Source organism: Kitasatospora sp. DSM 101779 (assembly GCF_025655475.1).
In the GTDB taxonomy this organism is placed as follows: Bacteria; Actinomycetota; Actinomycetes; order Streptomycetales; family Streptomycetaceae; genus Kitasatospora.
This window is the reverse complement of sequence record NZ_JAHTIK010000001.1, coordinates 8,019,265-8,075,900: the sequence shown is the minus strand read 5'-3', so window position 1 is coordinate 8,075,900 and position 56,636 is coordinate 8,019,265. Positions and strand designations below refer to the sequence as shown.

At 72.0% G+C, this 56,636-nt stretch carries 49 protein-coding genes, 3 pseudogenes and 1 riboswitch; of the genes and pseudogenes, 25 read left to right on the top strand and 27 right to left on the bottom strand.

The genetic code is table 11. The features are described 5' to 3' along the window. Positions 1-153: 153 nt before the first annotated feature. The 3 genes from KSNIM_RS37035 (at position 154) to KSNIM_RS37025 (ending at position 5,323) form a co-directional block, all read left to right on the top strand. Entirely contained in the window at positions 154-2,268 is a 2,115-nt protein-coding gene (locus tag KSNIM_RS37035) for a WD40 repeat domain-containing protein (protein ID WP_263107572.1), read from the top strand. Between the two features lie 438 nt (positions 2,269-2,706). Further along, the gene (locus KSNIM_RS37030; RefSeq protein ID WP_263107571.1) at positions 2,707-3,759 is read left to right on the top strand and encodes a ferritin-like domain-containing protein; all 1,053 of its coding nucleotides are present in this window, start codon (positions 2,707-2,709) and stop codon (positions 3,757-3,759) included. A 748-nt stretch (positions 3,760-4,507) separates the two neighbouring features. Then, entirely contained in the window at positions 4,508-5,323 is an 816-nt protein-coding gene (locus KSNIM_RS37025; RefSeq protein WP_263108247.1) for a class I SAM-dependent methyltransferase, read from the top strand. Between the two features lie 353 nt (positions 5,324-5,676). Here the strand turns inward: KSNIM_RS37025 and KSNIM_RS37020 are convergent, their stop codons facing one another. Beyond that, positions 5,677-6,990 carry a lipopolysaccharide biosynthesis protein gene (locus KSNIM_RS37020; protein WP_263107570.1) on the bottom strand — a complete coding sequence of 438 codons (1,314 nt, stop codon included), beginning with the start codon at positions 6,988-6,990 and terminating at the stop codon, positions 5,677-5,679. A gap of 580 nt (positions 6,991-7,570) precedes the next feature. After that, positions 7,571-7,729: riboswitch (cobalamin riboswitch) on the top strand. A gap of 36 nt (positions 7,730-7,765) precedes the next feature. Here KSNIM_RS37020 and KSNIM_RS37015 point away from each other — a divergent pair. Both KSNIM_RS37015 and KSNIM_RS37010 read left to right on the top strand, forming a co-directional pair. After that, the gene (locus KSNIM_RS37015; protein WP_263107569.1) at positions 7,766-7,981 is read left to right on the top strand and encodes a CbtB-domain containing protein; all 216 of its coding nucleotides are present in this window, start codon (positions 7,766-7,768) and stop codon (positions 7,979-7,981) included. A gap of 14 nt (positions 7,982-7,995) precedes the next feature. Then, positions 7,996-8,751, top strand: a complete 756-nt coding sequence (locus tag KSNIM_RS37010; RefSeq protein ID WP_263107568.1) for a CbtA family protein — start codon at positions 7,996-7,998, stop codon at positions 8,749-8,751. A 159-nt stretch (positions 8,752-8,910) separates the two neighbouring features. Here the strand turns inward: KSNIM_RS37010 and KSNIM_RS37005 are convergent, their stop codons facing one another. Continuing rightward, the gene (locus KSNIM_RS37005) at positions 8,911-9,468 is read right to left on the bottom strand and encodes a TetR/AcrR family transcriptional regulator (RefSeq protein WP_263107567.1); all 558 of its coding nucleotides are present in this window, start codon (positions 9,466-9,468) and stop codon (positions 8,911-8,913) included. 328 nt (positions 9,469-9,796) lie between these two features. Between KSNIM_RS37005 and KSNIM_RS37000 the strand changes: the two genes are divergently transcribed. Both KSNIM_RS37000 and KSNIM_RS36995 read left to right on the top strand, forming a co-directional pair. After that, positions 9,797-11,533, top strand: coding sequence for an amidase (locus KSNIM_RS37000; protein WP_263107566.1), 1,737 nt, complete (start codon positions 9,797-9,799; stop codon positions 11,531-11,533). 133 nt (positions 11,534-11,666) lie between these two features. Then, positions 11,667-11,885 (top strand): hypothetical protein, encoded by a 219-nt coding sequence (locus KSNIM_RS36995; protein WP_263107565.1) that lies wholly within the window; start codon positions 11,667-11,669, stop codon positions 11,883-11,885. A 119-nt stretch (positions 11,886-12,004) separates the two neighbouring features. Here the strand turns inward: KSNIM_RS36995 and KSNIM_RS36990 are convergent. After that, positions 12,005-12,316 (bottom strand): annotated as a pseudogene (locus KSNIM_RS36990) (PepSY domain-containing protein); the annotation flags it as partial. A 930-nt stretch (positions 12,317-13,246) separates the two neighbouring features. Here KSNIM_RS36990 and KSNIM_RS36985 point away from each other — a divergent pair. Both KSNIM_RS36985 and KSNIM_RS36980 read left to right on the top strand, forming a co-directional pair. Then, on the top strand, positions 13,247-13,411 hold the full coding sequence (locus KSNIM_RS36985; RefSeq protein ID WP_263107564.1) for a hypothetical protein: 165 nt from the start codon (positions 13,247-13,249) through the stop codon (positions 13,409-13,411). A gap of 49 nt (positions 13,412-13,460) precedes the next feature. Continuing rightward, complete coding sequence (locus KSNIM_RS36980) at positions 13,461-13,652, top strand: hypothetical protein (protein ID WP_263107563.1); 192 nt, start codon at positions 13,461-13,463, stop codon at positions 13,650-13,652. Positions 13,653-14,295: 643 nt separating this feature from the next. Here the strand turns inward: KSNIM_RS36980 and KSNIM_RS36975 are convergent. Next, the gene (locus tag KSNIM_RS36975) at positions 14,296-15,033 is read right to left on the bottom strand and encodes a glycoside hydrolase family 16 protein (protein WP_263107562.1); all 738 of its coding nucleotides are present in this window, start codon (positions 15,031-15,033) and stop codon (positions 14,296-14,298) included. 280 nt (positions 15,034-15,313) lie between these two features. Continuing rightward, positions 15,314-16,294, bottom strand: coding sequence for an acetylserotonin O-methyltransferase (locus KSNIM_RS36970; RefSeq protein ID WP_263107561.1), 981 nt, complete (start codon positions 16,292-16,294; stop codon positions 15,314-15,316). A gap of 779 nt (positions 16,295-17,073) precedes the next feature. On the opposite strand from KSNIM_RS36970, the gene KSNIM_RS36965 reads away from it, so the two are divergent. Then, the gene (locus KSNIM_RS36965; RefSeq protein ID WP_263107560.1) at positions 17,074-18,171 is read left to right on the top strand and encodes a right-handed parallel beta-helix repeat-containing protein; all 1,098 of its coding nucleotides are present in this window, start codon (positions 17,074-17,076) and stop codon (positions 18,169-18,171) included. A 52-nt stretch (positions 18,172-18,223) separates the two neighbouring features. On the opposite strand, the gene KSNIM_RS39555 is transcribed toward KSNIM_RS36965, so the two are convergent. After that, on the bottom strand, positions 18,224-18,598 hold the full coding sequence (locus KSNIM_RS39555) for a sugar phosphate nucleotidyltransferase (RefSeq protein WP_263107559.1): 375 nt from the start codon (positions 18,596-18,598) through the stop codon (positions 18,224-18,226). Between the two features lie 601 nt (positions 18,599-19,199). Beyond that, positions 19,200-20,354: a Mu transposase domain-containing protein gene (locus KSNIM_RS36955; RefSeq protein WP_263107558.1), complete on the bottom strand. Its 1,155-nt coding sequence runs from the start codon at positions 20,352-20,354 to the stop codon at positions 19,200-19,202. A 786-nt stretch (positions 20,355-21,140) separates the two neighbouring features. On the opposite strand from KSNIM_RS36955, the pseudogene KSNIM_RS36950 reads away from it, so the two are divergent. Beyond that, positions 21,141-21,272, top strand: a pseudogene (locus KSNIM_RS36950) (IS5/IS1182 family transposase); the annotation flags it as partial. A gap of 134 nt (positions 21,273-21,406) precedes the next feature. On the opposite strand, the gene KSNIM_RS36945 reads toward KSNIM_RS36950, so the two are convergent. Then, complete coding sequence (locus KSNIM_RS36945) at positions 21,407-22,075, bottom strand: beta-glucanase (RefSeq protein ID WP_263107557.1); 669 nt, start codon at positions 22,073-22,075, stop codon at positions 21,407-21,409. 1,376 nt (positions 22,076-23,451) lie between these two features. Here KSNIM_RS36945 and KSNIM_RS36940 point away from each other — a divergent pair. The 5 genes from KSNIM_RS36940 (at position 23,452) to KSNIM_RS36925 (ending at position 29,923) form a co-directional block, all read left to right on the top strand. Next, positions 23,452-23,877, top strand: coding sequence for a hypothetical protein (locus KSNIM_RS36940; protein WP_263107556.1), 426 nt, complete (start codon positions 23,452-23,454; stop codon positions 23,875-23,877). A 2,697-nt stretch (positions 23,878-26,574) separates the two neighbouring features. After that, positions 26,575-28,071: an FAD-binding oxidoreductase gene (locus KSNIM_RS36935; RefSeq protein ID WP_263107555.1), complete on the top strand. Its 1,497-nt coding sequence runs from the start codon at positions 26,575-26,577 to the stop codon at positions 28,069-28,071. A 174-nt stretch (positions 28,072-28,245) separates the two neighbouring features. Next, a complete protein-coding gene (locus tag KSNIM_RS39245) occupies positions 28,246-28,566 on the top strand; it encodes a hypothetical protein (RefSeq protein WP_317634097.1) in 321 nt (106 codons plus the stop codon). Then, a complete protein-coding gene (locus tag KSNIM_RS39240) occupies positions 28,563-28,739 on the top strand; it encodes a hypothetical protein (RefSeq protein WP_317634096.1) in 177 nt (58 codons plus the stop codon). Before KSNIM_RS39245 ends, KSNIM_RS39240 begins: the two co-directional genes overlap by 4 nt. Before the next feature lie 449 nt (positions 28,740-29,188). Beyond that, positions 29,189-29,923: a dienelactone hydrolase family protein gene (locus KSNIM_RS36925; protein WP_263107554.1), complete on the top strand. Its 735-nt coding sequence runs from the start codon at positions 29,189-29,191 to the stop codon at positions 29,921-29,923. Between the two features lie 222 nt (positions 29,924-30,145). On the opposite strand, the gene KSNIM_RS36920 is transcribed toward KSNIM_RS36925, so the two are convergent. The 7 genes from KSNIM_RS36920 to KSNIM_RS36890 form a co-directional block, all read right to left on the bottom strand. After that, a complete protein-coding gene (locus KSNIM_RS36920) occupies positions 30,146-30,754 on the bottom strand; it encodes a hypothetical protein (protein ID WP_263107553.1) in 609 nt (202 codons plus the stop codon). Beyond that, complete coding sequence (locus tag KSNIM_RS36915; RefSeq protein WP_263107552.1) at positions 30,741-30,977, bottom strand: hypothetical protein; 237 nt, start codon at positions 30,975-30,977, stop codon at positions 30,741-30,743. Before KSNIM_RS36915 ends, KSNIM_RS36920 begins: the two co-directional genes overlap by 14 nt. A gap of 322 nt (positions 30,978-31,299) precedes the next feature. Continuing rightward, on the bottom strand, positions 31,300-32,427 hold the full coding sequence (locus KSNIM_RS36910; RefSeq protein WP_263107551.1) for a serine hydrolase domain-containing protein: 1,128 nt from the start codon (positions 32,425-32,427) through the stop codon (positions 31,300-31,302). Between the two features lie 135 nt (positions 32,428-32,562). Continuing rightward, positions 32,563-33,690 carry an alpha/beta hydrolase gene (locus tag KSNIM_RS36905; RefSeq protein ID WP_263107550.1) on the bottom strand — a complete coding sequence of 376 codons (1,128 nt, stop codon included), beginning with the start codon at positions 33,688-33,690 and terminating at the stop codon, positions 32,563-32,565. A 165-nt stretch (positions 33,691-33,855) separates the two neighbouring features. Continuing rightward, positions 33,856-34,659, bottom strand: a complete 804-nt coding sequence (locus KSNIM_RS36900; RefSeq protein ID WP_263107549.1) for a hypothetical protein — start codon at positions 34,657-34,659, stop codon at positions 33,856-33,858. Between the two features lie 102 nt (positions 34,660-34,761). After that, positions 34,762-35,439, bottom strand: coding sequence for a hypothetical protein (locus tag KSNIM_RS36895; RefSeq protein ID WP_263107548.1), 678 nt, complete (start codon positions 35,437-35,439; stop codon positions 34,762-34,764). 289 nt (positions 35,440-35,728) lie between these two features. Then, entirely contained in the window at positions 35,729-37,300 is a 1,572-nt protein-coding gene (locus KSNIM_RS36890) for a protease pro-enzyme activation domain-containing protein (RefSeq protein WP_263107547.1), read from the bottom strand. A 453-nt stretch (positions 37,301-37,753) separates the two neighbouring features. Between KSNIM_RS36890 and KSNIM_RS36885 the strand changes: the two genes are divergently transcribed. Next, the gene (locus KSNIM_RS36885; protein WP_263107546.1) at positions 37,754-38,404 is read left to right on the top strand and encodes a dihydrofolate reductase family protein; all 651 of its coding nucleotides are present in this window, start codon (positions 37,754-37,756) and stop codon (positions 38,402-38,404) included. A 93-nt stretch (positions 38,405-38,497) separates the two neighbouring features. Here the strand turns inward: KSNIM_RS36885 and KSNIM_RS36880 are convergent. Beyond that, positions 38,498-38,593, bottom strand: a pseudogene (locus KSNIM_RS36880) (aldo/keto reductase); the annotation flags it as partial. A gap of 340 nt (positions 38,594-38,933) precedes the next feature. Further along, on the bottom strand, positions 38,934-39,293 hold the full coding sequence (locus KSNIM_RS36875; protein ID WP_263107545.1) for a hypothetical protein: 360 nt from the start codon (positions 39,291-39,293) through the stop codon (positions 38,934-38,936). 212 nt (positions 39,294-39,505) lie between these two features. Here KSNIM_RS36875 and KSNIM_RS36870 point away from each other — a divergent pair, with 212 nt between their 5' ends. After that, complete coding sequence (locus KSNIM_RS36870; RefSeq protein WP_263107544.1) at positions 39,506-39,880, top strand: hypothetical protein; 375 nt, start codon at positions 39,506-39,508, stop codon at positions 39,878-39,880. Between the two features lie 289 nt (positions 39,881-40,169). Here the strand turns inward: KSNIM_RS36870 and KSNIM_RS36865 are convergent, their stop codons facing one another. Beyond that, positions 40,170-40,502 carry a YrdB family protein gene (locus KSNIM_RS36865; protein WP_263107543.1) on the bottom strand — a complete coding sequence of 111 codons (333 nt, stop codon included), beginning with the start codon at positions 40,500-40,502 and terminating at the stop codon, positions 40,170-40,172. Then, a complete protein-coding gene (locus KSNIM_RS36860; RefSeq protein WP_263107542.1) occupies positions 40,499-40,849 on the bottom strand; it encodes a hypothetical protein in 351 nt (116 codons plus the stop codon). The genes KSNIM_RS36865 and KSNIM_RS36860 overlap by 4 nt, the downstream gene beginning before the upstream one ends. Before the next feature lie 59 nt (positions 40,850-40,908). On the opposite strand from KSNIM_RS36860, the gene KSNIM_RS36855 reads away from it, so the two are divergent. Next, on the top strand, positions 40,909-41,355 hold the full coding sequence (locus tag KSNIM_RS36855; protein ID WP_263107541.1) for a MarR family winged helix-turn-helix transcriptional regulator: 447 nt from the start codon (positions 40,909-40,911) through the stop codon (positions 41,353-41,355). A 757-nt stretch (positions 41,356-42,112) separates the two neighbouring features. Here the strand turns inward: KSNIM_RS36855 and KSNIM_RS36850 are convergent. Beyond that, the gene (locus KSNIM_RS36850) at positions 42,113-42,862 is read right to left on the bottom strand and encodes an ATP-grasp domain-containing protein (protein WP_263108246.1); all 750 of its coding nucleotides are present in this window, start codon (positions 42,860-42,862) and stop codon (positions 42,113-42,115) included. A 289-nt stretch (positions 42,863-43,151) separates the two neighbouring features. Between KSNIM_RS36850 and KSNIM_RS36845 the strand changes: the two genes are divergently transcribed. Next, on the top strand, positions 43,152-43,433 hold the full coding sequence (locus tag KSNIM_RS36845; protein ID WP_263107540.1) for a pyrimidine/purine nucleoside phosphorylase: 282 nt from the start codon (positions 43,152-43,154) through the stop codon (positions 43,431-43,433). A gap of 285 nt (positions 43,434-43,718) precedes the next feature. On the opposite strand, the gene KSNIM_RS36840 is transcribed toward KSNIM_RS36845, so the two are convergent. The 3 genes from KSNIM_RS36840 to KSNIM_RS36830 form a co-directional block, all read right to left on the bottom strand. Further along, positions 43,719-43,862 (bottom strand): hypothetical protein, encoded by a 144-nt coding sequence (locus KSNIM_RS36840; protein ID WP_263107539.1) that lies wholly within the window; start codon positions 43,860-43,862, stop codon positions 43,719-43,721. A gap of 150 nt (positions 43,863-44,012) precedes the next feature. Further along, a complete protein-coding gene (locus tag KSNIM_RS36835) occupies positions 44,013-45,794 on the bottom strand; it encodes a serine/threonine-protein kinase (protein WP_263107538.1) in 1,782 nt (593 codons plus the stop codon). A gap of 206 nt (positions 45,795-46,000) precedes the next feature. Beyond that, positions 46,001-46,924: an ABC transporter substrate-binding protein gene (locus KSNIM_RS36830; protein WP_263107537.1), complete on the bottom strand. Its 924-nt coding sequence runs from the start codon at positions 46,922-46,924 to the stop codon at positions 46,001-46,003. Between the two features lie 383 nt (positions 46,925-47,307). Between KSNIM_RS36830 and KSNIM_RS36825 the strand changes: the two genes are divergently transcribed. Together KSNIM_RS36825 and KSNIM_RS36820 are read left to right on the top strand one after the other, a co-directional pair. Next, a complete protein-coding gene (locus KSNIM_RS36825; RefSeq protein ID WP_263107536.1) occupies positions 47,308-47,913 on the top strand; it encodes a TetR family transcriptional regulator in 606 nt (201 codons plus the stop codon). A 79-nt stretch (positions 47,914-47,992) separates the two neighbouring features. Beyond that, complete coding sequence (locus tag KSNIM_RS36820; RefSeq protein WP_263107535.1) at positions 47,993-49,483, top strand: FAD-dependent monooxygenase; 1,491 nt, start codon at positions 47,993-47,995, stop codon at positions 49,481-49,483. 147 nt (positions 49,484-49,630) lie between these two features. Here the strand turns inward: KSNIM_RS36820 and KSNIM_RS36815 are convergent, their stop codons facing one another. Together KSNIM_RS36815 and KSNIM_RS36810 are read right to left on the bottom strand one after the other, a co-directional pair. Continuing rightward, positions 49,631-49,930 carry a hypothetical protein gene (locus tag KSNIM_RS36815; protein ID WP_263107534.1) on the bottom strand — a complete coding sequence of 100 codons (300 nt, stop codon included), beginning with the start codon at positions 49,928-49,930 and terminating at the stop codon, positions 49,631-49,633. A gap of 300 nt (positions 49,931-50,230) precedes the next feature. Next, positions 50,231-50,689, bottom strand: coding sequence for a MarR family winged helix-turn-helix transcriptional regulator (locus KSNIM_RS36810; RefSeq protein WP_263107533.1), 459 nt, complete (start codon positions 50,687-50,689; stop codon positions 50,231-50,233). Positions 50,690-50,749: 60 nt separating this feature from the next. On the opposite strand from KSNIM_RS36810, the gene KSNIM_RS36805 reads away from it, so the two are divergent. Next, on the top strand, positions 50,750-51,151 hold the full coding sequence (locus tag KSNIM_RS36805; protein ID WP_263107532.1) for a VOC family protein: 402 nt from the start codon (positions 50,750-50,752) through the stop codon (positions 51,149-51,151). Between the two features lie 291 nt (positions 51,152-51,442). Further along, complete coding sequence (locus KSNIM_RS36800; protein WP_263107531.1) at positions 51,443-52,573, top strand: nucleotide disphospho-sugar-binding domain-containing protein; 1,131 nt, start codon at positions 51,443-51,445, stop codon at positions 52,571-52,573. A gap of 367 nt (positions 52,574-52,940) precedes the next feature. Here the strand turns inward: KSNIM_RS36800 and KSNIM_RS36795 are convergent, their stop codons facing one another. Beyond that, positions 52,941-54,185, bottom strand: a complete 1,245-nt coding sequence (locus tag KSNIM_RS36795; protein ID WP_263107530.1) for an MFS transporter — start codon at positions 54,183-54,185, stop codon at positions 52,941-52,943. Between the two features lie 134 nt (positions 54,186-54,319). Between KSNIM_RS36795 and KSNIM_RS36790 the strand changes: the two genes are divergently transcribed. After that, positions 54,320-55,255, top strand: a complete 936-nt coding sequence (locus tag KSNIM_RS36790) for a LysR family transcriptional regulator (protein WP_263107529.1) — start codon at positions 54,320-54,322, stop codon at positions 55,253-55,255. 217 nt (positions 55,256-55,472) lie between these two features. Here KSNIM_RS36790 and KSNIM_RS36785 read toward each other — a convergent pair whose 3' ends face one another. After that, positions 55,473-56,537: a hypothetical protein gene (locus KSNIM_RS36785; RefSeq protein ID WP_263107528.1), complete on the bottom strand. Its 1,065-nt coding sequence runs from the start codon at positions 56,535-56,537 to the stop codon at positions 55,473-55,475. Positions 56,538-56,636 lie beyond the last annotated feature (99 nt).

Below are 56,636 nucleotides of genomic sequence, written 5' to 3'. Positions count from 1 at the left end.
AGCCGTTCCCATGGCCCACACGGGCACGCAGCACTCGAGCCGCCCCCTCCGGGGATCCGGCGACCGTGGGTGGGCGCGGTTAGGGTGCCGGTCATGTCTGGTGATTCTCGAAACAATGGCCCGGTCCGTGAAGTTACGGCGGAGCGCGGGCGGTTGACCGATCCGGCATGGCTGGTCAACGGCGATCCGGAGCAGGTCATGGCGGCGCTGGACGGCGCTGTAGGACAGGAGGAGCTGGCGGCTGCTGCCGTCTACCGGGCGTCGGGGCACTCGCACCGCGACGCCGGTGCGCAGGTGCGGCGGCAACTGCTGGCGCTGGACGCCGCACGGTACGGCAACCGGGAGCTGGCGAGGGGCCTCACCGAGCTGCCGGCCCGTCAGGAGGAACCGGGTACCTGGACCGTGCAGTGGGCCACCGGTACCGGCCTGGACTCCCGGCTGCGGTATGCGTTGCCGGCACCGGCCAAGGTGACCGTGGTGGCGACCGTGGTCGTGGAGGACCGTGGACTGGCTGTCGCCGGCTGTGAGGACGGCACACTGCACTGGTGGGATCCGGCCACGGGCCAAAAACTCGGCCACACCGCAACCGGTCACACCCGCGGCGTGCGTGATCTGGTGACGGCGGTACTGGACGGGCGTCCCGTCGCCGTCACCTGCGGCTCCGACGGGGCGGTCCTGGTGTGGGACCTCGCCGACGGCGCACCGGTCAGCGAGTATCACGCCGGCGGCGACGGCCGGGTCATCTCGCTCGCCACCGCACCGCTCGACGGCCGGCCCGCTGTGGTCGCCGGCTGCACCGACGGCGTACTGAGGGTGTGGCACCTGGCCGCCCCCACCCCCGGCGGTGAGCCCCTGACCATCCGTACCGGCAACGTTCAGGCTCTTGCGACGGCGGTGGTGGACGGCCGGCCCATCGCCGTCACCGGCCACGCCGAAGGAGCCGTCCGCAGGTGGGACCTGATCACGGGACGGGAGTACCACCTCCTGGGAGACGACGCCGAGGATTCCCGCCCCGTCACCGATCCGGTACCCGACCGCCCTACGGCCACCGACGGCGCCGACACCGATGACGACCACGGCCACGACGGCGACAGCGGCGACGACGGCGGGATGCGACGCTGCGTCACCATGGAGATCAACGCCATGACGCACCTGCTGGCAACGGACCCGACGTTCGAGTGCCCCGTGGCGATCAGCGCCAACGCCTACGCGACGTACGTCTGGAACCTCGCCACGGGCGAGCAGGTCAGCGAGCCCGGTCCGGGGTTCGCGGAGGCGGCGGCCCTGACGATGCTCCACGGCCGCCCCACCGCCGTCCTCGGATTCGGCCTCCGCGGGCCCGTCGCGGTGTGGGACCTGTCCGCCCACAGGCACGTGCGCCCGCCGCTGACCGGCCACCAGGAGACCGTGCGGACAGTGGCGACGGCCGTGGTGCAGGGGCGTCACCTCGCCGTCACCGGTGGCGACGACCGATCGGTCCGCATCTGGAACCTCGACGGTGAGAAGGAGGCGGACAGCCGGCCGGCCGGCCATGCCGGGCCCGTGCAGCAGGTCACCACGGCAGTCGTCGACGGCCGGCCCGTCATCGTCACCGGCGGCACGGACACCAACGTGCGGCTCTGGGACCTCGACGGCGGGGAACAGCTCGGTGAACCCCTGACCGGCCACACCGCCGCGGTGAACCTGCTGACGGCGGGCACGGTGCAGGGCCGGCCCACCCTCGTCACGCGCGACCGGCACGAGACGGTACGGATCTGGGACCTGATCAGCCGGGAAGAGCTGCACGGACACGCCACGAGCGAGTACACGAGCCCGTCCATCCGGTTCTTCGCGGCAGTGGACGGCCACTTCGTCGCCGTGACGTCGGAAGGCCGGGTGTGGGACCTTGCCGCGCATGCATGGATCGGAGTGCGGCCCGAACAGGGCGGCGCCCTTGCCCTGGAGACGGTCGAGGGCCGCCACCTCATCCTCACCGGTCACGGGACCGAAACGGTCCAGCTGTGGGACGTGGCCACGGGCGAACAGACAGCGCCGCCCATGACGGCACACACCGGCCGGGTGTCGGCCGGCGCAGTGGGAATGCTGAACGGCCACCTCGCCGTCGCCGCCGGAACCGGCAACGGAACCGTGCACATGTGGCACGGCACCACAGGACGACAGATCGGCACCTACGCGTTCCCCGCCCCGATCAACACACTCGCCGCCGCGCCGAACGGGCAGCTGGTCGTCGGTTTCGGCCCGGACATCGCGGTCCTGACCCACCACTGACCGGCCCGCGAACAACCACGGCCACAGCCACCCACAGGCGCCCACGCCAGGCCCCGCTCCACACCGTCCGGGGCCTGGCCGCGGCGATCGACGAGCGGACCGGCCGGGCAGCCGCGCCGCGTACGGCAACCGCGACAGGACACCGTGAGCGGTGTGATCCGGCACGTCGTCCGGGCGCGGCCGGCAACGCCCTCGATCTCGCCGCGGCTGTCGCCCTGGACCACCCACGGCCGTATCACCGCCGGAGGCACGGCCGACACCGGCGACGACCTCCTGGCGCTCGCACCGCCTGTGGTGCGTCCGAAGCAAGAGCCGACCTCGTGCTGCGCTGCCGCCGCGATCGGGTGAACCGTCAGCGAGACCCGCGCGCCCATCACCTGACTGACTCGCCGAATGGGCAAGGCTTTCATTTAGTCCGCATACGGAAGAGGGTACGGCATGACCCAGGTCCTGGAATACGAGAGCAATGCCATCGTGGAGCTGCTGGGAGTTCCCCCGGCGGGCCGCGACGCGGAGTGGCTGAGGAACTCCCTGCAGCAGGCGATCATGGTGGAGATCGCGACCATCGGTCCGTATGCGAGCGCCCTGTGGTCGATCAAGGAACAGACCGTGCCGGTCGCCAAGGCCATCCGGGAGGTCATCTTCGACGAGATGACCCACATGGGACTCGTGTGCAACATGCTCACCAGCATCGGCGGGACGCCGGTCCTGGCCGATCCGAAGGTGGTTCCGAAGTACGAGCACGCCCTGCCGGGCGGTGTGAGGCCCGATCTCGTCGTCTTCCTCGAGGGCCTGACCAAGGACTCGGCCGAGATGTTCTCCGAGATCGAACGCCCGGAGCATCCGATCGCCCAGACGGACACCTCCGCGACCATCGGGGCCTTCTACACCGCGATCGAGGAGGCCTTCGAGACCCAGCAGCACCTGATCAGCGGCGAGCGGCAGATCGAGTTCTCCCTGGAGAGCCACGGGCAGGGCAACAAGATCGTTCCGCTCGACACCATCGAGAAGGTCCGGGCCGCCATCGAGATCATCAAGGAGCAGGGCGAGGGGACCTCCGCCTCACCCGAGAACCCGTTCCCCGGCCAGCCCGGGGAGCTGGCGCACTTCTACGTGTTCCGGGAGATGTTCCACGGCAAGAAGTTCATCAAGGTGTCGGAGAACCCGGACGCCTGGGACTTCAAGGGCGATGAGGTTCCCTTGCCCCCGGCCCACCCCATGGCGAGGGTCCCCGACGGCGGGTGGGCCAACGGCGGGCCGAATGCGCCCGCGCCCGAGGTGAAGTCGGTGCTCGGCGCATTCAACTCGCATTTCAGCACGATGCTGCGAGCACTGGAGGAAGCCTGGCGGACGGGCGACCCGGGCTCGCTGTCCACGGCCATCAGCCGCATGGGCAAGATGCGAACCGAGGCGCGGAAGCTCGTACAGATGGAACTGCCCGACGGCAGTGGCAAGACCTACGGGCCGGAGTTCCTGTACGTCGAGGAGTGAGCAGTCCCGTTCGCGGAAGCATCCCGGTGAGCAGGCGGGTCCGCAGATCCTGTCGGCCCGAGACGGCAGGGGCTACGGGTCGTCGAATGCCGCGCGTGTGAACCGACGGAGAATGCCCGGCAGGTGTCGCCATCGACGGAGCCTGCATAGCCACACGGCTGCGCGTGACCCCAACCAGGCCATCACCGACACGAGTTGGGCCACCACATGGTCTGCCCGAGCCTGCGGGCCCGCGGCTGGCTGGACCTCTCCCGGTGGGGCGAGAACCTGACGACGGCTCTGCACGACGTCCAGCAGGGCCGAGCCGTACTCGTCCCGCTGCGCGGGGCGCCCCCGGCACGGGCCTGGCAGCCGAGCCAGACGGCCCGGGAAGCGCTCGGCGGCAGCTTCGAAAGTCCGCCGACCGTGGTCGCCCGGGGCCCGAACCGTCTCGACGCCTTCGCCGTCGGACGCGACAAGGGGTGCGGCACAAGGCCTGGACTCAGGGATGGAAGCCCAGCCAGACCAGGTGGGAGGCGCTGAGCGGCGGCTTCACCGATCGGTTCTACGCGTGGCTCGGGGTGAGTGCTCCTCATGTGCTTCTTCCTGTGACCGATTCCAGGGGGTTCGGTAGTCGTAGACGGTCGGTGCACGCATGACCGGCCGGCCGCACATGAACCCGGCTCCGCTCATCAGGCCCGGCCCCTTGGAATCGAGCATCTAGGCTGGCGCGGTGACTGATGAGCAGAAGCGGGTGCAGCCGTCGGGAGTGTGGGCCACTGCGGTGGGGGTGGCCAGGGTGCGGGCGCTGGAGACCGAGCGGGAGAACGCGCTGTTCCGCGACCCACTGGCACAGGCCTTCGCCACCGCCGGCGGCCTGTGGCCCTCCTCGCCGCCGCTACCCGATGACGAGGCCGCGCGCCGTCGCCGACTGGCCGTGTCGTACTCCGTCGTCATCAGGACGAAGTTCCTCGACGACCTGTTGCAGCAGGCCTCCGCGTCCGGGATCCGGCAGGTCGTGCTGCTCGGCGCCGGCATGGACAGCCGGGCCTTCCGGATGGACTGGCCCGACGGCACCCGGCTGTTCGAGGTCGACACCGCCGCGCCACTGGACTTCAAGGCTTCGGTGCTGCGCCAGGAGCGGGCCGTCGCACGCTGCGAGCGGATCACCGTGGCCGTGGATCTGCGGGAGGACTGGCCGGGCGCGCTGGCCGCCGCAGGGCACGACCCGGCCGTGCCGACCGTGTGGATCGCCGAAGGGCTGCTGATCTATCTGCCCGAGGACGCGGTGGAGCTGCTGCTGGCCCGGATCGGCGCACAGTCGGCGGCAGGCAGTCGGATGGGGCTGACGTTGGGCTCGCGCGGCGTGATCGAGCGTTTCGGCGCGGACGCCGTGCCGGGATCGGCGGCGGCCATGTGGGTCTCGGAGATGCCCGACGACCCGGTGGGCTGGCTGGCCGGGCACGGCTGGGAGGCCGAGAGCCACACCCTGCGCGAGTGCGGTGCCGCCTACGGCCGCCCGATCGGCACCCCTCCGCAGCGCGAGGAGCGGCCCGGCGGACTGATCTCGGCGGTCCGCCGGTAGAGCGCCTCCGCTGCAAACCCGAACTGGCTCACGTCGGCAGCCGAGGCCGTCCTCACGTGGGATCGACGGGCGGACAAAGGTGCGGCCCGACCGGTCATCAGGCGGGCCGCACCGGAACGTCTGTTTCAGCTGATGTGTGCCGTGCAGGGGATATGAGCGCCGGCGAACCTCACCAGCGGGATGCCCGGAGGCCTGGTCCAGCATCTGGCCGACGAGCGTTCCGACGGTCGGCGCGTTGACGTTCCGGTCGTCGCCGCCGGTGGTGCTCAGCACGACGCTCCGGACCTTGGCGTTGCCGGGACGGATCGGCAGGGATCACGGTCCGGGCGCAGTTGTCGGTCAAGCGGGCTGGATCAGGGCCGGTGCGGGTGGCCGGCCAGCCAGCGCGGGGCCGTGGCGGTCAGGGCGAGCGCGAGGGCGCAGGCGGTGGCCAGCCACGCGACGCCGACGCCGGTGAGGCCGTAGTGGGGCATCAGCACCAGGGTGAGGATCAGTAGCAGGCAGGCGAAGACGAGCTGCAGACCCGTCAGGAAGACCAGGGCCTGGCGGACCCGGGCGACGTGCACGGCGACGCCGAACAGCACGTTCGGCACCGCGGAGAGCGCCATCAGCCGTAGCACGGTCGTACCGTGCTGCGCGTAGTCGGGGCCGAACAGGTCGAGGATCCAGGGGGCGGCCGCGACCGCGACGGCGGTGGCGGGGGCGATGAGGGCGAAGGTGTGGCGGAGCATGCGGCCGGCGTGTTCGGCGAGGCGGTGGGGTTCGGCGGCGCCCTCGACGGTGAGGGACTGGCCCATGGCGTAGGCGGCCTGGTAGAGGGTGTCGGTGACCAGGTAGGCCAGGGAGTAGTAGGCGGTCTGTTCGGCTCCGAGGCGGGCGAGGACGAGCAGCGGCAGGGACTTGGCGACGGCGGTCTGGCCGAGCTGGCCGATGTAGTCCGCCACCGCGTAGCGGGCCATCCGGCCGGGCCTCGCGGTACCTGCGCCCGAGGTGTCGCGGGTGGCGGGCAGGGCGCGGGCGAACAGCACCACGTTCGCGACAGCGACGGCGAGCGCGAGACCGGCCGCCCAGGACAGCAGGATCCCCGCGCTGACGGCCAACGCGGCGCACACGGCGAGGGCGAGCGCCTTCGCAATGGCGAAGACCAGGTTCTCGCCCAGCACCCAGGCCGGTCGGCGCAGGCCCGTGAGCGCACCGTCCTGCAGCACGAAGACCGTGTAGGCGGCGGTCGCGGCGACGAACAGGAGCGCCGACCACGGTTCGCGCAGCTCGGTGAGGCCCGGCGAGAGGTGCGGAGCCAGCAGCACGAAACCGGTCGCCACCACCGCACCCACGACGGTGGCGACCGTGTAGCAACGGACCACCAGCCAGCGGCCGCGCGAGCCTGCGGTCGGCAGGAAGCGCACCAGGACGTCGCCGAGGTTGAGGGAGCCGAGGGTGGCCAGCAGCATCGCCGCCGACAGCAGGGCGTAGCTGCGGCCGACCGTTTCGGTGTTGAACCAGCGCGCGGCGAGCAGCCAGAACAGTGCGCCGAGGCCGGCGGCCAGTACGGCGCTGGCGGCCAGGATCCGCCCGTTGCGGACCAGCGGTGTGCCGGCGGCGGGCCCGGCCCCGTTCTGCAGGCGCTCGCGCAGTTGGGTGAGCGGCACGCCGAATCGCTCCCTCACGTCCGCTGCGCCCTTCCCCGCGTCGAGCGTCTCGGACGGGCGCTGCTGCTGGCCGAAGGGGCCGACCGCACCGGCTGCGGGGTGGTGCGCGCCGTGCTGCCGGGCGTCGCGCGTGCGCGCCGGGTGTCTCGCCCGCAGGTCGCACACTCGGGCGGCGCGAGGACCGGACGGGGCGGAACCGAGAACTGAGGCATGGACAAACCGTGCCAGGTCCGTCGCTGTCGGAGGCGGAGCCCACGCCCGGGGAACCCACCCGGCGACCGAACGGTGTCTCCTCGGCCACGCCCCACGGAGGGCCGGCGGCGCCGACGAGGCGTCAGGAGATCGGGAGGAGACACACCGTGGTCCGACTGCGCGCGGGTGGCCGGCGGCCGCATGGTCGGCGGCCACCCACGTGTGCGAGCGGGTGGATTCCGTCCCGCGAGCCGGCACGCCGACGGGCCGTCAGCACGGCGCCGCGCGGTGCGACCAACATCACTCGGCCGACGCATGTCTGCCGCTGCGCCCGGGGAACCGATACCGCAGGCATACGAACTGATCGACGCGCGGGTCCGTGCTCCGCGCGCCCCCGCGACAGCCCTTGGCCTGCTCCCGCGGAGGCGGTACCTTCTCGGGCGACAACTGAAATCGACGGTGCGTGGAAGTCCGGTGAGATGCCGGCACGGTCGCGCCACTGTGAATCGGACCCGACAGCCTGTCGGGGCCGAAAGTCAGACCCGCCTCCGTCGCTCGTGCTCCACCGAACGGGACGCGTGTTCCCACAAGGAGGTCGGCCATGGCTCACCCCATCGCCCCCGCCGCCGCAACGCCGGCGATCACCCCCATCTCGCTGAAGACCATCCTGCCGTGGGCGGTCTTCTTCACCATCCTCATGCTGGCCCTCGTCTACTTCGTCGGCGCCGAGCAGGGCGCGACGTCCCTCATCTCCGGCGAGGACGTGCACGAGTGGGTGCACGACGGCCGCCACCTCCTCGGCTTCCCCTGCCACTGACCGGAGGGCACTCCGTGAACTCCGCAATCGTCAGAGGCCTTCTGGTCCGCGGCATGCTGGCCGGGCTCGCGTCCGGCCTGCTCGCCCTCGTCGTCGCCTACTTCCTCGGTGAGCCGCGCATCGACGCGGCCATCGCCTACGAGGAGTCGCACTCCCACGAGCACGAGATGGAGATCGTCAGCCGGTCCCTGCAGTCCACTGCGGGCCTGGCCACCGGTGTCCTGGTGTTCGGTGTGGCGCTCGGCGGCATCGCCGCCCTCGCCTACTGCTTCGCCCTCGGCCGCGTCGGCCGCTTCACTCCGCGCGCCACCGCGGCCCTGCTGTCGGCCGCGGCGCTCGTCGCGGTCTACGTGGTGCCGTTCCTCAAGTACCCGGCCAACCCGCCGTCGGTGGGCGACCCGGAGACCATCGGCAAGCGCACCACGCTGTACTTCCTGATGATGGCGCTCAGCGTGCTGCTGGCGATCGCCGCGGTGATCGTCGGCAAGCGGCTGGCACCGGCCCTCGGCAACTGGTGGGCCACCGTCGTCGCCGTCGCCGGCTTCGCCCTCGCGATCGGGCTCGCATACGCGTTCCTGCCCGCGGTCAACGAGGTCCCCGAGGACTTCTCGGCCACGCTGCTCTGGCAGTTCCGCGTCGCGGCGCTCGCCGTCCAGCTGACCCTGTGGACGTCCTTCGGCCTGGTCTTCGGACACCTCGCCGAACGGCTCCTCCACCCGAAGCCCGCCACCGCGAGCCTCGCCACGGGCCAGGAGGCCGCCACCGCCTAGTGCACGGCGCACCGCACGAAGGCCGGTGGGAGCGACAATCCGTCGCTCCCACCGGCCTTCACCGTTACCGGGCCCGGGTCGGGGTGGACGGGGACGGCCGCCCTGGGTGCGCCGGGCGGCCCGGTGGGCGACCGCGCCCTGGCAGGCACAGGCGCGTCGTCATCCCTGAGCGGTCGGGCGCAGTTCGCGTTCGAGGGCGGACAGGGCGAACTCGTGCGCGGAGGCATGCTGCCAACGCGACCGCCCGAACATCACGTCTCCGGAGAGCCCGTTCAGCATGGCCACGGCCCTGATGACGAATTCGGGGAGGTCCACGTCGGCGAACCGGCCCAGGGCCCGGCCCTCGAGAACGACGGCTTCCAGGCGCTCCTCCCACACGTCGGACAGCGCGGTGAGGAGTCGTCGGCCGGCGTCGTCGTGGCGCTGGGCCAGTACCTGCGTCCACAGCGCGTAGCGTTCGTCACCCTGGTGGCGGGGCAGGTAGAAGCGGACGAACAGCGCCAGTTTCTCGGAAGGGGATGCGGCCTCGTCCGCGGCCTGCTGGAACCGGGCCCCGAGGTCCGCCTCGCTCCATGCGAGGACTTCGAGCAGGAGGCGGTCCTTCTTGCCGAAGTGGTAGAGGATGTGCCCGGTGCTCATGCCGGCCCGCGCGGCGATGTCCGACATCCGCACGGCCGCCGTGCCCTTCTCGGCGATGACGCTGATGGCAGCCCGCATCGCCCGCCCCCGCGCCTCGTCACCGCTGGGCTGACGCTTCCTGTCGACCGGGGCCGGAGCCGGGGTCGGGGCCGGACGCGGTCGGGAAGCGGGCTTCGTCCCGGCGCTCGGCGCAGGCTCGGGCGCGCCCTCCGGTGGGACGGAGCGCTGCGGCTGCGCGGGCTCGGTCTCCGGCTTCGGCACGGGCTCACCTCGACTCTGGGATCTAGATCTGTAGTCTAGACTGAAAATCCAGTCAGTGCGATCGGAGGCGTGCCGGCCGGCGTGTGTGATCGGTTCGTCGCCCGGCGGTTCGCCCGTCCGCCCCAACCACTCAGGAGACACCCGCATGACGCGCGGATTCGACGTTGTGGAGACGTGTATCGCCGATCTGCGCGCGGCGCTGGAGAAGGGCGAGACCACCGCGGTCGGGCTGCTCGACGCCTACCTCGCACGGATCGACGCGTACGACCGGCCCGGCACCGCCACCGCTCTCAACTCGATGGTCGTGATGAACCCGGATGCCCGCGCGGAAGCGGAGGCCTCCGACGCACGCCGCGCGCGCGGCGAGACGCTCGGCCCACTGGACGGCATCCCGTACACCGCGAAGGACAGCTACCTCGCGAAGGGACTGACCGCCGCGGCCGGCTCGCCCGCGTTCGAGCACCTCGTCGCCCAGCGCGACGCCTTCGCCATCGAACGGCTGCGCGCGGGCGGGGCCGTCCTGATCGGCCTGACCAACATGCCGCCGATGGCGAACGGCGGCATGCAGCGAGGCGTGTACGGCCGCGCGGAGAGCCCGTACAGCGCCGACTGGCTCACCAGCGCCTACGGCTCCGGCTCGTCCAACGGCTCGGGCACCGCGACGGCCGCGTCGTTCGGCGCGTTCGGCCTCGGCGAGGAGACGTGGTCCTCGGGCCGGGCGCCTGCGTCGAACAACGCGCTGTGCGCCTACACCCCCAGCCGCGGCGTGATCTCCGTGCGCGGCAACTGGCCGCTCGTGCCGACCATGGACGTCGTGGTCCCGCACACCCGCACCATGGCCGACCTGTTCGAACTGCTCGACGTCATCGTGGCCGACGACCCGCAGACGCGCGGCGACCTGTGGCGCGCACAGCCGTGGGTGCCGCTCCCCTCACCGTCGCAGGTACGCCCCGCCTCCTACCCCGCACTCGCACCCGCCGACGCCCGCACGGCGCGCGCCGCGCTCGCCGGCCAGCGGGTCGGCGTGCCCAGGATGTACATCAACGCCGACCCCGGTGCCGGAACGAACCCCGACGGGGGCATCGGCGGCCAGACCGGCCGGCGGATCGAGACACGCCCCTCGGTGATGGCCCTGTGGGAAGCCGCACGCCGCGACCTGGAGGCCGCCGGCGCCGAGGTGGTCGAGGTCGACTTCCCCGTCGTGTCGAACTACGAGTCCGACCGCCCCGACACGCCCTCCCTTCTCACCCGCGGCCTGGTCGGCCGCGGCTTCCTCACCCTCGAGATCGAGGACCTGTCCGCGTGGGCCTGGGACGACTTCCTGCGCGCCAACGGCGACCCGGCGTTCCCCACCCTGGCCGAGGTCGACGGCGACCGCATCTGGCCCAAGCAGCAGGGCGAACTCCCCGACCGCTACACCGGCTTCGACGACACGATCGGCGACTACCCGCGCATCGTGCGCGAGCGCCCGTACGCCTCCTTCACCGACATGCCGCACCTCGAACAGGGGCTGCGCGGGCTCGAGGAGACGCGCCGGGTCGACCTGGAACTGTGGATGGACGAACTGCGCCTGGACGCGGTCGTGTTCCCCGCGGTCGCCGACGTGGGCCCCGCGGACATGGACGTCTCCGAGGCGTCCGCCGACCTCGGCTGGCGCAACGGCGTCTGGGTCGCGAACGGCAACCTGGTGCCCCGCCACCTCGGCATCCCGACGGTGACCGTGCCCATGGGCACCATGGCGGACACCGGCATGCCCGTCGGACTGACCTTCGCGGGCCGCGCCTACGACGACACCGCCCTGCTGACCCTCGCCGCGGCCTTCGAGACGACGGGCAGCCGGCGCACAGTGCCGCCGCGCACGCCGCGGCTCCCGGCACAGTGACGTGACGGTGTCGCACCACGTCGGGCCCGGGCCCGGGCGACGGAGCGCTGCCGACCGGGTTTCCCCACGGCTCTCCGCTGGGCATCGAGTACCTGGTGTGACGCAGAGTGGGACATCGATCACGAGGTGGGACATGAGCGCTACAGGGCCCGAGCCGGTCGCGACCTTCTGCGGGAACTGCAACTGCGGCTGCCCGCAGTTGTTCCTCGATCCGGATGCGCCGGAGGATCGGCGGGTACGGATCACCGACGACTTCGGCCAGCGGATCCAGATGAGCGAGGACCAGTTCCGCGACCTCGTCGCCCAGGCGAAGGCCGGTGTCCTGGACCGGGTCGCGTCCGTCGGCACCTGACCGGCCGTCGGCACGGCCCGATGTGGACCCATTCGTGAAACGGCCGAGGCGGCCGTCCCGGCCTGCCGGCTCGGGGGCGGCCGCCACGCCGCTCGACGGTCGGCTCTACAGAGCGGGGATCACGCGCCGCCGCGGGGCCTGCGGATCAGGCCGACGACGATGTCGGTGACGATGAAGCCGGCGAGCGTGACGCCCAGGACCGGCACCGCCCAGCCGAGTGCCACCACCAGCGGGATGCCGACGATCAGCAGCGGCAGCGGGACGGCGCGCCAGGCGCCGCGGGCGGGCGGGGCGCCCAGCGTGGCAGCCCGGTCCGCGCGGGTGGGACGGCGCTGCCACCACATGCGGTAGCCCCACAGGGTGATGAGGATCAGGCCGGTGGCGATCGCCGCGAGCACGACCTGGTTGGCCAGGCCGAAGAGGACGCCCAATCGGCACGACGGCCCAGCCGTCCGCCCGTAGTACTTCGGGTGGCGTTGTACGGGTCGTGACGTGGTCACAGGGGTGTGTGGATAGCGGCGGCGGAAGACCGGGCCGGCCGCATCCGGGCGCGCGCCTATGGACGGCGAGCCAACAGGCCTCGTCCGGCGGCTACGCACGCACCCTCGGTGGTCCCGGCGGACCAGACCGTGCCTTCGGTTCGCCATCCAGCGTGCTCAGCGCCGACAGCGCGAGGTTGGCGACGAGGACAGCGCCCATCCCGACACGCACGCCTCGCCCCGGCGGGGAGTTTCGCAGTCACGGGGTGGGACATTGCGCGAGCAAGACCGGCTCACCGGTGGGAGGTTTCGTGCCCCCGAGGGCTGCTCCGCTCCTGGGTCCGGAGGATCACCGACGGCGGGAGTGCCACCGCCGCGTCTTCCCGCCCGAGCGAGGGCAGATGCCTGCGACCGGGCGCCGACACCGGCGGCTCGCCACGACCCGAGAAGATCATCTCGGCGAGAAAACCCCACATTCCCACGGGGGGACCTCTGACGAATGGACACCGGGCGGGGAATTATCGCGAGCGGCGGGTGGGGAAATTCACGACCCCGACGGCTCCGACCGACCAGCACCGGTGCCGATGTCGGAGGAATTTCAGCCAGCTCGAGGACTCCGGCCGCCCCATGGTTGCATTCCCCTGCGCGGGCCGTTACGTTTAGTAGCTGTCCGGATGCATCGCGCTTGCATCCGGAAAGGTCCGGGCCGCCCCACCCAACGTTCACGAACCAGTGAGGCCAAGGAATGCGAAGGATTCTCGCCACGTCATTCCCCTCGATCGGGCGCAGCCGGCATCGGGAGTGACGGGTGACGGGCCACGGCCTGGCGTTGTCGGCGCACATGGACCGGTTCAGCTCGTGCGCGCGAGCACTCCGCGGAGCGTGGACTGGCGGGAACCCGCCCCGCACATCGGCACCGCCCGCACAGCCGCGCGCGACCACCTGCCCGTCGCCGTCCGCGGCGCCGCTCCCGCCGCCCGCCGGGCTCTCCACGGACACGGCCTCGACCAGCTCGTCTCCCTCGCCGACCGCACTGCCGCACCCTGAGGGCAGTCGTGTCGACCCGTCAGTACATCACCACGGAAGGGCCAATGCGATGTCCGAGCCAGAACTGACCCCGGAGGAAACCACGCTCGTCCGGCAGTACGTCGACATCCCTCCCGGACTCTCCGTGGACCGCCAGGACGTCACGCGCGCCCGCCTCGCCGAGGCAGCCGGTGGCCACTACCGCAAGGTCGGGCCAGGCCTGTACGAAGTCACCACCAAAGCTTCGCCCGATAACCACTGACGCATCTGCCGAGACCCCCCTGCCGGCCGGCCGCACCAGGCAGGCAGCGCACGCATGGACTCATCCCACCAGGCCGGCCACCGTGCACTCGTCACACCGTCAGGCGCGCGTCTGCTGCGCCCCCGCCTTCGGCGCCCACGCCCCCGAGGCCGGCGAGCAGCGGCAGGCCGCGACGCTCCTCCCCATCGGTGCTCCAGCGACGCTCCTCCCCATCGGTGCTCCAGTGGCGCCGCCGGTGCCGGACGAGGGCACGAAGCTCTGCAGCGCGACGCGGTGCCGCCCGGCCGGCGTAGCGCAGTATCCACGCTCAGTGCCGGATCTCGACTTCGTGGTCCGGGGCGTTCACGCGGGCCTCTTCTTGGTCGGGAGGGCCGGGCGGCGTTGGTCGGCGGAAGGACACCGGGCCGCAACGAGGGGACGGACATCGAAGCTCTGCCTGAATCGCCGGCCATGACGCGACCGGCTGACCGGAGGAGCAACGGCTGCACCCCACCGGGACACGCCGCGCCACTGCACAGCGGGCGGGCGCAGAGGCCGCACCCGGCCGCCAGAACACAAAGTCATGCCCACGGCCCACGAGATCCGACAAATCGACGCCTTGCCCAGACACTCGACACGCATCCCATTCTTGCGGCATCGTCCGTCACTTGATCCAGTGCCTTACATAGTCCACCTGGAGGTCGGCGGGTACGATGATCGAGGACCAATCCGCAACAGCGTTGTCGAGAACGGGATACTGAGCAGCTCCCCCCGTCCAGGGCATTGATCCGACCATCCGCCCGTCGTAGTACACATCGACGCGCTTCCCAGCCGTCCACTCTGCGCCGAAGGTGTGCCATCCGGTGGTCGGCGCCGCGCATCCCGCCGGTTCCTGATCGTTCGGCTGAGGATGCACGGACCAGCAGCTGCCGGACTCGGCCAAGCCTTCCCATATGTCTATCTCACCCACGGCCGGCCATGCGACCAGCCAGAAGGCAGGGAAGTTCGCTATCAGACCGCCGGGGGCCGCAGGAACATTGACCCTTGCTTCGAAGGCCCCCGCCGTGAATGTCTTCTTGGCAGAGACGCTGCCGGACACGTAGGGGCGCGTCTGGGATCCGTCGGCACACGTATCGGTGCGGTGCTCCAATATCAAGTGCAGCAATCCTCCCGACACCCTGGCCTGGTTGGAGTCGTAGCAGTTGATCGCCCCGCTCGGCGCATGGCCGGCCACGTTCCATGGACCCAGATCGACCTGCGTTCCGGAGAATTCGTCGGACCAGTCGAGCGACCAAACCCCAGGAATTCCTTTCGGGCCGGCGCCATCCTTTTGACTCGCGTCCAACGGCAACGCCAGTGAGACTATCGCGACTGCCGCGAGCGAACATCTCAGCAGTGTCATCACGCCACCCTGCCATTCGTTCGCCCCAGAGAGGCTCGGTGCCGGAAAGAGGGGCGGATTCTCGCAGTCCTTCAGTTCGAAAACCGGGCCCTCGCCGGGCGTCCCCGCCGAGGGAGGCGTGCTCGGCGAAGCGAAGGACGTCGGCCCCGGACTGCTTGGCGACTGTCCCACGAGCGGATGCCACTCCCCCGGCCCCTGGAACTCGCCTCCTCGCCGAATCACTCCGGAGGCAGCGCGTCGTTGCCGTCCTTCGAACTCGTCGCCGACGCCCCGCCGCCGGTCAGGCCCGCGCGACCAGCAGGCCTGTCGAGGAGGCCAGCCCCGTGGTCGAGACGTGACGCAGACCCGCGGCGGCGAACATCGCGGTGAACTCCGCCTCGGTGCGTTCCCGGCCCGGGTGGAGTGCCATCATGACGGTGTCCCGCAGCTTCCCGTCGTGCGGTGCGTTGCCCTCCGGCACGATCGCGTCGATCACGACGACCTGGGCACCGGGCGCCATCGCCCGGCGGATCATGTCGAGCACCGTTATGCACTGCTCGTCGTCCCAGTCGTGCAGGATCATCGATAGGAGGTAGGTGTCCGCGCCCGGCGGGACGCTGTCGAAGAAGTCCCCGCCGACCAGGTCCACCCGGTCGGCGACTCCGGCCGCCTCCAGCACCGCCTTCGCCCCACGAATCACCGACGGCTGGTCCAGCAGGGTGGCCCGCAGCTCCGGGTGGCGCGGCAGGATCGTGGCGAGCAGATGCCCCTGCCCGCCACCGACGTCGACCACCCGCCTCGCGTCGGTCAGGTCACAGCTCTCCACCGCCACGGCGTGCACGCGCCTGGCCATGTCGCCCATCGCGTCGTTGAAGAGTTCGGCGTGATCAGGGTGGGCGGCCAGGTGTGACCACCATTCCGTGCCGTTTACGTGCGGGAACGCCGGACGGCCGGTCCGCACCGAGTAGGACAGCGCGTTGATGGCCTGGAGCTTCTCGGGCATTCCCCAGAACCTGATCCATGCCCGTACCGACCCGGGCACGTCGGCGCGCAGCGTCTCGGCCAGTGGGGTCAAGGCGAACGTCCCGGGCTCCACCTCCTGAAAGACGCCCTGGGAAGCCAGCGCCCGCAACAACCGGTGCAGTGATCGCTGGTGCGCCCCACACCGGCGAGCGAGCTCCGACACCGGCACCGGCCCGCCGGCCATGATCTCCGCCACGTCGAACTCAGTTGCTACAACGAGAAGTTGTGTGACCAGAGCGCCGTGCAGCAGGTCCATCATCCGGTGCTGCGCCTGCGGGTCCGTCGGCTGGTGGGCCGTCCCCTGCGGGGGCTCGGCCGCGCCCTCACAGGCGTTCGACGATCCCTGCTGTCCGTGAACCTTGATGTTCTGCACGCGACTTCTCCTAGTCGTCAGTTGCGGTTACCCGTGGCTCGGGTGGGATGCCTGGAGATCTCGGAGGACGGCACGGGTCGGACAGCGCAGGGCCGGCGCCCGGTACGGGTGTGCCCCCCGTGGGCGGCTCTTGTCGCTGCCGCCGCTGTCGTCGACCAGCCCCCGCGTACAGCCGTCGGTCCCGGATCACCGTCAGCTTGGCACGGCCCCCGGTGTCCCGCACGCCGCCGAGGTGAACGGCGGTCACCAGTTGCGTTGTTGATGAGGACTCGAAACTCCTCACCCGCTCGGCATCCGCCGCAGATCGTTGCCGGCTGAACAGAACGAGGTGATCGGCAAGCGAAGCGCGAGGAGCCGCCCACCGGCTGAGGATCGGATCGGCCTGATGGTGCGCCGTTCCCCGGGTCGGCCGTCTTCGGAGGCGCGGAGGTCCGGCCACCTGCCGAGCTGGAGGTGGCCGCCTTCAGTGAGCGCCTGATGCCCGGCCGGCCGCCGCACATCGCGCCGGTCGACGTCCCGTCAGTCCGCCGGCCCAGCCCTGGTGGCAACCCCCGGGCAGTGCCTCTAGCGTCGGTGCGAGCCGGGCACCGACACAGGCAGCCATCGGCCGAGCACGCCGTGCCACCGTGCGGCACCCCACGAGCCACGAAAGCAGGTCGTTACTCATGCCCAGGCGTCGAGTCCACCACCTGGCCGCAGCCACCGCCGCCGCCACGACCTCCCTCACCACCGTCCTGGCCGTGCTGGGTGCGGCGCCGCCGGCTCACGCCACCGGCCGCCTGCACGTGGTGCTGCCCGGCGAGTCGATTCAGCGAGCCGTCGACTCGGCGCTCCCTGGTGACACCGTCCAGCTGCTCCCCGGCACCTACCTGGGCAGTGTCCGAATCACCACGTCCGGTCTCACCCTTCGCGGCGCCGGTCCCAGCAGTGTCATCACCCCGGGCGACGCGGCCCTCGGCACTGCCGGTGACCCGGCCTGTGCGGCAGCCGGGCACGGTCTCTGCATCTTCGGCACCGACCAGAACCCCCTCCGGGGCATCACCATCGAGGCTCTCGCCGTCACCGGCTTCCGGAAGAACGGCATGACGGCCTCCTCGACCGACGGCATGGCGGTGCGCGCCACCTACGTCCACGACAACGGCCAGCAGGGCATCAGCCAGGAGAGGTCCACCCGCGCCGTGATCGTCGGCAATGAGTCGACCGGCAACGGCCAGTCCGGCATCTTCCTCGCCAATGTCGTGGACAGCAAGGGCAACGGCGCTGTCGACACCGGCGGCACCGTGGTCAGTGGCAACCGTCTCACCGGAAATCGGATCGGCGTCGCCGTCCGCCGCCTGCGTAACCTCAGCGTCGAGCAGAACGACATCCAGGGCAACTGCGGGGGCGTCTTCGTCGTCGGCGACGAGACCGTGCCCCGGGCCGGCTCGCTGAGCGTCACCCGCAACCGGGTCATCGCCAACAACCAGTACTGCGTGCCCTACGCCGGGCTCTCGCACATGCAGGGCACCGGCATCCTCCTCACCGGTGCCGACGACGTCTCGGTGACGCAGAACGAGGTCCGCGACAACGTCGGCGACTCACCGATGTCCGGTGGCATCGTCTTCTTCCACAGTCTGGTCGGCGTCGCCAACACCCGGAACACCGTCGGCGGCAATCACGCGTCCGGCAACTCACCTGCCGACCTGGTCGACAACGAGGGCGACAGTTCCAACTCCTTCACCCTCAACCACTGCTCGGTCTCCGAACCGGCCGGTCGCTGCTGACCCCACCGGCTCCCCGCGGTGCTCGTCCGAGGGCCGCGGGACGACCGCGGTCTCACCGGGCGCGACTCCGGTCGGCCCACGCCGACGACTTGTCGATGGTGGCGGGACCGGGAACGTGCGCAGACACCGAGTCAGCGATGAGTGGCCCGTGCCGAAGGCGACGGTCGTGATCCGGACGCAATTCCGATGCCTGCACCATCGAGACGAAGGTCCCGGTGTCCAGCCAGGCCGTGCCGCGGTCGAACTTCGTCACCTGTAGCCCCCTGGCCTCCGGATAGGCATCGTTGACCGCAGTGATCTCCAACTCGCCCCGGGTGCTGGGCCGCAAGCCGCGCGCGGTCTCGACTACCTGGCTGTCGTAGAAGTACAGTCCCGGTACCGCGTACCGGGACTTCGGCACGGCCGGCTTCTCCTCGATGGACAGCACCCGACCGGCGGCGTCGAACTCGACGACGCCGTAGCCGTCGGGTCGGCCACCGGGTAGGCGAAGACCAGCGCGCCCTTGGGGTCGGTGTGCTGTGCCAGCCGGCTGTCGAGGCCGCTGCCGTGGAAGATGTTGTCGCCGAGGATCAGCGCGACCGACTCGTCCGTCGGCCTCGGCGTAGGCGTAGGCGTGGGCGTGATCGTGCTCGGCGCCGCCTCCCACCGTCTGTTACGGACTCTCACCGCCGCCTGCCCCGGGATGACTCGTCCACTCGTTCGCCGAACGCCTCACCCGGCGCCGGCAACGACGGCGGGCTCACCGAGTGGATCACCGTCGTCCGCAGGCCGACTTTCCTCACCCGTCCTCCTCGACCGACGGCCTCGGACTCAAACGCGCCGCCGTCGACGCCGACCCCGTCGGGCTCACCACAACGGCCGCACCGACGGGGTCGACGCCCACACCGGGAGGATCACTCGGCAGATGCACCGCCGGGCCGGATTCGCCCGCTTTCGCCACGGCACCGTCCTTGTCCGATCCTCCGAGGGTCACCACCGATCACGGGCCGGTGCCGTCCTGTTGACGGACCCGCGTGCCCTTCGATCTTTCAGCGGAATGCCCGAGCGTGGACGAGTGCCTCCGGGGAGGGTGGGAGGCGTGTCCTGCCGTTGCACGGCGTACGGTCGCTCTGACGGCGGCCCTGGGGGTGTTCGAGCGTGATGGTGTGCCCGGGGCCGACGACGATTCGGCCGGCGCCGCGAGGTGCGACGGCGTGACGAGCGATGACGGCTCCACCGGTGGTGGAGATCGACAGGTGGGGTTCGTCCAGACGCCAGCTCACGTCGACTCTGGCGCCGACGAGGCCGGGTGGTACCGCGTAGTAGTTCCCGCGAAACGAGACGAGGTCGTGCGGTGCAACGGTCCGGGCGACCCGGATCGTGGCGGGGAACGGGGGTGGAAGCGGCCCAGGGCCATGCGTCCGTGCATCGTGGCCACCGCCGACCACGTCGCCCGGTCGCTCGGAGCTTCCGGCCGCCGAGTGCCGTGAGTCAAGCCAGGCGGCGAAGTGGTCCAGGCTCTCCTGTGCGACGTGGAGGCGGGTGTCGGGGCGGACGGTACGCCACCAGAAGTCCTCGATGGGGCGCAGCGGGTCGGGGGCGGGAGGGGACGGAGTGGCGGGGCGAAGTGAGTTGGTGCCGAGGTCGACGCCGTAGTGCCTGGCGACCTGGACGAGTTCGGGTTTGACCTTGCCGCTGGTGCGGCAGTTGACCGCCGGTACCGAGTCGAACCACCAGTAGCGGCCGGTCCGGCCCAACCGTCTGAGAACCAGATCGACGGCCTCGATGACCTGGGCCAGGTCCTCGTTCTCGGCGAGGCTCGCCCGCCAGAGGCCGCTCGGCAGAGCTCCGATCAGGACGTGGGCGTGGCTGCCGACGCCCCACAGCGGTGGAGGGTCGAGCAGCTTGAGCCAGGTGAAGCGCAGCTCGTCACCGGCAGTCGATGTGGTGTCAGTCTCCTGGTTCGGCCCAGCGCATCGGCACTGCGTACAGACCGGCCGTAGACGGTGCCTGCGCAGTGCCCGGGTCAGCGTCGAGTACCCGCCGCGGTATCCGAGGTCGGTGACCTCCTTGAGGAGGACGGTCGCCTCGAGGTGGGGGTCGTCGCGCAGACGCTGTCGGCAGTACGGAACGAACTGACCGAACGCGTCCTGCGGGGAGTTCCTGACGCCCGGGGTCCGTCCCCCGAGCAGGTAGGACCTCAACGTCTTGCGGTCGCGGCCCAGGGACCTGGCGATCGCCGAAAGCGACCAACCTTCGCCGTACAGTCTCCGCGCCTCCGCGTATTCCTCTCTGGTAAGCACTAGGCCTCTCGCAATCCGGCCCACGCCATGCAGGCTCTGAATTGATGACAAACAAAGGAGGCCGGAAATATAGCACGCGACGACTGCATAACACGCAGATCAGGGGGGTTCTGCGCCGGCTTCGCGCCCCTCTGAGTAGTTTCACAGAGCGCCTACACGATCTTCGCCGCACGTTCGGGGAGATTCGATTCTGCAACCTCCCGGAGAATTGTTTCTGCACGCCACCGCCGGTGACGTGCCGGGGAATTTTGTTTAGCCTGCTACGGCATGCACCAGCACCCGATCCCCGGAGCACGAGAAGCGACGAACTCCCAGGAGGTACCGGCACAGCGGTGGCCAGGGCGGCGGCCGGGGAGTTTCACGGAGCACCCTGCTACATTGCTCCGGCTTGACCTCCAGTTTGCTAATAAAATTCCCCGCGGCGGGCGCGGGCATTCGACCTTGACGGCGGACGGCTCACGCCGACCTCGGGGAATTTCATGTAGCACGGACAATGCCTACCATTTAATGGAGGCCGCATGCAGCAACCCTGCGCGCAGACAATCGTCGGCAGGGCAGGAACCCGACTCGTCAAGCGCAGGCAGCTGCTGCCGCGCCCGGTTGGGGTGCTGGTCACCGCGTCCTCACCGACCGACCTGCCACTGCGTCAGCTCGGTCTGCTGTTCGGCATCCCCGCCTCCGCCGTGGCAGGTCCGAGCACGCGTCGAGCACGTCGTCGCTCGGATGAGGACATGGAGGATCCTTCGTGACTGCCGTCCGACCGACGGCGATGGTGTCCGTACGGCGATGCTCGGCACGGCCGGGCTGCACAACCTCGCCGCATGGAAGGAGCCGGTTTCGCCCTCACGGCGCTCGAAGTCCGCTGAGCGGAGGCCGTCCGGTGCGGCGCGCGGTCCCCTCTCGGAACTCGTGTCCGCAACCGGGGTAACCGGCCCGGGGCTGGACGCGGCCGGTCAGCGCCAGACGCGGACGTAGTCGGCCGCGTACGTGAATGGGGTCAGATCCGCAGGTGGCTGGTGGTACCTGCCGGCCTCCACGGACAGGTTGAGAATGAGATAGGCGGCCCAGCCGCCACCCGTACCGACGTTGTCGGAAAACACCTTGACTCCGTCGACGTACCAATCGTTGCAGTCCTGGCCGTAGCGGACACCGATGTCCACCCAGTCGCCCGGGCGGACGACGGCCGGGTTCCGATAGGAGAACGCCACACGGCGGAGGCCGTTGGTGAGCTCCAAGAGGTCCGGATTGTCGGGATGGTATTCGAACGAGTCGATCTCGTTCGTGCCGTTGTACCACGTCCAGAGGGCGGGCCAAGCGCCGGCAGCCGACGGCAGCTTGACACGAGTCTCCACATAGTCCCCGACACGGACCATGAAGTCCTCGGCGGAGCCCTCGGTGGTGAGGAGTCCGGTGGTCCAGGACTGTCTTCCGTTCTCCAACGTCCGCGTGCCCGGACTCGCGGTGAAGGTGGCGACCCCGTCCGCCACGGTGACCGCCGACGGGCTGAGCCAGTCCAATTTGTCGTCCCCCGGGTTGTGGTCCCCGTACCGGAAAGCGCTGGTGGAATCACCGACCCACCGCTCCCCCCAGGCGATGGGACCGTCGAACTCCTCGTCGAACACGAGCGACCTCCCGCCCGTGACCGCCCCGGACCAAGCCGGCCCAGCCGCGTCGGCAGGTCGGCCATCTCGTGCGGCGCTGGCCGGGTCCGCCACGGCGAGAGCGAGCAGTACGGCGGACAGGGTCACCAGGCAACGGCCCGGCCTCGATATGGCGGAAACGGAGGACATGGGAAACTCCCTCGAGTAGCTAGTCCGGACCGCACGGAGCGGTGTCGCCCGGCAGGCCGAACCGATGACCGAACCGTGGACTGTGTGGACGGAACAGCGTGGGGCGGCATCGACTTCCAGATCACCACCGCGCTGCCGGAGCGTGGAAGGGCCTCCGCTGTTCGTCATTCAGACATTCATGCCAGGCGCACAAGGGTGTCAACTCATCCGTGGCGGCGGAATGAAAGCCTTGCACCAATGGGTCACTGAGCGCTGGGTGCGGAGATCCGCCGGGAATGCCGCACCGCTGCGACTTGACGTACTACTTCGAGAGCACGCTCCCAAATCTCATCAGATCGTCGAGAGTTGAACCACTCGGAGATTCTGGTGAGCGCCTGCCCATCGGTGCGCGAACCCACTGTGCCGGCGTGCTCCCGAATTTACCCAGAACGCCGCACTCCCGGCCCGGAGCCATCGCGAGCACCCAGAATTCCTCGGCTGGTGAAGACTTGAAGTACGGCTGGATCCTGCTGTGTTCGGAGACTCCGCTTCATGGGGAGATGGCGTCATGTCACGTCCATCGAGGGGCCACCCGGCAAAGCCGCGCCGGCCGGCGGGGGGCGGCCGCAGTGACACTGCGCACGTGGGTGCGCCCAGACCGAGGTCCATGCCCCGCTCCTGCCAGGGGCCGACACCGGCCGACCTGCCGGTCTCCACGTGAACAGACTTACCTGAGGTACCGGCGCCGCGGTGTCACCTTCGCCGCCGTCGGGGTCCGGCAGGGTCCATCCGGCCTTCGTCGTCGACGTGATCTCCCGGGGGACCGCCGACCGGCGGGCAAACGGCCACCCGCGCACCGGCCTTCTCTCGAACACGCTCGATGGGATCAGGCATCCAGGGCTGCCTGGAACGACGCACCGTCAAGGGCAGGAGCCGCCGCGAGATCGTCAGCGGCCTGAGGGCCCGCATCGCACGGAAGACCGCTCGGCCCATCGCCCATCGCCCCCACCGACACGGCGGCCGACAACCCCGGCCCCAGGCGCTTCTGCCTGACGTCCGCGCGGCATCAACGCCGAACGGGCTGCCCAGTTCGGACACCCGGAGCCATCACACTCTGAAGTTGACATTGCACTAAAAGTTGCGACATTCAGGGCGCCGGTCGAGCCTGGCAGAGCGGACGCCGGCCATCGGCGTCCCTCAACACCCCATAACCAGAAAGAACTTGCATCATGCGATTCAGTCCTGTTCTTCGCGCTGCCGGCGTCGCCTCCGTCATCGCTCTCCAAGCCGTCGTCGCGGCGCCCAGCTGGGCGGGCACCACAGTTCCGACCTCGTCCTCGCTCTCGATCTCCGGTGCGCAGATCTCCGCCGAGGACCCCACCGAGCTCGATGTCGACCTCACGGTCACCTGCCCCCTCGGGGAGCAGCACTCCGTCTTCGTCACTGCGCGGCAGGACGGTTCGTCCTTGGTCCCCGTGTGGGGCTGGGCGACCGCGGACGTCACCTGCACCGGTGCGCCGCAGACGGTGGCCGTCGAGCTGACCGCCGAACCGACGGGCCTGGGCGCCGTATGGCAGCCGGGACCGGTCGACGTGTTCGCGGTGCTCGCATGCAGCCCCGCTGCCGAGGCCCAGGCGCAGATCACTCTCGCCTGACACCCGTCTCCCGCGGCCGCTCCCACCGAAGAGTGGGGAAGCGGCCGCGGGATCCGCACGCCGCGAGCCGACGCACGGGGCCGGAGATCCTACTGCCTCGTCAAGGAGCCCCGCGGCGTCCCCGTCTGCAACTCCCCCGACACCCGAGCCCGCACCATGTGCCTGCTCGGAGTACGCGCGCGGCGAGCGAGCCGAGCCGAACGCTGGTACGCCCGCCGGCAGGTCACCGTGGTCCAGCGGGGCCCACGCGCTGATCAGGGCCGTCCTCGCCCTCAACACCGCCCGGCGAAACCTTTGTTGGGAAGGCCGCACCGCAGCACGTGTCGCGGAGGCCGGTTCACAAGCCCTCAGCCGCTACCTGTCCTCGATCAGCGGCAACGGATCCGACCACCACGCCGGACGGTGTCGGTCCGCCACCGTTCCGAAGCGGAAGGCCGCCAGGCATCCGCCGCCACGCGCCGGACCGGCGGCTTCGAGCCGACCTTCCAGCCCTTCTCGGACCGCGGCACTCAGGACGGCCCCGGTCCGCTCCGATCCCAGGAACGGACCTGCGGGAACTGCCCGACGTCCACGACCGCGACCACCCGCGACACGAACGCCGAGCACGCCACGGCCTGACTCTCGGACGGGCGAACAGGCCGAACGTCCGGCCGAGCGCAGGGAGGACCGGGCCTGCGGGTCGGCGCGGCGCGGTGGAGACGGGAGACCCGTCGAGGCGGTCGGCCAACCGCGGTGCGAATCCCGTCCTTCAGCCTGCCGGACGTCAGAGCACGCGGGTGGTACCGGCCGCAAACCTGGTGGCCAGGCCCTTGGCGCGGACGCCCAGGACGGCGACGTTCGAGCAGCCTTCGTCGACCTGGATGAAGCGACGGTGTCGTCCGCGACGCCGTCGCCCACAGCACCGGAGTCCTTGACGCTGACGCTCATCGGGCTCATGGCACGGTCGGCGGTGTCGGAGGCTGAGCTCTTGCACCGGTGGTGATGCCGGCCACCGTCGCACCGCCGGCCGGAAAGCTGCGTCTTCTCATCCCGAAGTCTCCTATCCGCTGCGGCAGGGAACCTGCGCGCAAGTCGACCGTGCGCACATCATCGGCCCGGTGCACTTCCGGGAACCGGTGGCAATCCCCACCCGGCCAGAGCTGCGGTAGCCCACACAAGGCCGGCGCAGCCGGCGCCACCGCACTGCTCCGTGCGTCCGCAGCAGCGTCGGCCCGGCGGACGGCCGCCGCACACCGTACGCGCTACAGAAGGCCGTAAACCCATCAAAGCGGATCGAGATTTCACCCTCGCAACGACACGCCGTCCACGAACACACATGGCTGAGTGAGGAGTTGGGATTAGCCCGACCAGCCGAAACCGATCCGCCTGCGGCCCGGGCAGAGGGCGCGCGGCCCATCAACCACGCGCCCCGACAGGAAGTCATCACGCACTCCGTGAGTGTCAATCCGGATACACTCGGCGATTTTCCTCGGGTGCTACACGAATCTCCCCAACATGCTGGGCAAGAAGCTCCACTTCTCGCCCTAGAGTGCACATGTGAACGAACCGAGTCTGATCAGGACATTGCTACCGGCGATCGTCCTGGGAGTGGTGAGTTGGCTGATCATTGCGGCTGCCGTCATCTGGTTTATCTGACCGTCCATCAGATGCCGCTTCCGTGCCTGGCGCGATCGCCCGGAACCAACCCGATCCGACGTGTTCCTCGGCCTGCATGACGGGGCCTGCCTCTCTCTCGCCCCGGCGACCTCACTGCACGGTTCGGGGCTAATGGAGGCGTCGGCGGCGATGGCGTCCGGACGGGCACGAAGGTGAGCCCAGGTGATCGTGCGCACTCGACCGGCAAGGGAACGCCGCCGTGGTGTACGACCGTTCGACGCGACGCGTCATCCGGCTGGCGACCGCCCCATCGGCGGGCCGCCCGGCGGTGAGGCGGTCTTCGTCGACCCGGCCCGGCGGTGCGGGCTCTCCGGGCGGGTTGAACGGGGCAGCCGACCCGCCGGTAGAAGCACCGAAGCGCCGAGCCCCGCCGGCCCGTACAGGTGTGATTCCACCGGCAGGACAGTGCGGGGAGCCGGACACCACGTCGCAACGCCGCCGACCACGTCAGCCCCGATGTCATTGCACGGGCGGGCGTCCACGGTCTTCGTCAGCCCGTTGTCGGCCGATGCGGTCGTGGGCGGCGGGGTCTGCGACGATGGCCCACGGGCGGCCGGGATCCGGTCTGCCGGGGAATAGCCCGGCCGGACCCCGCCTGGCGAGCCCGGGGCGGGCGTGACGGTCCGGGCGGCCAACCCGCCGTCGGCTCGGCCGATGACCGATCCCGTCCCCCGGCCGGAGTGCGGCGACCTGTGCCGCCGGAGGATGCGGCCCCACTCCCCCGCCATCGGGCAATCGTCGTTGTGGAGTGTCCGGCGGACCTTCGCCGGCGGTGCCGCCCGGGACGAGGCCAACGCGGGCGAGGGCGCGTTCGTCGAGTCGGCGCTGGAGATCGGGATGGAACAAGGGAATCCGACGAGTGTGTGCAGTGGAGCCCGCCGGACGAGGTCGTCCGACCGGGCCGGGAGGCTACCGGCCCGGGCCATTCGCGTGAATTGCGTTCGCATGCGGAGTGTCCGGGTGTTCGACCACCCGGCACTGCCCCAACCTGACGCTGTGCGACACGGGACGGGCCCGCGAAGCGCCCGGAACGGGGGCATCATGACGATCGGTCGACGAGTTCTCCTGCGCGTCGGCGCGCTCGCCGCCGGCGCGGCGCTGACCTCCGCCGAACTCACCAGCTCGGCCGCCGCCTCCCGCACGAAGCAAGGTCCCGAACCCGCCGCCTGGCAGGAGCTCCGCAGACAGCTGAGCCCCGCCGCCAGGCTCTACCGCCCCGGCGACCGGGACTACCCGCTCCAGGCGGCGCCCGACAACCTGCGGTATGCCTCGATCGCCCCGGCGGGGGTGCTCGCCTGCGCCACCGAGGACGACGTACGCGTGGCGGTCCGCTGGTGCGCCGACCATCGGGTGCCCTTCGCGCCGCGCTCCGGCGGCCACAACTACGCCGGATACTCCACCACGCCCGGCCTGGTCATCAGCCTGCGCGCGATGAACGGGGTCACGCCCGAGGGCCGTCGGCTGCGGCTCGGGGGCGGCGCCACCAACTCCGACGTGTACGCCGCCCGCGACGCCGGCCTGTACTTCCCGGGCGGACGCTGCCCCGGCGTCGGTGTGGCCGGACTGACCCTCGGCGGCGGTCTCGGCTTCAACGACCGCAAGTGGGGCCTGACCTGCGATCGGCTCGTCGAGACCCGCGTCGTCCTGGCCGACGGCACCCTCGTGCGCGCCGCCGACGACGAGAACCCCGACCTGTTCTGGGCCTGCCGCGGCGGCGCGGGCGGCAACTTCGGCATCAACACCGGCTTCGTCTTCGACGCCGTACCCGTCGACCGGCTGCGCGCCACCGTCTTCGACCTGGTCTTCCCCCTCACCGCGGGCCAGGCCGTCATCGACCGGATCCAGCACATCCTGGACACCGACCACAACGACGACGTCGATGTCCGCATCGGCTTCAAGAACGCCGGCGACGGCACCGCCACCCTGTGGCTCCTCGGCCAGCACCTGGGCCCCGAGCACATCCTGCGCCGACTCCTCGCCCCGCTGCAGCGGCTGCGCCCGACGAAGCAGTTCATCCAGGAACGCAGCTTCTGGACCGCCCAGGACTACCTCATGGAAAGCCCGGGCGCCCAGGACTGCTACGCCTCCAAGTCCCTCGTCCCCGACCGGTGGCCGACTCCCGACACCGTGGCCGACATCGTCGAGTGGACCCGCACCTGGCAGCCCGGCCCCACTGCGGCGACCGGCTACGTCACCCTCTTCGCCATGGGCGGCGCCGGAGACCGGCCCCGCCCCGACGAGACCGCCTACCCGCACCGCGCGGCCACCTTCGTCATCGACATCGGCACCCACTGGAAGCCGGGAACCCCACCCGGCCAGGTCGACGATCTCCTGGCCCAGACCGGTGCGATGCACCACACCCTGCGCCGCCGCCTGAACACCCGCACCGCGTACGTCAACTTCCCCGACCCGGACCTGACCGGCTGGCAGCACGCCTACTACGGCGACAACTACCGCCGCCTCACCGAGGTCAAACGCCGGTACGACCCGACAGGCCTCTTCCACTTCCCCCAGGCCGTCGGCCGAGCGCCTCGATGAGGCATCACCTGCGGGACGGCTTCGGACTGGTCCCGCTGAACCCACACGCACAGTTCGGACCGGAGCAGCCGCAGCCCCTGTTCACCTCGTCCGAAAGATGCCCTTGAAGCGCCCGGCTGTGGTCATGACGGCAGTTCCCCGGCCACCGGCACCGTACGCGACGGATTCGGTTCCGTGGAACTCTGGCCGCTGAACCATCTCCCGACGTTCGGCCTGGCCGTGGCGGTCGTCGGTGGGGTCGTCGTCCTCGCCTCCGTCGGAGGCGTCCTGACGACTCGCCGGTATCCGGCGCTGGTCCGCGGGGAGCACAACGACATGGTCGGGGTGGTGCTGGGGATGTTCGGGACGATCTACGGAATCATCCTCGCGTTCGTCATCGTCAACCTCTGGACCCAGTTGGAGACCACCGAGACCGTGGTCGCCACCGAGGCTACCGCGGCGTCCCGGATCGTCCGGGACGCCGTGCCTTTCCCGAGCCCGACCGGGCCCGGATGAACACGGCGGTCAGCGACTACCTGCACGCCGTGGTGGAGCAGCAGTGGCCGTTGTTGGTGGTGGTCCTCGACCGGCCGTTCGCCGGAGACTTGCGTGTGAGCCCGGCTCCGTTCAAGCAGAGCGCGTTGGCACAGTTCTGGACGGTCCAGCCGGAGTCCACCGCGTCACACTGAGTTCGGGAACGCGTGGGTCCGGCACCTGGTCGGCCGCCACAGGTGCTCCTGTGCACGGCAGTCGGAGCGGACGCGGTGCCCTGGTCTCCTCGGCCGCGGAACCCCGGGACCACCGCTCCCGGGCGCACCTCGCGTTCTGCGCTGCCGAGGCCGCCCAGGCCGGCCTCGCCGACATCCTCTCCCGCCGGCTCCGCCCCGAGGGCATCCGCGTCATCTCGTCCTCGACTGCGTCCTGTTCGCGGTCGGTCGGCCGCGCGACTGCTCGTCCGCCCCTTCCACCGCCGGCAGACCGATCCTGCCGTTCTGCTAGCCTTGCGTCGGCCGTGCGAGAGAACAAGGAGGTGGTACCCGTGAACGTATCGACATGGGTGCTCTCCTCCGGGGTCACGGTCGGGCGATAGGTCGTCGTCCGGGAGCGCCGTCTCTGAGCACTCCCGAAAGGCACGACCATGCACTTCACTTCTGAGCAGCGCCTCGACGACGGCGTCCTCGAACGCGAATTCACCCTCGGCGAGATTCCCGGCATCCTCTGGACGCCCGGGTCCGTGTCCGCACCGGCGCCGCTGATCCTGCTCGGCCACCCTCCCCTCGGGCTGCGCAAGATGTACCCCCGGCTGGTGGACCGGGCCCGGCACTCCGCCGCGGAGGGCTTCGCCACGGCCACCATCGAGCTCCCCGGCAGCGGTGACCGGCCCCGTTGGCCCGCCGCCGAGCAGGCCCGCGCCGACCTGCGCCGGGCGATGGAGGCCGGCGAGCCGGTGAGCGAGGAGATCGTCGACGCCCTCGTCCTCCCGCTGGTCGACAAGGCGGTCCCGGAATGGCGGGCCGCCCTGGACGCCCTCCTCTCGCTGCCGGAGATCGGCGGCCCGGTCGGATATTCGGGGGGAGTGATCTCCATCGGTATCCGGCTGGCGGTGGTCGAGCCGCGTGTCTCGGCCGCCGTCCTGTTCGCCGGGAGTCTCGTGCCCCGCTCCATGTTCGAGGAGGCCCGGCAGGTCACCATTCCGCTGCATGTCCTGCTGCAGTGGGACGACGAGGGGAACGACCGGCAGGCGTCCCTGGACCTGTTCGACGCCTTCGGCTCCGAGGAGAAGACCTTGCACGCCAACCTCGGCGGGCACACCGGCGTCCCGCAGTTCGCGGGGGACGCCGCGGCCCGGTTCCTCACCCGGCATCTGCGCTAGCCACGGGCCGGCCCTTCCGCCAGGCCGATGGAGGGTAAGCGGCAGCGGCCGGAACACCGCTCGTCGAGGACGGCCCGCGCCCTCCTCGGCGGTGGTGGTCAGCGGGTGCACATCCGCCCCGATCGCGGCGGTGGCGGTCGGCGCCATTGAACCCGGCCGCTGACGCCGGGCCCGCTCCACGGCTGCGCGGGCGCCTGTGCAGCGGTGGAGCGACCCGTGGCGTCAGGATGTGGGCATGGCCAGGAGGAGCCCGCCTTCGAGGCGATCCTGAATGTGTCGGCCGTGCGCGCCACAGACGACGACCGTGCCGCCCTGCGTGTCCATGGCCAGGAAGGTCGCCGGTTCACCGCACGGGCTCCGGGTGCGGTCGTAGTCCCACCCGGCGCCGCACTGCTCGCACCACGAGCGACCGTTCTCCGCGCGCAGCGTCGGTCCGCAGCGCGGGCAGACTCCCCACCATGCCGTGCAGGACCCGGGCCACTGGGCGGCCCGGACCCGTGCCAGCTTCTCCGCCGACTCCCCGATCCGCCGCGCCGCCCGGGTGAGCGTCTCGCTCACATCGCACGGCAGCGCTCCCCGCACGGCCCGCGGCAGGCCGGGCTGCTTCAGTCGCTCCCGCATGGCGGCGACATCCCGCGCCAGCGCGTCCGCGCGGGCCTGGAGATCCCGCAACTCCGCAGGCGTCGGCTCACCATCGCCTGCGGCGGATTCGGCATCCGCAAACAAACCACTCACCCCCGACAATGCCGCCGTACGCGTGCACATCCCCGGCCCGGTGCCCGACCTCCGGCGGCCACCCTCCAGGAACGCATCGTGATCAAACCATGACACCCGCGCTCCGACAAGAGACGAAGGTCACGCAGCCGAACCAAACGATCACCGCGGGCAACGCGATCATGTCGTCCCGCGCGGCGTACCCCACACCGGGCTCGCCGTCCGAGCCTGCCAGGTCGGCCGCCGCGTCGACCACCCGCCGACTGGCCGGCTCCAGGACGAACCCGGGCGACGGCAGGTCGGCCCCGCTGTCCGGCACGCGCCGCGTGTTCCGCTTCACCCGCCGCGCTGATCCTGCCCGCCGGCCGGCGTCGCCACCGCCGTGGTCAGGACCTGCCCGTGGTCAGGACCTGCCCGTGGTCAGGACCTGCCCGAGCTGCGGTGTCGAGCTCACCCGCGAGGCCGAGGTCGGACGGGTCTGCCGCTCACCGGCCTGCCGCCGTCACGCCGAGAAGGCCCGCGACCGCGAGCGCGACCAGCGCCCCACACGCAGCCTCGTCGTGTCCCCTCCATCAGAGGCCGGTGCCGACGCCTTCGGTCGACCGGGCGCCTGCCATGCCTGCCCAGGGGGCCGCGCGGCCCCCTGGGCAGGCGTCTTCCGGCTACGGCGTGGCTTCGCAGAGGGCGGTGTCCAGCAGGTTGTACATCTGCGCGATGGGCGCGTTGGTCGCGAGGTGGGCGTTGGTCACCACGGAGGCGTGGCGGCCGTCCTCGGTGACCAGGGTCTCGCTGTAGTAGCCGTTCACTATGCCGTCGTGGCCCCAGGCCGCGCCGCCGCACGGCAGGGTGTGGGCAGCGACTCCGAGGCCGTAGGAGAGACCACCGCCGACGGCGACGGTCTTCTTCATCTCGGCGAGGGTCGCCGGTGAGAGCAGCCGGCCGCCCATCAGCGCCTGGTCGAAGGCGGTGACGTCCCGGAGGGTCGAGATCATGGCGCCGGAGGTGCTGTAGATCGACGGCTCCAGGGCCGTCCCCAGGTCGGTCCAGAGGTTGAAGATGCCGATCCTGATGCCGTGGTAGCCGTGCACGGCCGGGGTGGGTACGGTGCGGTCGCCGGCGGCGGGGAAACTGGTGCCGGTGAGGTCCAGCGGCTCGATGATCCGGTTGGTGATCACCTGGCGGACGGGCAGGCCGGTGATGCGCTCGATGAGCAGACCGAGGATCTCGTAGTTGGTGTTGGAGTAGGCGAACGTGGTGCCGGGCGCCGAGGCGGGCGGGTGGCCGAGCCCGTCCCGGACGAGTGCGGCGAGGGTGTAGGTGCCGTCCGGGCTCGCCTGCGGGTTGGGGGGATCGTTGGCCGGTATACCGCTGGAGTGCTGGAGCAGCTGACGGACCGTGATGGTGTCGCCGTGGTAGCCGTTGCCGTCGACGACGCCCGGCAGATAGGTCTCGATCGGGGTGTCGAGCACGACCTTGCCTTCGTCGACGAGCTGCAGCACCGCCGTCGCGGTGAGGGTCTTGGTCTGGCTGCCGATCCTGAAGTGGTCGGTGGGCAGGATCGGGAGGTTGGCGTTGATCGTGCCGGTGCCCACGGCGAGGCTGTAGGAGTTGGTGGCGTCGCCGGCGTTGATGGCGGCCCCGGGGCCGGCGGCGGCCTGGAAGGTCTTCAGGGCGGCCAGCGTGCCGGCGTGGTCGCCGCTGGTCTGCGCCTGGGCCGACGACGGCAGTAGGACGAGCGACGCGGCCGCCGCGGCGACGAGAGCCGGGAGCCGCTTCATGCGCTGCTTCACTGGAGGTTCTCCTTGATCTGGGGACTGTTGGTCGGTGGGTGAGCCGGGCTCCGCTCGGCACTCTCTCGATCACGCGTTCGAGCCGTTGGGACGGCGCGCCGGGCGAGGAGTCGGGGACCGGCCTCTGGCGACCCGTCAGTTCGCCTGGTCCGCGGCGGCGAAGGCGGCGGCGAGTCGGGGAACGTAGTCGGCCAGGGCGGGCGCCCAGCAGCCGTAGGTGTGGCTCCCGTCGCAGCCGGGGGCGAGCGAGGACCCGTTGCCGTAGTCGACGTACCGACTCGGGATGCCCAGTTGGTCCAGGCGGGTCTTCACGGTGGCGGAGGCGATCTCGGTGTAGTGGTCGATCGGCCCCTGATTGCCCGTGTAGAGCGTGATGTCCGTGCCGGCGAGGCGGGCCAGGTTGGTGGCGGCGGCGGGGTCGACCTCGTTCCAGATGTGGTCCGCGCCGAAGATCGGGTACGGGGAGCCGAAGATCGCGTCACTGTCCACGTAGGCGCCGTAGCCGGTGCACCGACCGGTGCCGGACGGGGTGGAGGTACTGACTGCGCACCAGGCGCCGGTGAGGTTGAGCTCGGTGGCGAGGACGGCCGCTCGGATCTCGGCCATGCCGAGGTCGATACCTCCGGACAGGGACGCGACACGGCCGAACAGGTCGGGTCGGGCTTCGGCATAGCGCAGTGCGCCGTAGCCGCCCATCGACAGGCCGACGACCGCACGGTGCGACCGGTCGGGAACCGTGCGCAGGTTGGCGTCGATGAACGGGACCACCTGCCGGGTGTGGAAGGTCTGCCAGTTCGCGGCGCCCAGGGCGGTGTTCTGCATGACCCAGTCGGCGTACCAGCCCTTCAGGCCGCCGTCCGGCACGACGGTGATCATCGAGTCCGACCGCAATGCCGGGGCGGCCGCGACGTCGTCCACGGTGCCGCCGCCGCCGTGCAGGAAGTAGGTGACCGGCCACCGCCGGCCGGAGTCGGCGGCGTAGCCGCTGGGAAGCAGGATGCGGATCCGGTGGCGGCCGGCGAGCTGCTTCGTGGTGACGGTGATCGTGAAGTCGGTGGCGGAGTGCACCTCGGTGGCCTCGGGGACCACGGTCAGTCCGTAGCCGTCGGCGAAGCCGGGGAGGGCCGAGGGGGAGGTGCTGGCGACGGGCGCGGCGGCGGTCGGCGCGGCGGCGGTCGGCGCGGCGGCGTTGGCCGGGCCGATGCCCGCCAGGGCGGCGAGGATCAGGGCCGCGCCGGCGGCGCTCGAACGGAGGGACTTCATCGGGCTCCTTCACCGGAGGGCGCCCGTGGCACGGTGGCGCGCCGCGGGCCGGGTCCTTCAGATGCTGGCGTCCTGTGCGGTCCGCGGGACAGGCCATGCCACCGGCCACAGGTGACCGGCCGTCATCGAGGGCTCTGCTGTCCGGGCTTCCGCGCCCGGCCGGTGTCACGCTTCGGTGCTTCGGGGCGCCGGTCCGCGCGGCGGAAAGGCGGCTGGTGCGAAGCGGTCGTGCCGGCGGCGGTAGGTGCGGCCGAGGTGGTGTTGCAGCCGGACGTGGCGGAACTGGTACACCGCGCCGGTCTGGCGCAGGACCCCGCGCCGGTAGGCGTCGTCGAGGAAGGCGGCCGGGTCCCAGGGAAGCTTGCCGGTCAGGGGCAGCAGGACACGTGTGAGCACGACCCACTGCCCCCAGGCGGTGAAGGCGAGCACGTAGGAGAGGGCGCCGCCGAGACCGCCGACCGCACCGATGAACAGGCCGTCCACCAGACCCCACCTGAGCGGGCCCAGCGGGCCCTGGAGCAGTTCCACCACCAGGCGCCCGCCGAGGGTGATCGCCACCGTGAGCGTGGTGGCCAGGACGAGGACCTGCCGGGCCGCCGTCGCCCGGTTCGAGGACAGCAGACTGACCGGGGTGGCCGCCGAGGTGACGTCGACCGGCGCTTCGAGTGCGGCCAGCAGGCCGAACACCAGACCTGCGGCGGTGCCGAAGGTCAGTCCGAGGCACACCATGTTGATCAGAGTGCCCTCGATCACGCGCGGGTCGGTGAGTGGGCTCGCCAGATACAGTGCGCGCTCCAGGGTGAGCGCGCACGCGCATCCGATGCCCATGACGGATCCGCCGAGCAGACCGTGCCCGAACCGGGCGGCGAAGGTGCGCAGGGGGCGACGGCCCAGGCCTGCCTGCGCGGTGGGCAGGGCGAGCCGGACCCGGCTCGGTTCGAAGACCGTGCCGGCCGTGAAGCCGACCATGGTGGAGCCGAACGTCCTACGGGGGCAGGTCGCCTGCTTGCGGTGGTTGCGACGGGTCGTCTCGTCCCGGGCCGCTCGGGCGCGCCCGGGTTCGGCGCCGGGTCAGCCCGGGTGGAATGCGATCCGCACACTGGCGTCCACCGGGAGGATCAGGACGTTGCCGTCCTCCCAGGTCCCGTCCCGCGGGATCAGGAACATCCGATTGTCGGCCTGTGCCAGCAGCCGCACACCGCGGTAGCGGTAGCGGAAGCACTGGCCCGCCCCGGCATCCGGCAGCGTCCACTCCTCCACTCCGGGCCACTGGAGGTACAGCCGTTCCGTGGTGTCGAGCACCACCGCCGGACACAGGGCGAGGTTGTCGGCCAGCCACCGGGCGTCGGCCGTTCCCTTCTGGTGGGCGAAGCCGCCGGCGGCCCGGAACGAACAGAGCACGATCAGCGCCACACTGATGCCCGGCGCCGCCCGCTCCCCGGTCAGCGGATACGGTGCACCGCCCTCTCGGACGGCCAGCAACCGGGCCAGCACCACCACCAGCAGCGCTCCGCCCAGGAGCAACGGGGTACCCATCGGGCCTGCGCCGATCACCTCGAACCCGGCGAGGAAGCCCAGCACCAACAGCGGAACGGCCACCACCACTGTCCGGCGGGCCCGATGCACGATCCGGCGGCCGTCCGCGCCGCTGCGCATCGTCCGGGTCGCCCAGTGGTAGCCGCCGGCGGCCAGCAGGCCGACACACAACAGCACGCCGGCGGGCAGGTACGGCGCGGGCGAACTGCGCAACGGAACCGGCGGCCGTACGGTGCGGGGCGGTGGTGGGTGTGTGCGACCCTCGGTGCGGCGGGGCCGGCCTGGTGGGTGCCGGGGCCCGCCGACCAACGGCCATCAGGGGGCCGACGGCGGGCGGGCCGCTCGGCACGCCGTGTCGGCATCGCGGACTGCGCGGGCACCGGGGTAGGCGGTGGAAACGATCGACGGGGCGCGCGGAGGCGGCTGGGCCGGGGGGCGTCCGCAGGTGGCGCGCTCCTTGCGGAGGACGCCACCTGCGGACTGCCGCCGGCCCGTTGAGGCCTCAGGCCTGCAGACGTGCGAGCAGTTCGGTGCCGTCCGGCACTCCGAGGCCGGTGCAGGCGTCCCACCCGGGGCCGGCCTTGAAGGCGCCGATGTCGCCCTGAGTGATGTCGCGGAATCCGGCCGGGCTCGTGCCGGCCGTCGCACCGTCGTAGAGCAGCGGTTGCAGCAGGCCGAGCGGGCGGCCGAGCGCCTCGGAGAGTCGGCAGGCGAGCGCGGCCCACAGCGGCGCCACCGCGCTCGTCCCGCCGATGACCGTGCTCTGGCCGTCGATCAGCACCTTGTAGCCGGTGCCGGGGTCGGCGTCGGCGGCGACGTCCGGGACCCCGCGGAGCGGAGACGGGTGGGAACCGTTGGGAACACCCACGTCGGCCTGCCACGGCGGCTGCTTGTAGAACTTGCTGACACCGCCTCCGGAGGCCGATCGCGGGCCGTTGTTCCACACCCGCTCAGAGGTGATCTTGCCGGTGGCCGGGTCGGCGTCCAGGCGGGTGCCGCCACAGGCCAGCGTCCGGGGGCTGGCGGCCGGGTAGTCGGTGTGCGGCAGTCCGTCGCTCTCACCGTCACTGCTGCCGTTGTCCCCGGCCGCGACGCAGACGGTGACGCCGAGGGCCGCAGCGTCGGCCAGGGCGTCGTCGAAGACGGCCCGGCCCTGCATGGTCCACCGCTCCTCGTTCAGGCCCCAGCTGATGCTGACCGCGGTGGGGGTCGGGGTGGCGTGTACTGCGGCGCTGAGCGCGTCGGCGAACCCCTGGTCGGTGTTGGGGGCGAAGTAGACGACCTGGCGGGCGCGGGGCGCGAGCGCTCCGGCGACCTCGATGTCGAGGAGGACCTCCCCGTCCGGGCCGTTGGGGTCGCCCTCCGGGCTGTTGCTGCCGCCGTCGACGCCGACCGCCGTCACGCTGGGGGTCGGGCTGATGCCGAGGCCGGAGAAGTACGTGTCCAGGTCCGCCTGGGTGAAGCCGCCGCCCAGTTCGAGGATGGCGAGCGTCTGGCCGCTGCCGTCGGTGTTGGGCGGGAATCGGTAGATCTTGCCGAGCTCCACCGGGGTGTAGCTCCGGTGGGCGGCGGCCGGCTTCAGCCGGTGGATGTGGGGGCGGGCCTGGGGGCGGTCGTCCATCCCGAGCACCGCGACCACGACGTTCTGCCAGTCGGCGGGGATCCGCAGCTCGCCCTCGCGGTGGCGGTGCTCGACCATCCGGCCGGTGGCCGGGTCACGGCTCTCGACCAGGTCGAGCGACTCCGGGTCGGCCAGGTTCCGGAGCTGGGACAGCGTCCCGCGGACCTTGACCCGGCGGGTGGCCGGGTCGGCCTCGATCAGGTGCAGCCCGTGCTCCTGCACGGCCCGCCGGACGAGGTCGATGTCGGCCGGATCGGCGCCGTAGCGCTCGGCCAGCTCCTGTCGGCTGATGGTGGCCGAGCCCTCGATCAGGTCGTCGGGGATCTCGGCTCGGCGGCGCAGGACGAGGGTGATGTCGATGGGGTCGGATTCGTCCACGGCTCCCACGCGGCGGGCGTCCATGGCCGGTGCCCGCTTGCTCCCCGGGAGGGGGACCATTCTGTTCGTTGCCATGCGAAGAGTGTTCTCGCAAGCAACCCGGGTGAATAAGCCGCCAAACGGTTATCGCGACCCTGGCACGATCCGAACGGTCAAACGACAGCGATGCCGCCGACTTCCACTCCTGCGGGTGGGTGCGCGGCCCGGCGCCCGGCCTGCAACCGGACCAGCGGGACAAGCTCTCGGCGGTCGACGTCGGGCCGGACCCGGAGCTCGTCGCCACCGAGGCCGCGGCGCGGACCGCTTCCAGCAGGGTTCGGCCGCGGCGGAGGCGAAGCCGTCGACCTTCGCGCTCAAGGCGCGCGGCGAATCTGCCGAGGCCTACCGCAGGGAGTCGGAGGACGCTGACCGCGCAAACGTCACGGTGCCTGGTCGCACCGCGTGAAGCCGGGTGCCGTCGCGGCGACGGGTTGCGGACCCCGCAGGTCCGCCCCTCCGGCCGAGCCGACCGATCACCGGGAGCACGACATGGGCCTCATCCACATCGAGCTGTTCGCCACCCTCGACCTCGTCGGGCAGGCGCCGGGCGGCCCCGACGAGGACCCGGTCGGGTTCCCGTTCGGCGGCTGGCAGGCACCCCTGCTGGACGAGGTCGCCGGTGCGCAGATCGGTGCCGCGTACGAGGACACGGACGCCCTCCTCCTCGGCCGGCGGACGTACGACATCTTCGCCGCCTACTGGCCGCACCAGGAGGGCGGCGAGGACAACGAGATCGCCACGCTCTTCAACAGCGTCCCGAAGTACGTGGCCTCCCGCGGCAGGCCCGACCTCTCGTGGGTCGGATCCGTGCACCTCGGCCCCGACCTGACCGGCGCGGTGCGCGAGATCCGTGACCGGCACGAGCACGTGAAGGTCGTCGGGAGCCTGAACCTGGTGCAGACCCTCCTGCGCGAGAAGCTCTTCGACCGTCTCGATCTCTGGGTCCACCCGATCGTGCTCGGTGTCGGGAAGAAGGTGTTCGACGGCGGCGCGGTCCCCACGAACGTCACTCTTCTCGAACCGCCCACGGCCAGCCCGAACGGCACCGTGTACCTGCGCTACGGGCTGGCCGACGGCACGCCCGGCACGGGCGACATGAGCGCGCCCGATCGCGGTGTCGCGCGCCACGAGTCGACTTGACCCGGCCCTGAAGGGACCGGGCTTGTGGGTAGGGCGCGGCTGGCTGCCGCGTGGCCTCCCACGTCTGAGCCACCTGACTTGTTGAATCGGACCCTCGTCGGTCAGCGTTCCCATCAGCATGGCGCCGAGGCTGAGCACACTGACCTCGCGGCGGGTCCTCGGGTCCGTGCCGACCGTGCGGTACTGCATGCCGAATTCTCCTCTCACGGGCCGCCAACTGGGGTCTGCGGGCAGAAGTTTGGACGCTGGAGTGCACTCGATGGTCCAGACCGCTGACCCGAAGAGCGCCGCCGCAGGAGAAGACACCACCGGCGATTCCCGGGCGGGTTGCGGTCGGCGACGCACCTGCGCGGGCCGATCAGGGCTGCCTGCACCGGCCCCTCCCGGCGGGGCTCACGGCGGCAGTCGGCCGACCACGTGCCCCGGCGAGCCGCCCACGTCTCCGCCGACATCCCGTCAACACCGCGCCCGGACGGCGCGCAGTGCCCACCCGGCCGGTCGAGCGGGACGAGCGCGCAGGGCAGGACGGCTACCGGGCCGCCTCGGCCCGCGGGCTCCTCCCGCCGGTCACGGCCACCGTCTCCAGGCCGGCGCGCGAACGCACCAGCAGAGCAACGGCGCAGCGCAGGTGGCGGTTGACGACGGGCAGCAGGGTGCCGCGGAAGCGGTCGGCCGCCTGCAGGTGGGCCGCGACCTCGTCCAGGAGAGCGGCCGCGCGGCGGATCCCCTCGCCCCGGTCACTCACCCGGTACTCCCCCGCCAGAGCCTCCGCGGTGCGTGCTAGTTCGCCGGTGCCGGGATCCTCCAGCAGATCCGCACCGAAGTACACCAACAGGACAGCCAGTTGTGCCAGCAGATCGTCCCTGCGCCGCACCCACCACACGCTCACGCTGTGATCATTCACCATCACTGGGCGTGCAGGGTCGATAACCGGCCAACTCCGGCCCCTGCCGCGGCGCTCCCGCACCCGCGGCGCCACGGGGACGGGCCTCGGCGCAGGACCCTGGCCCACCGGCGCAGGCGCGCGGCCGGGGCGCAGGTGAAGCGTGGTGCGCTCGGCGGGCCGGGCGACGTGAGTATCTTGATCCGGTGGATGAGCCGATGGTGCCGACTGCAGGCATGGTGGTCAGCGTGCGCACGCGCCAGGACGTGGTGATCGCCGATCCGGAGCGGTTCCTGGCCGCGGCCCGCGCGGCCCACCGCGAACTCACCCCCGATGCCACCGAGGAGACGGCCGCCGAGTACGTCCAGGACGTCCGTGACGCCGTGTTCGTTCTGCTGGAGCGGTTCGGGCGGCTCACGGCCGAACCGCACCCCGCTCCACCCGGAGGCCCCGGCCTGCCGGCCGCGGACCGCCCGGACGGCCTCTCCCCCGCCGGCGAGCTCACGCAGCTCGTCTTCGACGACCCCTCGACGTTGCAGGGCTACGGCTGCTTCCTGCCCGAGGACCCGTTCGCCCTCCCGCCGGCCACGTGATCCGGAGGAGCGAGCCCGGAACGTACGGCTCGAAGTCGTTCCTCACCGAGGTGCCCGCCAACCCGTGCGCACCGGCCGCCCACCGGCTGACACCGTCACCGACTCCGTCACCACCGACCTCCGCCGACAGCAACACCCCCACCAGATTCGACAGCCGGGCGAGCGCCACACCCCGACACCCGTGGTCACCGCACGGAAGGACGACCAGCGCGCCGGCCGGCCGAAACGGGCCCGCACCGCCTCCGGGCACCACCAGACGTGGTCGGCCCGGGGGGCGCAGGCCACGGGATCACCCGGAGCGGCGGCCGTCCGGCTCCTCTTCCGGCCGGCCCCGCCCCCGCCGCATCCGCGACCTCGCGACACCCGCGCGGACCGCGGCCGCCACACCCGCACCGAACCAGCAGAGCTCGAACGCCACCCGCACCGGCCCGTGCAGGGGACGGTCGGCCGTCGGTGCCGCGAACTGCCCCCACAGCACGGCGAGTCCCGCCACCGCCACCACGGCGACGAGCAGCCGCACGGAGCGCCGGCCGGGCCTGCGCCACGCCCACCAGCCGGCCGCTGCGTAGACGGCCACCTCCGCGCCGAACGCCAACACCCCGAACGCCGTCACGCCGCTCACCGGGCCACCCACCAGGCGGAGACCAGGTGCAGCACCGCGAACGCGCCGGCCCCGAACCCCATACCGAGGTTCCGCAGCCGAAAGCCGATCGCCGAATCCCCCACCTGCGCCAGGCCCGACACCAGCAACATCGGCCAGGCCACCGCCGCAGTGCCCGCCGCCATCACCACCGCCGTCGCCACCCCCAGGGGCACTGCCCGCGCGGAGTACGCCCGGGCATACACGTGCGTCCCGACCGTGACCGGCTCACCCGCGGGCAGCCCCAGGCCGGGGCGCACCACGCCCGCAACACTCGATCCCGCACTCACCAGCGCGGCCAGCGCGTTGACCGCCGCCAGAACTCCCATCCCATCTCCCCCTGAATCATTCGAGCTGTGAACGATATTGGAACGGTATCATTCGTGCCATGAGCGATGTCAAGGGAGCGGCGGCGCTGCGCGCCACCCTCGTCTACAACCTGGGCACCCTCGGCGCCCTGGCGTCCGACCGCTTCGCCGACCGGGTCGAGGAACTCGGACTCAAGCCGAAGCACGCCGGCCTGCTGGCCGCACTCGACGCCGGACCGACCGCCTCCCAGCAAGAACTGGCCACCCGTCTCGGCGTCGCTCCCAGCCTGATCGTCGCGCTGGCCGACCAGCTCCAGGAACTCGGCGCGGTCGAACGCGTCCGCGACCCGCAGGACCGCCGCCGCCAGGTCCTCAACCTCACCCCCGAAGGCCGACGCCTGCTCACCCGCTGCACCGAAGCCGCCGAAGCCACCGACGCCGAACTGACCGCCGGATTCACCGAACCACAGCGCGCCGCACTCACCCACGCCCTGCGCACCCTCGGCGAGCACCACACCCCGAACTGACCACCGACCCGGCCCGGCGGCCCCCAGCACGGGAACCGCCGACACCCGGGCCAGGCACCGAGAGGCAGGGACTCAGGGCAGGCGCGGGCAGGCGACACGCCCCGCCACCCTGCGGCCCGACACGCCGGCGACACCAACCTGATGTGCCGTTGGTCCGGTCGCACACGGCGTGGCGCTGCCCGTGGCGTCGCCGGTGCGGTCGGGGCCTCGGTGAACAGCGGCGGCCACAGAGGCGAACCCAGCCGACCCAGTCGGGCAAGGGGGCCGAACGCCGGCCCCGACGGTGCTGAACGGGATCGGCTCGTTCACCACGTTCTCTGGGAAGCGGGCGGGGACGCAGACCCCCACGCACGGCCTACGCGGCGTCAGCACCTCCCTGCAGCCGTGCGGGTGACAAGCGGCATGAGCGCGCCAGCACGGGGAACTCCCCATTCCCCACGGTCACCACCACACAGAACGGACGGACATGGGCAGCCAGGACCAGCACAGGACACACGAGCACATCGGCACCCCCGCACACACCGCACCCGACGCCGCCGCGAATCAGACCCCCGGGCCGGCAGCACAAGCAGCCGACCAGGCGCGGACAACGCCCCACCCCGTCTTCACGAACCCCGACGCCTGACACCTGGAGCTGCCCAGCAACAGCGACAGTCCGGCGCCGAACCGGCCGCGGACCGGAGCGGAAAGAACTCCCGCACAGGCCGCCACGGAGGCCCCTGGGCACCGCCCGAACCGGACCGTCGCCACGTACGGGTCAGGGCCGGACGAACGCCAGATCGTCCGGCCGTACCCGCTCTCGCGGCCCCGCCGCTCGCAGTACCACGTCCAACACCCGCCCCGGATCGGCGGCATACGCGTTCGAGAACCACGCCATGTTGGCCTCCACCACGGCCCAGCGATGCCCCGGACGGTACGGGTCGAGCAGCTGGCCGACGTCCACCACGACGGCACTCGGCAGGGTGTGCCCGGCCACGGCGACCAGCCGGCCGACGAACTCCGCAATCTCCGCAGCCGTGGCGCGGTCAGCACGGTCCGTGCTGTCCATGCGCAGCGGGCGGGCATCGAGCCGGCCGAACACGGCATAACGGCTCGCCGTGGCGATCCGCCCGTCCAACAGGAACAGCCGGTACTCGGCCGCGAACGTCACCACCTCCGAGAAGAGCGCCGGCGTTCGCGCGTCCAGCCCGGCAGGCAGCCGGGAACCGTCGGCGTAGACGTCCGCCGGGAAGGACTTGTCGCGCGGCGGCTTGACGAACATCGGCCGATCGAGCGCCCGCGCGTCCGCGACCGTCCCCGACCGGATCCGACGGCCGGTGAACTCCTCCGGCAGATCGGCGAGCCAGTCGTCCACCGGCTCGAGCAGCGCGAACCCGCACCGGTCGGCCAGCCGCGCACCTGCGAGCGGCCCGCCGTACCAGTGCACCGGGCCCGCCACCGCGTCAAGCTCCTCGGCCGCCCGGACCGCCGTCCCACGTCCCACCGCCTCGTCGGCCAGCAACTCCATCGTCGACGTCCGCCGCCCCGGCATGACCAGCACCGCAATCCCCCTCCGGTCCGCAAGACCGCCACGCTAGCCGCGCCGCCCCCACCACCGCAGCCCAGTTACCGGACGGTCGATCGGTCAGCGGTCGGACGGCCCCGAGCGGAGCCGGCCACCGCCAGCCCGCCGCCGAACGAGCTCACGGAGCGAGACGGGTCACCAGCCCCGACAGCACCACCGGTAACTTCCCCTGCCGACACCCAGCACGCGGCGAGCAGCCCGCTCGTTCCCGCCCGCCTCCAGGAGAACGCCCATGTTCACGGTCAACGAGTACTTCGACGGCACCGTCACGTCGATCGCCTTCAAGCAGGAGCACGGGCGCGCGACCATCGGTGTCATGGCCCCCGGCGAGTACGAGTTCGGCACCGCCGCGCCGGAAACCATGCACGTGATCAGCGGCGCCCTCACCGTCCAGCTCCCCGGCGCCCTCGCGTGGGAGACCTTCGCCGCCGGCGCCCGGTTCGACGTCCCCGGCGAGAGCACGTTCCGTCTCAAGGTCGACGGCGAGACCGCCTACCTCTGCGAATACCACTGACCCCGTCCGCCACGGCCGGAACCACCACGGACTCCGACGCCCGGCGGTGAACACGCGGAGAGCAGAGCAGAAGCGGGCCTTCGACCGGTTCGGTCGAAGGCCCGCTTCGCTTTGGTGAAAGGCCGCTTGCCACACCCGCAGCCCGCGGCGGCACCCGCAGTCGTCGGTCTTCTGCCGTCCGGCCGGGGCCGGCACGGCGGGAAGGGCACAGGGCAGGTCGGCCAGGGAGCTGTCGGGCCGTCAGGGCGACGCGGCGGTGGTGAAGAGCGGGGCGCAGCCGGGCTGTCAGCGGCGGTCGGAGTAGTTCGGCCAGGGCTGGACGGTCAGCATGATGAACGCCTGCTCGCCGCTGTTCTTCGCCTCCCCCTTCTGTCCGGCAGCGCTCGGGAAGGGCGACCCGGCCGGAGTGATTCTCGCCCCGTCGAACACCGAGGGGTTGGAGCCGTCCTCGCCGCCGTCTTAGAAGCAGCTCAGGTTGGTGACGAAGGTCTGGATCTCGCGGTCCGGCGCGTATGCCCGTCACCGCACCCGTCGACCGTGGGACTTGAACCTGCGGACCCGGTGCCGCCGGCGAGCTGTTCAGCCCGACGGGGGGATGAACCACTGCTGCGACCGGTTGCCCGGCGTGCAGGTCTGCATGGTCGCCGCGCTGCCGGCGCCGTTGTCGGTCAGGCAGGTCGAGCTGCTGTAGTCCTTGAGGTAGACGGCGCCCTGGGTGGGCGCGCTGCTCACCGTCCAGCGATAGGTGACGCTGAAGCCCGAGGAGAGTTCGACCCTGTTGCCGTTCTGGACGAGTCCCGGCTTGCTCATATTGCAGGGGTAGAGGCTGTACCAGCCGCCCGGGTCGGGGGCCGAGCGGATCCAGCCGTAGGACGTGTTGCGGCCCACCACCGCGCTGGTCCCGCCCGCCAGGCCCGCTGCGGCGAGGCCCAGCCGCTGGCCGCTGCCGACGCCGGTGATGTGGCCCCAGCCGGTGCCGCCGCAGCCCTGGGGCGGCCCGCTCTGCGCCGGGGTGGTCGCGGCTGCCGTGGTGGCCGGGGTGTTGGCGGGCGGCCGGGCGGCTCCCCCGGTGTTGTCGGCGCCCCCGCCCGTACCGGTGCCCGCGGCGGCACCGCCTGCGGCGCCACCACCGGTAGCACCACCCGCGCCGGCCTGGTCGGGCGCCGGGTTGCCCGTCTGCTGGCCCGGTGCGGTCGGCGGGCCGGTGGGGCTGCCCGGCAGGGGCGATGCGGCGCCGGTGCCGGTCGTGCTGCCCGCCGCGGCGCCCGGGCTGACCGGGGCCGTCACCGAGGGCTGCTGCCCGGCCCCTTGTGCGCGGGACTGCCACGGGGCCTGCTCGACCAGGACCACACTGCCGACCCCGGCCGAGATCACCACCGGGATGACGATCGGGACGATCAGTCGGCTGCGCCGCCGCTGCTGGGGCTCGGCAGGAGCGGGGCGGGGAGTCTCGGCCTGCGGCGCCTCCCGCGGGACGGGCTCGGGCACGGTCGCGAACACGGTGGGTTCACGGACCGCCTGCCCGGCGCCCGGCCGGGCCGCTGCCGCGCGGGCGGCGGCCGCCATCGCGCCGGCGTCGGGGAAGCGCTGGGCCGGGTCCTTGGCCAGGGCGGTGGCGACGAAGTCGCGGACGGCTCGCGGGAATTCGTCGGACAGCCGGGGCGGGGGCTGCTGGATGTGCTTGAGCACGATCTCCAGGACCGTCTCCCCGGTGAACGGCAGCCGGCCGGTGAGCAGTTCGAAGCAGACCACGCCGATCGAGTACAGGTCGCAGAGCGGGGTGGTCGGTTTGCCGTCGGCCTGCTCGGGGGCGATGTAGAGGGCGGTGCCGAGCACCGAGTTGGTGGTGGTGATCTTCGTCCCGGCCATCGCGTGGGCGATGCCGAAGTCGGTCACCGTCACGCCGCCATCGCTGCGCACCATCAGGTTGGACGGCTTCAGGTCGCGGTGCACGATGTCCTGCCGGTGCGCGGCGTGCAGCGCGTCCAGCGCGTCGGCCAGGATGCCGAGCGCCCGCGCGGGCACCATCGGGCCCTCTGCCGCCAGGACGGAGTTCAGCGGGCGCCCGTCGATGAACTCCATGACGATGTAGGCGATCTGCTGGTCCGACTCGCCGCCCGGCTCCGCGTAGTCGTGCACGTGCACGATGCCCGGGTGCCGGAGGGTGGCGAGGATTCGCGCCTCGCGCCTGAACCGCTCGGTGAAACTGCGGTCCTCGAGCAGCCCCGGCTGCATGATCTTGACGGCGACCTGCCGCTTCAGCACGCCGTCGTCGGCGCGCCAGACCTCGCCCATACCGCCGACTCCGACCCGGTCGGTGAGCGTGTAGCGCCCCCCGAGCACGGTCCCCCGCCCCCACATGCCGGCCCCCTCGTCGTGACCTTCGCCGAAAGATCGTCAAGTCGCGGCTCAGTCTGCCAGATGACGAACCATCGGTTCCGGGCGCGGGAGTACCAGCTGTGTCACAGCACCCCGTGGACGATCACGGCGGGGCGAGGCCCCGGGCCGCGGCGGGCGGGCGGCACTGTCACCGCCCGGACCCGACGGGCCCCGGATGCGGTGCTCCGTCAGAAGCCGCCGTTGACGACGGCGTTCTGCACCGCACCTGCGGTGACGCCCCACTTCCGCAGGATGGTCTCGTACTCGTTGCTGCGGATCATCTGGTTCAGCGCCCTCACCAGGACGTCGCGCAGTTCGGTGTTCTTCCTGTCGACGGCGATTCCGTACGGCGACGGCTGCAGCTGGGCGCCGGCCACGTCGAACTTGGCGCCGTTCGGGCCGCCCTTCGCGGCGACGTAGGCGGCCACCGGGTAGTCGTTCAGGTCCGCGTCGGCACGGCCTGCGGCCACCTCGGCGAGCGCCTCGTTGTCGTTGTCGAACAGCTTCACCGTCAGCGGCTTGCGCAGCCGGGCGCAGGCGCCGACCTGGCGATCGATGATGGTGGCCTGGGTGGTGCCGCGCTGCAGTGCCACGGTGTGGCCGCACAGGTCGTCCAGCTTCGCGATGCCGTACTGGTTGCCCTTCGGCACGAGCATCTGGGTGCCGGCGATGAAGTAGTCGACGAAGTCGACGCCCGGGTTGACCACCTTGCCGTTGTCGTCGGTGCCCTCGCGGCGCTGCCGGTTGTCCGTCATCGCGGACATCGCCAGGTCGAACTCGCCGGCCTGCAGGCCCGGTATCAGCTTGTCGAACGCGGTGTCGGTGAACTCCACCGTCACACCGAGCTGCTTGCCGAGCGCCGTGGCGATGTCCGGGTCGATGCCGACCGGGGAGCCGTCCGAGGCCTTGAACTCCACCGGCGCGTAGTTCAGGTCGGAGGCGATCTTGAGGACCCCCTTGGTGCGGACGCTCTCCGGCAGCCGGGCGTGCAGGTCGTCCTCGCTGGGCTTGCCAGCGTCGGAGCTGCCGCACGCGGTCAACAGCACGGTTCCCGCCAGGAGGGCCGCCCCCGCGGCGAGGGTACGGGGAGCGCGGAGGGTGAGACGGTGCATGCGGTGGGTCCTCCTGGGTCAGCGGGCCGGGCAGGTCGGGGGGAGGCCGCGGGGCCACCGGACGGTGACGTCGGTCCGTGGACGAACGGAACCGTGCGACAACCGGCACGGGGACGCGATCCTGCCACCGCACCCGTGGGTACGAGGTTGCGGAGAGGTCAGAATCCGGTATCGGGTCGGACGTCAACGGCGCCGGTCCGGACAGTCGGGGACGGGCGGCCACGACAGCCGACGACCGGCGCGGCCCGGATGGCGGCCTCACAGGCCGCGACCAGCCGCGACCAGCCGCCGCCAGGCCGCCGCCGGGAACAGAAGTTGCGCTTTGCGCAATTTTGCTGGGCGCGCATCTTTGCGTGGCCCGCACTTTTGGGTACGGTTGCCGCATGGGGTTGCGGGAACAGAAGAAGGCCGAGACGCGTGCGGCGCTCAGCTGGGCCGCGCTGCGGCTCACCGTGGAGCGCGGGTTCGGGAACGTCCGGGTGGAGGACATCGCCGCCGCGGCCGGCGTGTCGCCGCGGACCTTCAACAACTACTTCGCCGGCAAGGGCGAGGCGATCGTCTCCCGCCACCTCGACCGCTGCCTCGGCATCGCCGAAGCACTGCGCGAGGGCCCCGACGAGCCGCTCTGGGATGCGATCACCCGCGCGGTGGTGTCGCGGTTCGCACCCGACGCCGCCGCGACGGCGAACCCCGTCGGCGACCCGGCACAGTGGGCGGCTGGTGTGCGCGCCGTGCTCGCCGAGCCCGCGCTGCAGGGCGAGATGCTCAAGGCCGGAGCGGTCGCCGAGGCGGAGATCGCCGCCGCCGTCGCCGACCGCACCAACACCGATCCGGAGCGGGACCTCTACCCGCACCTCGTCGCCTCCGCCGTCATGGCGGCGACGAACACCGCCATGGCCCACCATCTGCGCACCGCGCCGCCGGTGCCGGTCCACCACCTGGTCGCGGACGCGCTCGCACAGATCGCGGCGGGCCTTCCCACGCCCTGATCCACCGCCGACGGCGGACGGGCAGCCCGGTGCATGCACCGCCGGGCCGCCGTCCCCTGCCCGGAAGAGGAGCCACACCATGATCGACGTCGTCATCGCGGGCGCCGGCCCCAACGGCCTGATGCTCGCCTGTGAACTGGCCCTGGCCGGCGTGCGCCCGCTCGTCCTGGAACGCCTGACCGCACCGACCACCGAGCAGCGGGCGAACGGGCTCGTCGGCCAGGTCGTGCGCATGCTCGACCGCCGCGGGCTGTACGAGCGCCTCACCGCCCCCGGCGCGGTGCCCTCGCCGGCGCCCGCCTTCGTGTTCGGGGCGTTCCCGCTCGCTCTGGCCGACCTGCCGGACAACCCGCTCCACACGCTGGCGGTGCCGCAACGCCGCATCGAGCAGGTGCTCGGCGACCGCGCGGCCGAGCTGGGTGTCGAGGTGCGCCGCGGCCACGAGATCACCGGCCTGGAGCAGCGCGAGCACTCCGTGGTCGTGGAGACGGCCGGACGGGAGCCGGTCGAGGCGGCGTACCTGGTCGGCGCCGACGGCGGGCACAGCGTCGTCCGCACGCTCGCCGGGATCGACTTCCCGGGGGTGACCAGGGACGACTCGGTGTCCTTCAGCGGGCACGTGGCCGTGCCGCCGGGGGCGGTGGATGCCGGCGGCGGCTTGGCCGTGCCGGGATTCGGCACCGTCCCGCCGTTCCGGCACCTGCGGACCGAGCACGGCGTGATCGCCTGGGCGCCGTTCCCGGGGCGCGATCCGCTGATCAGCACCACGGAGTGGGGGCTGCCCGAGGAGGGTGAGGCGTCCCTCGGCGAACTGCGTGCGAGCGCCGCCCGCGTGCTCGGCGCGGACGTCCCGCTCCACCCGCCGACCGGACCGGGACCGCACCTGATGAGGCGCCTGTTCGGCGGCAACACCCGGATCGCCTCGCGCTACCGCGCGGGCCGCGTGTTCCTGCTCGGGGACGCCGCGCACGTCCACTCGGCGATCGGCGGCCCGGGGCTGAACCTGGGCCTCCAGGACGCCGTGAACCTGGGCTGGAAGCTCGCGGCGGCGGTACGCGGCCTCGCACCCGAGGGCCTGCTGGACAGCTACGAGTCGGAACGCCTCCCTGCGGCGCGGCGTGTCGCGATGCACACCCGGGCGCAGTCGATGCTGATCCGGCCCGGCGGCGAGGTGACGGCGCTGCGCGAACTGTTCGCCGAACTGCTGGCCCCGGTCGCCGCTCGGCAGCACATCGCGGAGCTGATGGCCGGCGCCGACATCACCTACGACATGGGCCCGGCCACCGGGCCGCTCGTCGGGCGGTGGGCACCGGACGCGCCGGGCCTGCGCGATCTGACCCGGACGGGCCGTGCGCTCCTGCTGGACCCCACCGGCACCCTCGACACGGGTCCGTGGGCGCCGTACGTCGACACCGTCGCCGTCCCGGGCCTCGACACCGCGCTGCTGCTCCGTCCCGACTGCTACGTGGCCTGGCAGGGCAGCACGGGCGACGGCCTGCACGCGGCGCTGGGGACGTGGTTCCGGCCGGCCCGGGATGCGGTCACGGCCTGCGCACGGATCACGACCTGATCACAGGTCACCGCCCGCGCACCTGGGCGAGCGTGAAGGCGGAGTCGCCCGGCTCCCGGCAGAGGGGTTGCCGGTGGCCCACCCGGTCCGGGCAGGTGGTCGCGGTGGCGGCCCGGACGGTCGTCCGGGCCGCCACCGCGGGGCCTGCTATTCGGCCCCGGTGACGCCGGGGGCGACGAACCGGCGGTGCAGCGGGCTGAAGGAGACTTCCGGGGCGCCGGTGATGCCGGCCTTCTCCACCGCCGGCGCGAGCCGCTGGGCGAGGAACGTCTCGAAGGCCTCCTGGGAGTCCCACACGTCGGTCACGTGCAGGCCCTGCGCGTCGAACCAGGCCACGTGGACGTGGCCCCCGGCCGCCGGGACCTCCTCCCAGTCGACGGCGTCCCGCACCGTGTCGTACTGCTCCGGCGTGACCTCGGCCCAGTGCATCGACATCACCACAGCCATGTCCATCTCCCCTTTCCTCAGCGGTGCACGGATCGGACACCAGCCAACAGCCGCCCGCCGCCGCCCGCACTCCGGCAGCGGCCGGCGGTGTCCCCCGGCCGGTGACCCGCCCGTCCATCGTCCCTTCCCCGAGCACCGGGCAGGCAGGGCGTGCGGACGTGCGACCGACGTGGCAGAACGGCGCCGAACGCCCGGTACACAATGCGCCCGGGCGCCACGGGCACGGTCGGACGACGCACCGTGCGAGGGTCGGCGGGCCCTTCCACCGGCGACCGGCAGGCGGCCGCGACATCGGGGGGCTCAGTCGTCCGGTCCGCTGGGGGTCCCGTCGAACACCCGCCGGAGCAGGCCGTGGAGCTGGGTGCGCTCGGCCCGGGACAGCGGCGCGAGGAGCTCCGCCTGGACGGCCTCGGCCTCGTCCTGCAACTCCCGCAGGAGGGCCCGCCCGGTGTCGGTGGCGGTGACCCGGATGCGCCGGCGGTCGGCCGCGTCGCGGGAGCGGTCGACCCGGCCCGCCGCGGCGAGTTCGTCGACCACCTTGGCGATGTCGCTGGGGTCGACGGACAGCCGCACCGCGAGGTCGCGCTGCACGTGCGGGCCGAAGTCGGTGAGCGCCGCGAGTACGGCCATGTGCCACAGCCGCAGTCCGCGATCGGCGAGTCGCTCGGCGAGTCGCGCCCGGGCGGTCTTGCCGGTGCGGGACAGCAGGTAGGTGCTGAGGTCCAGCAGGCTCGGTGGGACGGCAGTGGGCTCGTTCACGACAAGTATTCTAGGTCAGCACCTATAGTGGGTGCACACCCACTGTATTGAGGAGCAATCGTGGACGCGCTGCACCCCCGCCTGCTGGTCGACCGGTTCGCCGAGACCTTCCGCTTCTACCAGGCGGTGCTGCCCGAACTCGCCGGCGCCGAACTGACCCGAGGCACCGCCGACGGCCCCTACGCCAGCTGGGACGTGGCCGGCCAGGGGACGCTGGCGCTGTTCGACCGCACCGCGCTGGCCGCCGCGCTCGGCACCGACTCGGCCCGGACCGAACCGGCCGGCAGTGGAGTGATGTTCGTCTGCCGGGTCGACGACGTGGACGCCGGATATCACCTCTGTCTGCTCAACGGCGCAGTACCGGTCGCCGCCCCCGCCGACCGCCCGCAGTGGGGACCGGGCCTGCGCACCGCCCACCTCCGCGACCCGGAGGGCACCCTCGTCGAACTGCAGTCGTACTGACGCCGCACCCGACGCGGACCTCCCGCGCCGGGCCGGACGTCCCACCCCGAGCCCCCCGGGAACGCCCGCACGGCCGCAGCCGCACACCGGAGGACGGGCACAGCCCGCCGACCGCTGCCCGGTGGACCGCCGGAACGTCCGATTATCGACGGTGGTGGGAACACGCACTGACGGCCAGTCAGTTCGTCGGGGCGAGGCCGAACAACCCTTGCCGTGTCGCTCGCAGCGGACGAGTGGCGCCCGGGGACCGGCCTCGGCAACGTCCGACCGACGCAACAGCCTGGAGACACCGTGCGCGTCCTCTTCACCGGCCCGGCAGCGCCGAGCCACCTGTACCCGATGGTGCCCACCGCACAGGCCCTGCGGGCCGCGGGGCACGACATACTCTTCGCCGTCCCGCAGCCCTTGGAGCAACTCGCGGTGGCCGGCTTCTCGACGGTCGAGATCGGCGACGGGAAGCCCCTGCAGGAGGCGTTCGAAGCCGTCAGCGGCGATCACGGGACGAGCTACGCCAAGCCCGACCTGACCCAGGACCAGATCCTCGACCTCGGCGCCGCCGCCTTCGCGTACGCCTCGCGCTCCACGGTCGACGACCTGCTGGAGACCGCCCGTGCCTGGGAAGCCGACCTCCTGGTCCACGACTCCTGCCTGGCCTCGGCACAGCTGGTCGCCGCCCGGCTCAAGATCCCGGCAGCCCTCCAGAACTTCGGCTTCAGCTCGGGCCTCGACATGGCCGCCCGCCTCGCCGGCCACTTCACCGACCTCTACGAGCGGCACGGCGTGCCCGCCCCGGCCGAGACCACCCCGCTGAACATCGTCCCGGCCGAACTCGGCGGTGACCCGGTCGGCCTGCGGATGCGCTACGTCCCGTTCAACGGCGGCGGCACCGTGCCCGCCGACCTGTTGCGCCGCGGCGACCGGCCGCAGGTCGCCGTGACCCTGGGCACGGTGGTCACCCGGATCGACGGCCTGCAGGCGATCACCCGGCTGATCGAGGCCGCCGCCGCGGTCGACGCCGACTTCCTGCTCGCCGTGGGTGACGCGGATCTCACCCACCTCGGTACCCTTCCGGCCAATGTCCGCGCGCTGCCGTGGGTGCCGCTGGCCGAGCTGCTGCGCGTCTGCGACGCCGTCGTCCACCACGGCGGCTCCGGCAGCACCCTGACCGCCCTGCAGGCCGGCATCCCGCAGCTCCTCCTCCCCCAGGGCGCCGACAACTTCACCGTCGCCGACGTCCTCACCTCCACCGGCGCCGCCCTGCGCAGCGCATCCGAGGACGTCGACACGGACCTGCTCGCCCGGCTCGTCACCGACCCGGCACTCCGAGCGGCCGCCGCCCGCCTCCGGGCCCGGAACGACGACCTCCCCGCTCCGGCCGCCGTCGTCCCCGACATCGAGGCCCTCGTCACCGCCGCCCGCTGAGCCCCACGGCCACCTCGGGAAGCCGCGCCGCCGCAGGGCCGGCACCCTGCGGCGGCGCCCCCGGTCTCCGGGGCCGGCCACCTCGGCCGGCCCCGGTCGGCCGCCACCGCGACTTCGGCCGCCAACAGGCTCACCAGGACGGGCCCGCACGCACAGAGCCCTCACGGTCATGGTCCTGCCGCACCGCACCGCACCGCACCGCGGCCGGACCCACCACTTCGGACATCGCACGGTCGGGCCGGCCCGGACCCGCCCTGCCCGACGCGCGGGAGGAGCACATGGACGACACCCACGACACCGCCCCGCCCCGTACCCTGCCCGCCGAGACCCGGACCGGCCCCGCCTGACGGACAGCCGTGGCGGACCGTCAGGCGCGGGTCGGAGCCGGGGCCGGCTCGGGGTGCCGGACCGGGGTACGACGCGGGAGGAGCAGTGGGGTGGCCAGGAGGAGGACGCCGGCGAGGGCGATGGCCGTGCGCGGACCGAACAGGGCGCCCAGAACGCCCCAGGCGGCCGTGAGGAACGCGGTGGAGGCCTTGGTCGACACCGCCCAGGCGGACAGGGTGCGGGCGGTCCGGTCGGTGGCGGTGCGCTGCAGGCGGTAGGTCGCGCAGAGGGGATTGAAGACACCGCAGCACAGGACGAGCCCGAGCTCGATGCCCATCACCAGCAGCAGGCCGCCGGTGCCCGGCCGCAGGAGGGCCAGGCCGACGGGCCAGAGCGCGCGCAGTGTCCCGGTCGCGATCAGGACCCGGTGCTGCCCGAACCGGGTGGCGAGCGGTCGGGCCAGTCGGGAGCCGAGCAGGCCGCCGACGGCGGACACGGCGAAAGCGAGGCCGTAGGCCCATGGCGCGAAGCCGAGGCGGCCGAGCATCAGAACGGCCAGCAGTGGTTCGGTGGCCATCAGCAGGCCGTTGAACAGTGCGGTGTTGAGGAAGAGGGGTCGCAGTGTCCGGTCGGTGAGGATGTACCGCCAGCCGTCGAGCAGCTCCCCGGCCTTCGGGCGGGCGGCCGGACGGCGAGCGGGCGGCGGCTCGTGCCCGCCCATCGCCCGGATGCCCACGGCGGAGAGCAGGTAGCTGACCGCGTCGGCCAGCACCGTCGCCACCGGTCCGAGGAGTCCGATGGCAGCGCCGCCCAGAGGTGGGCCGACGATGGTGGTCGTCCAAGCCGTGGATTCGAACCGGGCGTTCGCGGCGAGCAGGTCCTCGGACGGCAGGAGCGTCTTCAGGTGTGCGCCGGAGGCGGTACGGAAGGTGATGTCGGCCGCCGCGACCACGACCGAGACCAGCAGGAGCTGGAGGAAGGTGAGCGCGCCGAGCGCGAACGCGAGCGGGATCGTCGCGAGCGCCGCGAACCGCACCAGGTCCGTCCCGATCAGGACCGGCCGCTTGCGGCGGAACTCCACCCACGGGCCGAGCGGCGCCGCCGCGGCTGCGCCCACCGCCGCCCCCGCGGAGGAGAGCGCGGCGACCTCGGCCGGTCCTGCGTGCAGCACCCGGACGGCGATCAGCGGGAACGCACCGAAGGCGAGCCAGGTGCCGAGCGCGCTCGTCCCGTACGCCGCCCAGAGCCACCCGAACCGCCGGCCCAGCCGGTGCCCGCTCCTCATCCCCGATGCCCCTCGCCACGCAGCCGCACAACCGATCCGTGATCGGAAGCATCAAAGCGAGCACCGTGTCCAGGGATCAAACAACCACCGGGCGCCTCGGTCACAACCGAGGGTTGTACCCCTAGGGTGTCGGCATGGACCTCGACGCCGTCCGGACCTTCGTCACCGCCGCCGACGCGGGGCAGTTCCAGGAGGCCGCCGCCGAGCTTGCGGTGACCCAGCAGGCCGTCTCCAAGCGGATCGCCGCCCTGGAGCGCCGCCTCGGCGTGAGACTGTTCACCCGCACCCCGCGCGGCGCCGAGCTCACCATCGACGGGCAGGCCTTCCTGCCCCACGCCCGCGAGCTGCTCAAGATCGCCGACCGCGCGGTCGCGTCCGTGCGTGCCGGCAGCCGTCCGCTGCGCGTCGACGTGATCGCCTCACGGGTCGCGGCGTCCGGTCTGATGCGCGGCTTCCACCGTGCGCATCCCGAGATCGAGCTCGACGTGGTGATGCTGTTCGACATCGAGACGGCCGTCGCCGCCATTCGCTCCGGTGCGATCGACGCCTCCTTCCGCGCCGTCGCCGTGCCCGGGCGGCCCCTCCCCGCGGACATCGAGTCCGTGCGGGTCGTCGACGAACCGCTGCAGCTGCTCACCGGCCCCGCCCACGCACTCGCGGGCGCCCGGTCGGTGACCTTGGCCCGGCTCGCCGGACACCGAATCTGGATGCCCGGCATCGTCCCCGGCACCGAGTGGGCCGCCTACTACGACGACCTCGCCGCCGAGTTCGGCCTCACCATCGAGGCGACCGGCCCCAACTTCGGCTCCGACGCCCTCCTCGACACCATCGCCGACACCCCGGCCCTGGCCACCTTCATGGGCGAGCGGACCCGCCTGGTCTGGCCGGCCGACCACGGCCTGCGCCGGATCCCGGTGACCGGCCCGACGCCCGTCTACCCGCACTCACTCCTCTGGCACCGCGACAACCCCCACCCGGCGCTGGCCACCCTCCGCACCCACCTCGCCTCGGCATCCACCGGCCGCGACGACACCGGGACCTGGACACCTTCCTGGGTGCTCCCGCGCTGAACTCCGCCGCGCGACCGGCCGGACCGGCGGACCGAGCCACACCCCGCCCCTGACACCTGACACCTGGCAGCGCGTCGGGCGCGCCGCGGCGTCGATCCGCTTCGACGGCCATGCCTGTCCGATCGGCCGCAACCAGGGCCTCCGGTCTCCGTGGGCGGCCACGGCAAGGCCCCGGGGCGAGGTGCGGGGTCAGAGGTGCGGGGTCAGAGGTGCGGGGTCAGGCGAGGTGCTGGTCGAGGGCCATCCGCAGCAGGGAGACGGCGTAGAGGGCGTCCTGGGACAGCCAGGGCTCGCCGTCGGTGGCATCGATGACCATCCGGCCGTCGATGAACGCACCCCAGTCGTCGCCGACCGTCGCGACCCATCCGGCCGGCCGTCCGTCGGGGCGACGGACCGCGAACACGCCCGGATGGGCGTCCCAGCCCTCCACCAGCAGAGTGCCGTCCTCGACGCTCCACGCCCCGGTCGGGGCACCCAGGCCCCGCGTGTCCGGCGACGGGGAGGTGCGCCGGGCGGCGAGCGCCAGGCGCAGCGGGGCGCCGTCGCCGCCTCCCGCGCCGGGTGCTGCGGTGCCCGGTGCGGCAGGATCCGGCTCCGACAGCAGCGGCGCCGCGGCGGGTACGGGGCCGTGGTGCAGCGGCCGTCGCACCCGTACCGGGGCCCGGGACGGGGTTCCGGCGCGCGGGGGAACCTGATCTCGACCGGGCGGAGCGGTGCCGTCGGAAGGGTCGCCGGCGGGCCCGGGACCGACGCGCGGCACTGTGTCGGCGACGGCCTGTGCGGCCGCGGTGACTCCGTCCCCGCGCTGGGGCGGGGCGTGGTCGGCGAGCGTCCGGGAGCGGAGCAGGCGGGCCGTGCGCAGCAGTTCCTGGGTGGTCGAGGTGACGCTGCGCTCCAGCAGGTCCAGGGCGTGGTCGCCGTGCTGGTCCGGGCCGCCGGGGCGGGAGTGTTGCAGGTTCTCCAGGTAGCGGGCGGCGGCGTGCCGGACGCCCGCGGCGAGGTCGAGCAGGTGCCGGGCCACGGGGTCGGCGGCATCGGGGGTTTCGGCGCGCGAGGCGATCAGGGCGTCCGCCACCACCTTGTGGTGGCTCTCGGCGCGGCGGCGCCGGTACGCCTTCGACGAGCAGGACCGGGAGCAGTACACGGGTCGGCGGCCCGCCCCGGACGCGCGCACTGCGGTGCCGCACTCCGGGCACGCCGGGGCCTCGGGCCGGGCCCTTTCGGCCCGCGCGTCGAGTCCGCTGACGCCCCTGCCGGCTCGCGCGTCGAAACCCTCGTCCATGACCGGGCACAGTAGCCGGTCCGTCCGAGGGCATCCGGACCGGCCCCGGGCCTGTCCGGCCGGGCGCCGGCGGCCGGGGCGGGGGCGGGGACGCCGACG

What these genes read in the sequence shown, in the direction of transcription:
- KSNIM_RS37030 (WP_263107571.1), top strand. Translation starts at nt 2,707, where the DNA reads ATGACCCAGGTCCTGGAATACGAGAGCAATGCCATCGTGGAGCTGCTG.
- KSNIM_RS36870 (WP_263107544.1), top strand. Translation starts at nt 39,506, where the DNA reads ATGGTGCCGACTGCAGGCATGGTGGTCAGCGTGCGCACGCGCCAGGAC.
- KSNIM_RS36995 (WP_263107565.1), top strand. Translation starts at nt 11,667, where the DNA reads ATGAGCGCTACAGGGCCCGAGCCGGTCGCGACCTTCTGCGGGAACTGC.
- KSNIM_RS36965 (WP_263107560.1), top strand. Translation starts at nt 17,074, where the DNA reads ATGCCCAGGCGTCGAGTCCACCACCTGGCCGCAGCCACCGCCGCCGCC.
- KSNIM_RS36885 (WP_263107546.1), top strand. Translation starts at nt 37,754, where the DNA reads ATGGGCCTCATCCACATCGAGCTGTTCGCCACCCTCGACCTCGTCGGG.
- KSNIM_RS37005 (WP_263107567.1), bottom strand. Translation starts at nt 9,468, where the DNA reads ATGCGGGCTGCCATCAGCGTCATCGCCGAGAAGGGCACGGCGGCCGTG.
- KSNIM_RS37000 (WP_263107566.1), top strand. Translation starts at nt 9,797, where the DNA reads ATGACGCGCGGATTCGACGTTGTGGAGACGTGTATCGCCGATCTGCGC.
- KSNIM_RS36860 (WP_263107542.1), bottom strand. Translation starts at nt 40,849, where the DNA reads ATGGGAGTTCTGGCGGCGGTCAACGCGCTGGCCGCGCTGGTGAGTGCG.
- KSNIM_RS36935 (WP_263107555.1), top strand. Translation starts at nt 26,575, where the DNA reads ATGACGATCGGTCGACGAGTTCTCCTGCGCGTCGGCGCGCTCGCCGCC.
- KSNIM_RS36980 (WP_263107563.1), top strand. Translation starts at nt 13,461, where the DNA reads ATGTCCGAGCCAGAACTGACCCCGGAGGAAACCACGCTCGTCCGGCAG.
- KSNIM_RS36830 (WP_263107537.1), bottom strand. Translation starts at nt 46,924, where the DNA reads ATGCACCGTCTCACCCTCCGCGCTCCCCGTACCCTCGCCGCGGGGGCG.
- KSNIM_RS36940 (WP_263107556.1), top strand. Translation starts at nt 23,452, where the DNA reads ATGCGATTCAGTCCTGTTCTTCGCGCTGCCGGCGTCGCCTCCGTCATC.
- KSNIM_RS36905 (WP_263107550.1), bottom strand. Translation starts at nt 33,690, where the DNA reads ATGAAGTCCCTCCGTTCGAGCGCCGCCGGCGCGGCCCTGATCCTCGCC.
- KSNIM_RS36845 (WP_263107540.1), top strand. Translation starts at nt 43,152, where the DNA reads ATGTTCACGGTCAACGAGTACTTCGACGGCACCGTCACGTCGATCGCC.
- KSNIM_RS36825 (WP_263107536.1), top strand. Translation starts at nt 47,308, where the DNA reads ATGGGGTTGCGGGAACAGAAGAAGGCCGAGACGCGTGCGGCGCTCAGC.
- KSNIM_RS36855 (WP_263107541.1), top strand. Translation starts at nt 40,909, where the DNA reads ATGAGCGATGTCAAGGGAGCGGCGGCGCTGCGCGCCACCCTCGTCTAC.
- KSNIM_RS36890 (WP_263107547.1), bottom strand. Translation starts at nt 37,300, where the DNA reads ATGGCAACGAACAGAATGGTCCCCCTCCCGGGGAGCAAGCGGGCACCG.
- KSNIM_RS36975 (WP_263107562.1), bottom strand. Translation starts at nt 15,033, where the DNA reads ATGACACTGCTGAGATGTTCGCTCGCGGCAGTCGCGATAGTCTCACTG.
- KSNIM_RS37015 (WP_263107569.1), top strand. Translation starts at nt 7,766, where the DNA reads ATGGCTCACCCCATCGCCCCCGCCGCCGCAACGCCGGCGATCACCCCC.
- KSNIM_RS36790 (WP_263107529.1), top strand. Translation starts at nt 54,320, where the DNA reads ATGGACCTCGACGCCGTCCGGACCTTCGTCACCGCCGCCGACGCGGGG.
- KSNIM_RS36815 (WP_263107534.1), bottom strand. Translation starts at nt 49,930, where the DNA reads ATGGCTGTGGTGATGTCGATGCACTGGGCCGAGGTCACGCCGGAGCAG.
- KSNIM_RS36835 (WP_263107538.1), bottom strand. Translation starts at nt 45,794, where the DNA reads ATGTGGGGGCGGGGGACCGTGCTCGGGGGGCGCTACACGCTCACCGAC.
- KSNIM_RS36900 (WP_263107549.1), bottom strand. Translation starts at nt 34,659, where the DNA reads ATGGTCGGCTTCACGGCCGGCACGGTCTTCGAACCGAGCCGGGTCCGG.
- KSNIM_RS36820 (WP_263107535.1), top strand. Translation starts at nt 47,993, where the DNA reads ATGATCGACGTCGTCATCGCGGGCGCCGGCCCCAACGGCCTGATGCTC.
- KSNIM_RS39240 (WP_317634096.1), top strand. Translation starts at nt 28,563, where the DNA reads ATGAACACGGCGGTCAGCGACTACCTGCACGCCGTGGTGGAGCAGCAG.
- KSNIM_RS36785 (WP_263107528.1), bottom strand. Translation starts at nt 56,537, where the DNA reads ATGGACGAGGGTTTCGACGCGCGAGCCGGCAGGGGCGTCAGCGGACTC.
- KSNIM_RS36795 (WP_263107530.1), bottom strand. Translation starts at nt 54,185, where the DNA reads ATGAGGAGCGGGCACCGGCTGGGCCGGCGGTTCGGGTGGCTCTGGGCG.
- KSNIM_RS36925 (WP_263107554.1), top strand. Translation starts at nt 29,189, where the DNA reads ATGCACTTCACTTCTGAGCAGCGCCTCGACGACGGCGTCCTCGAACGC.
- KSNIM_RS36970 (WP_263107561.1), bottom strand. Translation starts at nt 16,294, where the DNA reads ATGATGGACCTGCTGCACGGCGCTCTGGTCACACAACTTCTCGTTGTA.
- KSNIM_RS36850 (WP_263108246.1), bottom strand. Translation starts at nt 42,862, where the DNA reads ATGGAGTTGCTGGCCGACGAGGCGGTGGGACGTGGGACGGCGGTCCGG.